Here is a 57,671-nt window from a genome sequence, read left to right on the forward strand (position 1 = left end):
CCTACGAGCTGTGGGTGCCCCTGCTCGCCGGCGGCACCGTGGTCGTCGCCCCGCCGGGGGAGGTCTCGCCCGCCGTCCTGCGGGAGGTGGTCGCCCGGCACGCCGTCAGCACGCTGTTCCTGACCAAGGGACTCTTCGACGTGGTCGCCGAGGAGGACCCGGGCGCGCTGGCCGGGCTGCGGACGGTCGGCACCGGCGGGGACACCGCCTCGGCGGCGATGGTGCGGCGGATCGCCGCGGCGGCGCCGGGCGTCACCCTGCTGAACCTCTACGGGCCCACCGAGATCACCACCGCCGCGACCTGCCACACCCTGGACGGCTCCGTCCTCGCCGGCGGCCCGGTGCCGATCGGCACCCCGCTGGACAACACCCGGGTGCACGTCCTGGACGAGCACCTGCGGCCGGTGCCGCCCGGGGTGCCGGGCGAGCTGTACATCGCCGGCGCCGGCCTGGCCCGCGGGTACTGGAACCGGTCCGCGCTGACCGCCGAGCGCTTCGTGGCCTGCCCGTTCGCCCCGGGCGAGCGGATGTACCGCACCGGCGACCTGGTCAGGTGGCGCTCCGGCGGAGTGCTGGACTACCTGGGCCGGGCCGACGACCAGGTGAAGATCCGTGGCTTCCGGATCGAACTCGGCGAGATCGAGGCCGTGCTGGCCCGGCACCCGGACGTCCGGCAGGCGCTGGTCGTCGCCCGGGAGGACCGGCCCGGCGACCGGCGCCTGGTCGCCTACTGCACGGTCGCGGCGGACGCCGGCCCGCCGGAGGAGGAGCTGACCCGCTGGGCGGCGCGACAGCTGCCGGGGTACATGGTGCCCTCGGCCGTCCTGCTGCTGGACGCGCTGCCGCTGAACGCCAACGGCAAGGTCGACCACCGGGCGCTGCCGGCGCCCGGGCAGCGGGCGACCGGGCCGGGGCGCGGACCGCGGACCTCCCAGGAGCGCATCCTGCGCGACCTGTTCGCGGAGGTGCTCGGCCTCGACGGGCCCGCGGCCGGGGCGCCGCAGGTCGGCATCGACGACAACTTCTTCGAGCTGGGCGGCCACTCGCTGCTGGCGACCAAGCTGCTCAGCCGGATCCGGACGGCGCTCGGCGCCGACCTCGGGATGCGGGCGGTGTTCGAGGCCCCGACGGTCGCCGGGCTGGCCGCCCGGCTGACCGGCGGGGAGGCCCCGGACGCGCTCGACGTCCTGCTGCCGCTGCGGTCCGGGGGCAGCCGGCCACCGCTGTTCTGCGTCCATCCGGCGGCGGGGATCAGCTGGGTGTACTCCGGCCTGCTCCGCCACCTGGACGCCGCCCACCCGGTCTACGGCCTCCAGGCCCGGGGGCTGCGCGGGGACGCGCCGGCGAGCGTGGCGGAGATCGCGGAGGACTACCTCGGGCAGCTCCGGTCCGTCCGGCCCGAGGGCCCCTACCACCTGTTGGGCTGGTCCTTCGGGGCCGTGGTGGCGCACGCGATGGCGGTCCGGCTGCAGGAGGAGGGCGAGCAGGTGGCCCTGTTGGCGCTGCTGGACGGGGCACCGGCCCGGCCCGGGGAGCCCGCCGCGGGCCCGGCGGGGGAGCCGGCCGACACCCTGGCCGAACTGCTCCTCTCGCTCGGGTACGACCCGGCCGACCCGCGCGGCCTCGCGGACCTGGAAGCGATGCTCGGCGAGGCGGCCCGGGGCCTGCCCGACGTCTTCGCCGGCAACGAGAAGGTGATGCGCGAGCACGTCCCCGGGCACTTCGAGGGGGACGCGGTGTTCTTCGGCGCCACCCTCGACAAGCCCGCCGGCTGGCCGTACGAGGAGGCCTGGCGGCCCTACGTCGGCGGGCGGATCGAAGCGTACCGACTTGCCTGTGAACACGGCGCGATGACGCAGCCGGGTCCGATCGCACGGATCGGGTCCGTGCTGGCCGAGAAGTTTGGGGAGTAGAGCGATGAGCCGTGTCGATGTGGAACCCAAGGTCGAGGAGCGGCCGCCCCGGGGGCGGTGGGGCCTGCTGGCGGAGCCCGACTTCCGCCGGCTGTGGATCGGCGAGACGACCAGCGGCCTGGGTACGGCCGTCGGCAACGTCGCGCTGGCCCTGGTGGCGGTGGTGACGCTGGGGGCGAGCCCCTTCATGGTCGGCCTGCTGACCGCCTCGGCCTGGCTGCCGTGGCTGTTCCTCGGGCTCACCGCTGGTGCCTGGGTGGACCGTTGGCCGCGCCGGACGGTGATGCTGGTCTGCGACCTGGCGCTGCTGGTGCTGTTCGCGAGCGTCCCGGTGGCGGGCTGGCTCGGGGTGCTCACCATCGGCCAACTGGTCGTGGTGGCCCTGCTGACCGGGGCGGTGAAGGTCTTCTTCAGCACCGCGTACGGGGCGGTGGTGCCCTCGCTGGTGGCCAAGCCCGACCTGCTGGAGGCCAACGTCAAGCTGCGGGCCGGCGAGTCGGCGGTGGAGATCGCCGGCCCGGGCGTCGCGGGTGTCGTCTCGCAGCTGTTCGGGGCGGCGACCGGGATGCTGCTGGACGCCGTGACCTACCTGGTCTCCGCGCTCTTCCTGGGGGCGATCGAGACCCGGGAGAAGCCGCCGGCCCGAGCCGCCCGGCAGAGCATCGTGCGGGAGATCGGGGAGGGGGTGCGGTTCCTGGTCCGTGACCCGTACCTGCGGACGCTGGCCTGCTTCGGCGCGGTCGGCAACCTGGCCCTGAACGGGATCCAGGCCGTCCAGACGGTCTTCCTGGTCCGCGGCGTGGGCCTGGACCAGGGCGGCGTCGGCCTGGTGTTCGCCGTGGTGAGCGTCGGCGGGCTGGTCGGCGCCTCGGTGGCCGGCCGGATCGCCCGGCGCTTCGGCACCGCCCGCGGCCTGCTCGTCTGCGAACTGGTGGTGGCGCCGTTCATCCTGCTGCTGCCGACCGCCGGCCGGGGGGTGCCGCTCCCGGTGAGCGTGCTCGCCTGGTCGGTCGCGGTCTGCGGGGTGGTGGCGGGCAACGTGATCGCCGGCAGCTTCTACCAGACCTATTGCCCGCCGGAGATGATCGGCCGGATCCGGGCGAGCGCCTCCACCGTCAACTACAGCGCGATACCGGTGGGCGCCCTGCTGGGCGGCTACCTCGGCGGAGTCCTGGGCAGCAGGACCACGATCTGGATCATGTCCGCCGTCCTGCTCTCCGCCGGCCTGATCCTGCTGGCCAGTCCGATCCGATCCCTGCGGAACTTCCCGGAGCACTCATGACCGACACCGTTGTGACCAGCCTCGACATCAGAGCACTGCGGGCGGCCGACAGCACCGCCGTCGCCGACCTCTACCTGCACGACCGCCACTTCCTGCGGATGTGGGAGCCCGAGGAGGCGGACGAGTTCTTCACCGGCCCCGGCCAGCGCGAGGCGGTGGAGTCGACGCTGCGCGAGTGCGCGAGCGGCCGGATGCTGGCCTGGGTGATCGTGGCCGGCGGCGAGATCGTCGGGCGGGTCAACCTCAACAACCTGGCCATGGGCCCGCTGCGGAGCTGCTCGATCGGCTACTGGGTGGCCCAGCGGTACGGCGGCCGGGGGTACGCGAGCTTCGCGGTGGAGAGCGCGCTCGACATCGCCTTCCACGACCTCGGCCTGCACCGGGTGGACGCCTTCGCCCGCCTGGACAACGCCCGCTCGCTGCGGGTGCTGGAGAAGAACGGCTTCCGGACGGTGGGCGTCTCGCGCGGCCACCTGCACGTCGGCGGCCGCTGGCAGGACGAGATCTACCTGCAGAAGCTGGCGCCCTGGGACGACGGCGTCCAGCTCGAACCGGCCTTCGCCACCTCGATCCTGGGAGAGTCATGACCCGCCCGCAGCACCCCCGGACCGCCCGCCCCCGGCACTACCTGATGTGCCGTCCGACCCACTTCGAGGTGACCTACTCGATCAACCCCTGGATGGACCCGGCGAAGCCGGTGGACGGCCCGCTCGCGGTCACCCAGTGGGAGCGGCTGCGCGACCTCTACACCGCCTTGGGCCACACCGTGGAGGAGATCACGCCGCTGCCCGGGCTGCCCGACATGGTGTACGCGGCGAACGGGGCCACCGTGGTGGACGGCCGGGTGCTGGGCGCCCGGTTCCGCAACGCCGAGCGGTCCGCCGAGGGGCCGGCCTACCTGGAGTGGTTCCGGGCCCGGGGCTACCGGGAGACCCTCGACCCGGTCCACGTGAACGAGGGCGAGGGCGACTTCCTGGTCACCGACACCTGCGTGCTGGCCGGCCGGGGCTTCCGCAGCACCCCCGCCGGGCACCGCGAGGCCCAGGAGTTCTTCGGCCGCCCGGTGGTCGGGCTGGACCTCGTCGACCCGCGCTACTACCACCTGGACACCGCGCTGAGCGTCCTCGACGGCGACGAGGTGATGTACCACCCGGCCGCCTTCTCGCCCGGCAGTCGGTCGGTGCTGCGGCGGCTGTTCCCCGACGCGCTGCTGGTGGCCGAGGCCGACGCGGAGGTGTTCGGGCTCAACGCGGTGAGCGACGGACTGAACGTGGTGCTCCCCGAGGCGGCGACGGGGCTGGCCGCGCAGCTGCGCGGCCGGGGGTTCCGGCCGATCGGGGTGGACCTCTCCGAGCTGCTCAAGGGCGGTGGCAGCGTGAAGTGCTGCACCCTGGAGATCCGGCCGGGCACCTGAGGCCGCGGGCGGCCGGCCCCGCGGAGCGCGGTCGACGGCGTCGGCCGGCCGTCGATCGACGCCCCGCCCGGCACCTCGTCCGTCACCCCCGATCCACGGTGAACGGTGCAGGTCAGCGCCCTGGTCGACGGGATCGACGGCCGGCCCCCGGCTCGATCGACGCGGCGGCCGGGGAACGGTGCTCAAGCGTAGATCCGGCGTTGACCGGCCCTTGTCAGAGTGGTGTCACCGAAGAGGCGGCGAACAGGGCCGCCGGAGAATCACTCCCAGGGGGTAACCAGTCATGAAGACCCGATTCAGCAAGCTCCGGTTGGTCGCGGCGGGCCTCGGCATCGCGATGGCGATCGGCAGCGCGGCCGGCACGGCGGGGACCTTCGGAGGGACGCACCACCGGGTGGTCGTCGCGGCCCCGGACGCGGGCCTGGAGGACTGGAACAGCACCGGCTCCTGAGCCCGGCCGCCGATCACCGGCCGCCGGCCCCGGCACGGTGGATTCCGGGCCGGCACCACGCACACGGCCGCCGGAGCGCGGCCGTCCCCCCGGGGCGTTCGGCCCCGGCGTTCAGATCACGCTCCCGCTCCCGCTCTCCCCCTCCCCAGGCCCGGGGTCCTGTCCCGCGGCGGGGCGGCCGGGTGTCGGGTCCAGGTAGACCCGTGAGACGGCGGGAAGAGCGGCCCGGATCACCCGCTCGGCCTGTTCGCAGGCCAGCTCGACATCGTGCGCCGTCGCGGGTGACTCGAAGGCGACCTTCGCCGCGACCAGGATGTCCTGCGGGCCGTGCACCAGCGTCACCAGGTCCACCACCTGGCGCACCTGCGGCAGTTCGCGCAGGGCGCCCGCGATCCGGTCCTCCGCGGACTGCGGCAGGGCGCGGCCGATCAGCAGGGAGCCGTTGGCACGGGCGAGCACCACCGCCACCCGGGCGAGCAGGGCACCGATCAGCAGCGAGGCGCAGCCGTCCCAGACCTCCGAGCCCGTCAGCCGGGAGCACAGCAGCCCGCCGAAGGCCAGCAACAGGCCGATCAGCGCGGCGACGTCCTCCAGGTAGACCGCCCTGACGGCGGTGTCGGGCGTCAGCCGCAGGTAGCGGCGCCGTGAGACGCCGAGCTGCCCGGCCTCCCCGCGCACCTGGCGGACCGTCCGGGCCAGCGACACCGACTCCAGGACGAAGGCGACCCCGAGGACCAGGTACGAGAGCGCCTGGCCGCCCGGCTCCTTGCCGCCGCCGGTGAGCGTGCGCACGCCGTCGTTGACCGAGAAGACCGCGCCGCCGACGAAGGTCGCGAACGAGGCCAGCAGCGCCCAGACGTAGCGCTCACGACCGTGGCCGAAGGGATGGGTGTCGTCGGCCGGGCGGGTGCTGCGCCTGAGGCTGAGCCAGAGCAGCACCTCGGTCACGGTGTCGGCCAGCGAGTGCGCCGCCTCGGAGAGCATCGCCCCGGAGCCGCCGATCAGACCGGCCGCCGCTTTGGCGATGCTGATGCCGAGGTTGCACAGCCCGGCGACGATCACCGTGACGGTGCTCCCGGAGGAGTCGCCGGTACCGGGCGGGCCGGCTTCCACGGGGTGTACGGCGGGGCCCGCGGCGGGGGAGGTGTTCGGCATGCCCGGCCCCTGCCCCGTCCGCCGCGACCCATGCGCGCGGCGGCGCCGGTCCGGCACGGCGGCGGGACGGGCTACCCGGAGCGCGCCGGCCCGGCGTACCGGCCCGGCGTGGTGCCCACCACCCGCTTGAAGTGCCGGGTGAGGTGGGACTGGTCGTAGAACCCCGCCGCGGTCGCGACCTCGCCCGGGGGCCGTCCGTCGAGGAGGAGCCGGCGGGCCAGGTCGACCCGGCGGGACACCAGGTACTGGTGCGGGGCGATGCCGAACACGCCGCTGAAGGCGCGCACCAGGTGCGCGGGGTGGGCGTGGATCATGGCGGCGGCCTCGGCCAGGGCGATCCCGGTGGTCAGCCGTTCGTCGAGGAGGTCGCGCAGGCTCCCCGCGACACCGTGGTCGGGCACCGCGGCGGCGACGGCCGGCCCGGGGCGCAACCGCTCGCGCAGCCGCTCGGCGATGAGGGCCAGCCGGTTCTCCGCCTCGAACTCGTCGCCCGGGCCGGCGAGGGCGGTGTGCAACTGTCCGACGCGCCGGCGCAGGACGGGGTCGATGATGTCCGGGGCGTCCACCGCCGGCCCGATGAACCGCTCGTCGAGCTGCGTCAGGTCCAGGTAGACCACGCGCTTGCGGAAGCCGTGCGGGGTGGCGGGCGAGCCGTTGTGCGGGACCTGCGGCGGGAGCAGGCTCACGGTGTCGTCCGGGGTGCCGCGCCGGTGGCGGTCCAGGTCGTAGCGGACCACGCCTTCGTCGACGATCAGCAGGGTCCAGGCGTCATGGACGTGCATGGGGTACGCGTGCTCGGTGAAATGGGCGTGGAACACCTCCACGACGCCCGCCACCGGCGGGCGCCAGGCGCTGATCTCCGGCCGGGGCGTCACGCAAGGAACGTACAAGACGGAGCCGGGGCGCACCCGGCAGTCTCGAAGCATGAGAACCGAGAACGCGGCCCGCACCCGGGCCGAGCACCCAGCCGGGCCCGGAGCCGAGCACGCAGCCGCTACCGGAGCCGAGAACGCGGCCGGGGCGGGGGACGGGAGCGCCCCCGTCCGCTTCGACACCAAGATCGCCGTGCTGCTCCGCGACGACCTGGCGTCCTGGCAGCGGCTGAACGTCACCGCCTTCCTGGTCAGCGGACTCGGCACGGCGTCGCCCGAGGTGATCGGCGAGCCGTACGAGGACGCCGACGGCACCGTCCACCTGCCGATGTTCCGCCAGCCCGTGCTGGTCTTCGAGGGTTCGAAGGAGACGGTGACCGCCGCGCACGGCCGTGCGCTGTCCCGTTCGCTGCCGACCTCCCTGTTCACCGCGGACCTGTTCGGCACGGGGAACGACCGGGACAACCGGGCGGCGGTCCGGGCCGTCGGCACGGCCGAGCTCGACCTGGTGGGGATCGCCGTGTACGGGCCGCGGAACGCGGTCGACAAGGTGCTGAAGGGCGCGCGGATGCACCCCTGAGCACCCGCGCCGCGCCGAAGCGGGCCGGTGGCCGCCTCGCGACGGGCGGCCACCGGCCGGTGGGCCCCGGCCGACGGGTCGGGGGCCGGCGGGCCAGGTCAGGTCAGGTCAGGGCGGGTGGAGCAAGGAGCGGACGCCGGGTCAGGGTAGGGCCGACACCAGCGAGGGCTCGCGCAGCAGCCCGGCCACCTCGTCCGCGTCCGGCAGGCCGAGGCGGGTGAACAGGGCGAGGGCCAGTTCGAGGCGGGCCCGCGCCTCCGGTGCCCGGCCGAGGTCGGCCAGCGCCCGGCCCAGCACCACCATGGCCTGCGCCTGGTCCCGTTCGGTGCCGACCTCCTCGCAGAGCAGCAGGGCCCGTTCGGCGTGGTCGAGCGCCTCCGCCGTCCGGCCGAGGGTGCGCAGGCTGTCGGCCAGCCGGTAGCGCGCGTGGGCGGCCCGCTCCCGGAGCCCCGCGTCGGTCGACACCGTGAGGCACTCGCCGAACCAGGTCACCGCCTCCTCGTGCCGGCCCAGGAAATGCAGCGCCAGCCCGAGCACGTACAGGGTGTAGGCCCGGCCCGGGTCGTCCTGCCTGGTCCGCAGCTCCGCCAGGACGGCGTGGCAGATGGTCACCGCCTCGGCCGCCCGGCCGCTGCGCACCCGGGCCAGCGCCGAGTTGACCGTCGTCACCACCGCCCCCGACCGGTGGCCCAGGGCCCGCGCGAGCGACAGCGCTTCGTCGTAGTGCCCGACGGCCTCGTCGTGGCGGCTCAGGTACTGGCAGATCAGGCCCAGGTCGTTGAGCGCCTGGCGGAGGATCACCGTGTCGCTGGTCTCGCGGCAGGCCTCGGCCGCCAGCCGGGCCTCGGCCTCGGCCTGGTCGAGCAGCGTGGCGGACAGCGCGATGTTGCCCCGCAGGAAGCGGGCCCGGCCCTCGGCCCGCCGGTCGCCGTGCCGGACGGCCGCCTCCACCAGGGCCTCGGCGGCGGAGCCGAACTGCCGGCTCAGCGGGGTCAGGCCGAACGGCGTCAGCGCGATCAGCAGGTCGATGGCGCGGCGCAGCGGCAGCCGGACGGGCTGCGCCGCCTCGTCCGGCCCGGCCTGGCCCGCTCCGCCCCCGTCCGGCCCGGCCGGGCCTGCTCCGCCCCCGTCCGCGGCGGCCGGGACGGCCTTCGCCCATTCGGCGACCTGGGCGGCGAGCGCCACCGCGCCGGGGGTCTCGGCCGCGGCCCAGGCCTTGGCGTCGTCCCGGCTGTCCAGGCCGAGCCCGGGGGAGCGGGCCGGGCCGAGCGCGCCGGCCGCCGGGTCACCGGGCACCACGTGCTGGAACGCGGTGCAGGCGGTGGCGAGCTGGTGGTCGAGCAGCCGGTCCCTGGCCGCCACGTACTCGCCGCCGGGGCCGGCCGGACCGGCCGTACCGTGCGGGGCGCCGGCCGCCGCCGCGCCGGCCGGGCCGCCGTCCCCGGTCCGCTCGTGCTCCGGGCGGCGGCGGGCGAAGGCGCGCAGCAGGTCGTGGTACCGGTACCGGCCTGGGAAGGGCGAGTCCACCATGGCGACGTCCACCAGGGACTCCAACAGGTCCTCGGCGTCGTACTCGTCCAGGTCGAGCAGGGCGGCGGCGGCCGCGAGGCCGATGTCCGGCCCGTCGACACTGGCGGCCAGCCGGAAGGCCCGGGACTGGTCGGCGGTGAGCTGGCGGTAGCTCAGTTCGAAGGCGGCCTCGACGGCGAGGTCACCGATCCGCAGCTCGTCGATCCGGCGCCGCTCGACGGCCAGCCGCTTGCTGAGGGTCTGCACCGTCCAGGACGGCCGGGCGGCCAGCCGGGCGGCCACGATCCGGACCGCCAGCGGCAGGTAGCCGCACGCCACCACCAGGTCGAGGGCGGCTTCGCGCTCGTCGGCCAGTCGCTGCGGGCCGATCGTCCGGGCGAGCAGGTCCAGCGCCTCGTCCGGCCGGAAGACGCCGAGGTGCTCCTGCACGGTGGCGGGCAGGCCGCCCAGCCGGGTGCGGCTGGTGGTCAGCACGGCGCAGCCGACCGCCCCGGGGAGCAGCGGCCTGACCTGGGCGGTGTCCTTGGCGTTGTCGAGGACGAGCAGCAGGCGCCGGCCGTCCACCATGGACCGGAACAGCGCGGACCTCGCCTCGACGCCCTCCGGGAGGGACTCGGCCGGGGCCCCCAGGGCGGCCAGGAACCCGGCCAGCACCGCCTCCGGCTCGGCCGGTGCGGCGTCGCTGCCGCGCAGGTCGGCGTAGAGCTGGCCGTCCGGGAAGGCGTCGCGGATCCGGTGGGCGACGTGCAGCGAGAGGGCGGTCTTGCCGACGCCGCCCATCCCGACCACGGTGGCGATCACCAGGGCCTGCGGGGCCGGGGCGGCGAGGGTGGCGCAGAGGGTCTCGACCAGGGCCGAGCGTCCGGTGAAGTCGGACGCGTCCGGCGGGAGCTGGGCGGGCCTGGGGGCCGCGCCGGCCGGCTGCCGGGGGCGGTGCGGGGGCGGCGCCGGGTCGGTCCGCCCGCCGGAGTCCCGGCCGGCCGTGTCCCGGGCGGCCGCGTCCGGGCCGGTGGGGGCGGCGCCGGGCTCGGCCCGGTCCCTGCGCGGGGGCGCCGGCCCGTCCGGGACGGTGGAGCCGGCCCCGGCGGGGCCTTGGCCCGGTGGTCTGCCCACGGGCGGGCCCGGCGGCCGGCCGAGCCCGACCGGCGCGGCCGCGGGCGCCAGCGCGGGGTCGCCCTCCAGGATCCGGCGGTGCAGCGTCTCCAGCTCCAGGCCCGGGGGTACGCCGAGCTCCTCCAGGAACAGCTGGCGCGCCCCGCGGAACACCGCCAGCGCGTCGGCCTGCCGGCCGGCCTGGTAGAGCGCCTGCATCAGCAGGCCGTAGGACTTCTCGTGCAGCGGGTACTCGGCGGTGAGCGCCGTCAACTCCGGGATGCAGCGCGCGAAGCGGCCGAGCGTGAGGTCCAGCGAGATCCGCTCCTCCAGCAGCGCCAGCCGCAGCTCGTCCAGCCGCTTGCGCTGCCGTTCCGCGAACGGGCCCGGGATGCCGGCGAGCGGCTCGCCCTGCCAGAGGTCCAGCGCCTGGTTGAGCAGGTCCCGGGCCTGCTCCGGCTGCCCGGCGTGGGCCGTGCGCTCGGCCCGGGCCGCCAGCTCCTCGGCCCGGGCGGTGTCCACCGCGTCCTTCGGCAGCACCAGCCGGTAGCCGTCGCCGACCGAGACCAGCACGTGCGGCGCGGCCCGGTCGTCCTCCAGGATCTTGCGCCAGCGCCAGGCGTACGTCCGGACGGTGGTCATCGCGGCGCCCGGCGGCTCCTCCCCCCAGAGGGCGTCGATCAGGTCGTCGGCGCGCGCGGCCCGGCCCGGACGCAGCAGCAGCACCGCGAGCATCGCCTGCTGCTGCGGGCTGCCCGTGCGCAGCGCGACCTCGCCCCGATAGGCCCGCATCAGACCGAGTAACGAAAACCGGAAGTCGTCCATCCCTGCCCCACCCCACTGCACCCCACGCGGCTGCCCCGCCCGTGCGCTCCACACTAAACACGGGCGAACAGCCACATGTCGAGATGGCGTTGAACAGATTGTGATCGACCGTTGACGCATCCTCACTACCGTCGGTGGAGCCGACCGGGGCCCGCCCGCCGCAACGGCACCGCCCCGGCCGGGACGCGGCGACGCCGCCCGCGACCGCGCCGGGCACCTCGGACCGGCCGCCGGAGCCGGGCCGCCGCCCCGGTCGCCCGCGACCCGGACGGGTCATCGACCACGCTGTCTGGAGGCGGACGCCATGCACACCGACCTGTTGTACGACCTGCTAGAGGTGGACCGCCAGGCCGGACCGGCCGAGCTGCTGCGGACCTCCCGCGCGGTCCACCAACTGCCCTACCTCGTCCTCTCCCTGCTCGCCCGGGAGGAGGTCAGGATGGGCGAGCCGGCCCGCGCGGAGCTGCGCCGGGCCCGGGCCAGGACCGAGCACTACGCCGAACTCGCCCGCGGGCTGGAGCAGTCCACCGGCGTCCGGGCGATCAGGGGGCTGCGGCTGGCCGGCTACTACCCGTCGGGGCTGCTGCGCCCGCAGGGCGACCTGGAGCTCGTCGCCCCGGGCGAGGCCGCGCTCTGGCGGGCGGTGGCGAGGCTGGTCGCCGACCACCCGGTGGAGGAGATCGGCGTGACGGTGTTCGGCGGCCGCCCCCGGCACACCGCCGTCACCCTGGACTGGCCGGCCGCGGACCCGCTGGTCGACCCCTGGTACCGGGTCGGTCTCTGTACCGCGGCCCTCGCCGGTGACCTGGCGGCGGTCCCGGTCCGCCCGGTGCTGGTGGCCGAGGACCACGTCGAGTGCCTGATCGCGCTGGCGGAGGAAGGTCTGCGGCGGGCCTTCCAGGTGCGGGACGTGGTCGACGTCCTGATGCTCGCCCAACTGCCCTTCGACCCGGTGGAGACGGCCGCCCTGGTCGCCGCCTACCGGCTCGCGCCGGAGGCCGCCGCCCTGCTCGACCTCGCGGCCGCGCACGTCCCGCTCGGCCCGCTGGCCGGGGTCCGCGCGGCCCTGGAGCCCGAGGTGGGTGCCGAGCTCCGCCGCCGGGCGGCTGCTCCGGCGGCCCGGGCCGGCCGGGCCGCCGGGCCCCGGCACGGCGTGCTGCTGCGCCGCACCGTCACCCGGGACGACTGGGACGGATCGCGCTGCATCCCGTTCGAGCACGGGGAGTTGCTGCTCACCCCGGTCGCCGACTACCTGCTCCCGGCGGACGGGGCCGCCGCCCAGCCGCGGGACGCCGCGGCGCTCGCGGCGCTGCACGCCTGGGACGCCACCGGGTGAGCGCCGGCCGGCGCGCGCGTTAGGCTGGGGGCCCGTCGAGGAGAGGATCCACAGTGCCGGCCGACGCGAAGTCCCATGTCCGTCTGGCCCGGCCGTCCCTGGACCTGGCCGCGGCCGAGCGGTTCTGGGTCGGCGGCCTGGGGCTCGACGTGCTGTACCGGCACGAGGGGACGGGCACCACGGGCGACCACTCGCTGCTGATGGCCGGCTGGCCCGACGCTGCCTGGCACCTGGAGCTCGTCGGGGCGCCCGAGCTCGCCGCCGCCTCCCCGCCCGGCCCGGAGGACCTCTTCGTGGTCTACCTGGACGAGCCCGTCCCCGCCGCCCTGGTCGAACGCCTGGAGCGGCACGGCGGCACCCGGGTGCCCGCGCACAATCCGTACTGGGACGAGTGGGGCGTCACCCTCCGGGACCCGGACGGGCACCTGCTGGTGCTCTCCTCCCGCGGGTGGTCCAACTCCTAGGCCGTGTCTGACAATTCGCGGCGGATCAGCGCGCGGCGTTGGGCGCCCGGCTGGGCGTGCGTCCGCATCGTCCTCGTACTTGGCCGTACTCGGGCGATTCGGGCGTGCGTCCAGGCGGGATGCCCGGCGTCGCGCGCCCGGCGGGAATTGTCAGACACGGCCTAGGCACGGCCGGCCCGCCGGTCGCGCCCGGGCCCGGTGGGGGCGCGGCACGCGGTGGCCGGCGGCCGGCCGGGCCGGGGCGGGGGAGACCGGCGGCGGTCCGCGCCGGGGGGCCTTGTACGGTGGTGCGGTGATGCTGAGTCTGCCCCCCGGTGAGTTCGACGCGTACCTCTTCGACTGCGACGGGACGGTCGCCGACTCCATGCCGCTGCACTTCGTCGCCTGGCGGCAGGCGCTCGGCGAGTGGGACTGCGAGCTCTCCGAGGACCTCTTCCACGCCTGGGCCGGGCGAACGGTGCCCGACATCATCGCCGACCTCAACGCCGAGCGGGGACTGGCCATGCCGGTGGCGGTCGTCGCCGCCCGCCACCTGGCGCTCTACCAGGAGATGCTGCCTGAGCTGGCCGCGGTGCCCGGCGTGCTGGAGCACATCGAGGACGCGCACGGGCGGATCCCGTTCGCGGTGGTGTCCGGCAGCAGCCGGGAGTCGGTGACGGCCTCGCTGACCACGCTGGGACTCCTCGACCGGTTCGAGGTGCTGGTCTGCGACGGCGACTACCGGCGGCCCAAGCCCGCCCCGGACCCGTTCCTCCTGGCGGCCCGGCGGTTGGGCGTGGATCCCGCGCGATGCCTGGTCTTCGAGGACGCCGACAACGGGATCCGGTCCGCCGAGGCGGCGGGCATGGCCTGGGTCCGGGTGCCGCCGCCGCAGCAGCGCCGGCTGACGCACGGGTAGGCCTGCGGACGTGAGCCCCGGGCGCCTCCGCGACCGCGGCGAAGCGTGTGCCGGGCACGCTAATCTGTGGGGGTGACGGATTCGACCGGACAAGACATCGCCCAGGCCCTCGGGCTGCTCCTGCGCCGCAGCACCCGCGCCCGCCTGTACGTCCGGCTGACCGAGGGGTTGGGGGAGGCGGTCGACGACCTCACCTACCCCGTCCTCAGCGGCCTCGCCCGGGCCGGCCCGCGCAGCGCCGCCGACCTCGGCCGCGAGATCGGGCTGGACCGCACCACCGTGACCCGGCGCGCCGACCGCCTGGAGCAGGCGGGCCTGCTGGAGCGCCGGCCCGACCCCGCGGACGGCCGCGCCACCCTGCTCGCCCTCACCGACGACGGCCACGCCGTCGTGGCGGCCACCCGCCGACGGCTCACGGACGCCGTCGACGCCTCGCTCGCCGGCTGGCCGCCGGCCGACGCCCGGAACTTCGCCCGCCTCCTGCGCCGCTTCGTCGACGAGGGCCCCTTCGCGGACGGCGAGGGCTGACCGCCGCCGGCCGGGCGAACGGCCCGGCGGACGCTCCGGCCCGCAGGGGCGTGACCCACGGCGCCGGGCGGGGCCCGGTCTCCTGTGGTGGTCGCCGAGGCATGGGAACCGGGCCTGTGGTGGGGGTCGCCACAGGCCTGTGAAGCAGTCGTGCCGGTGCCGCGATTTTCGGCCCAGGGCCTATCGGGACGGGGCTCCCACTGCTTCAATGGCCGCCATCAACTCCCCCCTCCCTCCTGCCACTTCAGGCAGCCGACCCTCGGGACTCGCTGATGACTACGCGCGTCGACCCGTTACCGCGCCGAGCACTCCTGATGCTGCGGCACGCGGCCCTGCTGGCCGTGTTCGCCTCCCTGCTGGTCTTCTTCGCCGGGGCGCAGCCCGCCCGGGCCGCCCCCGCCTGCGGGGTGCTCGCCTCCGGCGCCGCGCCGCAGGCCACCGCCGCCGTGAACTCCGCCTGCGGGCTGATCGGCACCCCGTACTCCTGGGGCGGCGGGCACGGCGCGCAGCCCGGGCTGTCGTACGGGATCTGCGACGCGTCCAACGGTGCCCCGAACGACTGCCACGTCCGGGGCCTGGACTGCTCCGGCATGGTGCGCTACGCCTACTACCTGGCGGTGGGCACCGATGTGATCAACGGGGTGACCACCACCCAGTGGCCCTCCTCGCGGGCCGTCGCCCGGTTCTACCGGGCCGACGGGACGGGGCCGTTGCTCCCGGGGGACCTGGTGTTCTTCGGCAGCACCGCCTCCACCATCCATCATGTGGCGATGTACCTCGGCCAGGGCTGGATCGCGGAGGCACCGTACTCCGGCGGCCACGTCCAGGTGGCGGCGCTCTCCTCGCACGGTGACTACTACGGCGCGATCCGCCTCTACGGGCCGGGGGGCGGGTCCCCCGACCCGCCCGGCGGCGGGCAGTACTGGGTGGACACCTTCGCGAACGCCCCGGTGTTCGGGTCGCCGACCAGCACCAGCAGTACGGGGACGCTGTACCAGGGGACCAACTACGTGTTCTGCAAGGCCTGGGGCCGTGAGGTGGCCAGTGGGAGCAGCTTCAACCACTGGTGGCTGAAGACGGATCCGGACGTCGGTCCGGGCGGTCAGTGGGTGTCGGCCTTCTACCTCTCCCGGTGGGGCAACGACGTGGCCAAGGACAACAACGGCACCGTGATCCCGGACTGCCCGGGCGGCTCGACCACACCGCCGCCGGCCGCCTCCAAGTACTGGGTGGACACCTTCGCGAACGCCCCGGTGTTCGGGTCGCCGACCAGCACCAGCAGCACGGGGACGCTGTACCAGGGGACCAACTACGTGTTCTGCAAGGCCTGGGGGCGTCAGGTCTCCAGTGGGAGCAGCTTCAACCACTGGTGGCTGAAGACGGATCCGGACGTCGGTCCGGGCGGTCAGTGGGTGTCGGCCTTCTACCTCTCCCGGTGGGGCAACGACGTGGCCAAGGACAACAACGGCACGGTCGTCCCCGACTGCTGACGGCCGTCCGCCGGTGCCCGGTGACCGGCCCCGGACGGTGTCACCGTCCGGGGCCGGTCACCGTTGGCCGTCCCTACGGGCGGCCGGCGTCGGAGAAGGGCAGCAGGTCGCGGTCGCCGAGCGGTCGCCGTACGGCGGCCGGGACGGGCTCCTCCGTGCCGGGCGGCCGGCGGAACACCGGAGCCGTCGAGACGGGCAGCGGCCCGGTGTGCGCGGCGGGTGCGGAGTCGTCCGAGGCGGGGTCGGAGAAGGGCTGCCCCAGCGGGCGGCGGTTGAGGGTCATGATCCAGTCTCGCAGGTCCGGGCGCCGCCTCCGAACAGGGGCCCGGGTGAACTCCGGATGGGCCGCCCGGCTCAGTGCCCGCCCTCGCGCCGGTGCCGGCCGGGAGTGGTGCCGAAGGCCAGCCGGAAGGCCTCCACGAAGGCGCTCGGCGAGGAGTGGCCGGTGGCGGCCGCGACGGCGGTGACCGACTCGCCGGCGGCGAGCAGGGTCAGGGCGTGCTGCAGGCGCAACTGGGCCCGCCACTGGGGGAAGCTCATCCCCGTGTCGCGGCGGAAGAGCCGGCTGAGGGTCCGCTCGGAGGCGCCCACGGCCGCGCCGAGCCGGGCCAGCGGGCGCTGGTCGGCGGGGTCGGCGGCGAGCAGGTCGGTGACGTCACGCAGCCTCGGGTCGGAGGCCGCGGGCAGCAGCATCGCCAGCGGCGGGGCCTGCCGCAGCTGGTCCAGGGCGACCTGCTCCAGGGTGCGGAGCTGCTCCCCGGCGGGCGAGTCCGGCCCGCTGAGCAGGGCGATGACCTCGCGCAGCAGCGGCGTCACGGCGAGCACCGCCGGCCGCTCCAGCCGTAGCGGGTTCACCTCGGCGGGGAAGGCCAGGCAGCGCAACTCGGCCGGCCCGTAGGCCTGGTGGGAGTGCGGGACGCCTGCCGGGAGCCAGACCGCGCGGTGCGGCGGGACGACCCACCGGCCGTCCGGCGTGGACACCTGGAGGACTCCCCGGCCCGGGCAGATCAGCTGGTTCGCGGTGTGGAAGTGCCACTCGACGCGCTCGCCGTGGGCCAGCGGGCGGCGGGTCGGATCGTGCGGGTGCTGGCGGAATTTCGACATTTCTTGTCAGAGTAACGGAAGCCGACCACCCGGTGCTCCCGGCAGCTTGAGGCCCGTACCGACAGCAGGCCGATCCGGGAGGTCGATCCACGGCATGAACAGCCGTACGCAGGACAGCAGGGAGCACGGCGCCGGGCGGCGCACCGGTCCGCCGGAGCCGGCCGCACCGGCGGCCCCGCCCGGAGCCACGCCGGCCGCACCGCCGGTGGCGGTACCCGCGGGGCCCGGCGTCTGGCGCCGGATGCGGATGTGGGGCGTCGCGCACGCGGTGGACGACCTCTACCAGGGCCTGGTGCCGGCCGTGGTGCCCTACTTCGTGCTGGAGCGCGGCTACGGCTACGTGGCGGCCGGCGGGCTCACCCTGGCCGCGACGCTGGGGAGTTCGGTGCCGCAGCCGTTCATCGGCGTGGCCGTCGACCGGATGCGGCTCGGCTGGCTGGCCGCCGCCGGGGTGGCACTGGCGGGCCTCGGTCTCGGGCTGTCGGGGTTGGTGTCGTCCTACCCGGCGGTGTGGCTGCTGGTGCTGCTGTCCGGCCTCGGGGTGGCGATGTTCCACCCGGCCGCGGGCCGGGCCGCGCGTGAGGCGGCGGGGGAGAGCGCGGCCGCGATGGGCGTCTTCGCGGCCGGCGGCAGCGTCGGCTTCTTCCTGGCGCCCGTCCTCGCCACGCCCGCCCTGGTGGCCTGGGGGGTCGGTGCCACGGTGCTGTTCGTGCCGCCCGCGCTGCTGATGGCGTACGTGCTGTTCCGGGACCGCCACCGGCAGCGCGCGCTGGCCGCCGCCCGCGCCGGGGCGCCGGCCGGCACCGACCGCTGGGGGCCCTTCCTGCTGCTGACCGCCGTCGAGGTGGTCCGCTCGGTGGTCTTTTTCGGTGTCAGCACCTTCGTGACGCTGTACTGGCTGCGCGATCTGCACGCCTCGCAGACCCTCGGCGGGGTGGCCCTGGCCTGCTTCCTCGGCGGCGGGGTGGCGGGCACGCTCGGCGGCGGGCGGATCGCCGACCGGATCGGGCTGGTGCGGACCGTCCGGCTGGGCACGCTGCTCGCGGTTCCCGCCCTGGCCGGCCTGCGGCTGATGCCCGGGCAGTACCCGCCGCTGCTGTTCGCGGTGCTGGCGGGCGCCGCGCTCAACCTGCCCTTCGCGGTGCTGGTGAAGCTCGGCCAGGACTACCTCCCCACCCGGCCGGGCACGGCCGCCGGCGTCACCCTCGGGCTGGCGGTGAGCATCGGCGGCCTGATCGCGCCGGTGCTCGGGCTGATCGCGGAGAGCCACGGCCCGCGCGGGGTGCTGGCGGTCCTGTGCGCGGTGCCGTTGCTGGGGGCCGGGCCGGCGTACTTCCTGGCCGAGCCCGGCCGGGCGGCGGCCGGACCGGGGTGAGCGGGCGCCGGCCCGTCGGCGAGGGGGCGGGGGCCGCTGCCCGCCCTCCCGCCGGAGGCCGGCGGCTCGGCCGCCGGGTGCGGCACCCCAGGTGGAAGGGTTGCGCAGCCCCTCCCGGATCATTATCGTCACCCTGACCATAATGTGCAGGAGGGGCCGTGCCCATCACCGAATTCCTGAGCGACCTCACCGCGCCGCTCACCACCGTGCTCGGCCACGTCGGCGGCGACGAGGTGACCTGGGCCGAACTGCTCGGCTTCGCCACCGGCGCGGCCTGCGTCTGGCTGACCGTCAAGGGAAGGACCTGGAACTTCCCCGTCGGCATCGCCAACAACGTCTTCTTCCTGGTCCTCTTCGCCGGGGCCCGGCTCTACGCCGACGCCGCCCTGCAGGTGGTCTTCCTCGCCCTCGGCGCACACGGCTGGTGGCAGTGGCTGCGCGGCGGGGCCGAGCGCACCGGCGTCAGCGTCCGCCCCGCCGGGCCGGGCCTGCTGGCCGCCACCGCGGCCCTGCTCGTCCCGGTGACCTGGGGGCTCACCGTCCTGCTGGCCCGGGCCGGGGACAGCGCCCCGTTCTGGGACGCCCTCACCACCGCCCTGTCACTGGCCGCCCAGTGGCTGCTCAACACCCGGCGGATCGAGACCTGGTACTTCTGGATCGCCGCCGACCTGGTCTACATCCCGCTCTACCTCAGCAAGTCGCTGGACCTCACCGCCCTGGTCTACCTGCTCTTCCTCGGCCTGTGCGGGCTCGGCCTGCGGGCCTGGCGCCGCGACCTGGCCGCCGTCGCGGGGCCGGAGCCGACGGCGGTGCCGGCATGAGCGCGCGGTTCCGGCACGGCCTGGTGATCGGCAAGTTCTACCCGCCGCACGCCGGCCACCACTTCCTGATCCGCAGCGCCGCCGACGCCTGCGAGCTGGTCACCGTCGTGGTGATGGCCGCCGACGTCGAGTCCATACCGCTGGCGGCCCGGGTCTCCTGGGTCGCCGAGGCCTGGGCCGGCGAGCCGCACGTCCGGGTGGCCGGCGTGGCCGACAACCTGGCGGTCGACTACGGGAGCGAGGCGGCCTGGGACGGGCACGTCGCCCTGATGCGGGACGGTGTCGCCCTGGCCGACGCCGCCGACATCCCGGCGCCGGAGGTGGACGCGGTGTTCAGCTCCGAGCCCTACGGCACCGAACTGGCCCGCCGCTTCGACGCCGCCGCCGTCCTGCTGGACCAGGGCCGGGACACCTTCCCGGTGTCGGGGACGAAGGTCCGCGCCGACCCGGCCGGGTACTGGGCGGACCTGGAACCGCCCGTCCGGGCCTGGCTGGCCCGCCGGGTGGTCGTGCTCGGCGCCGAGTCCACCGGCACCACCACGCTCTCCCGCGACCTCGCCGCCGCGCTGCGCGCCAGGGGCGGCCCGCACGCCCTGACCGGCTGGGTGCCCGAGTACGGCCGGGAGCTGACGGCCGCCAAGCTGGCCGTCGCCCGGGCCGTCGCCGACCCGGCCGGCCCGCGGCCGACCGTCTTCGACCTGGAGTGGGACGACCAGGACTTCGAACTGGTCTGCCGCCGGCAGAGCGCCGCCGAGGACGGGGCCGCCCGGGCCGGCGGCCCCGTCCTGGTCTGCGACACCGACGCCCTCGCCACCACCGTCTGGCAGGAGCGCTACCGGGGCGCGGTCACCGCCCCGGTCCGGGAGCTGGCCGCCGGGCTGTCACCGCGCGCGCTCTACCTGCTCACCTCGGACCAGGGCGTCCCGTTCGACGACGACGGCCTGCGCGACGGGGAGCACCTGCGCCCCTGGATGACCGGCCGCTTCCGCGCGGTGCTCGCGGCCGGCGACACCCCCTGGCTGGAGCTGCACGGCGACCGCGTGCGGCGGCTGGAGCAGGCGCTGGCGGCCGTGGACGCCCTGCTCGCCGAAGGATTGCCGCTCGCGGACCCGCTCGGCTGAACCGGCGGCGGTGCGGCGGCCGGGGCGGCGTCCCGGTACCCCGGCCCGGCCGCCGGCCCGTCAGGCCTGCTGCTCCTCGTGCGCGGCCTGCTCGGCGGCCACGGCGGCCGCGATGTGGGCCTCGGCGGCGGCCTTGTCGATGCCGAGGCCGGTCAGCACGCCGTCGCCGTCCTCAAGTTCCAGCAGGGCGAGCAGGATGTGCTCGGTGCCGACGTAGTTGTGGCCCAGCCGCAGCGCCTCCCGGAAGGTGAGTTCCAGTGCCTTGCGGGCCCGCGCGTCGTACGGGACCAGCTCGGGCACCTCGGCGGCGGCCGCCGGCAGCGCCGCGACGGCCGCCTGCCGGACGGCGTCGCCGGTGACGCCCTGGGCGGCGATCGCCCCCGCGCCGAGCGCGTCCGGCCGGCCGAGCAGGCCCAGCACCAGGTGCTCGGGGCGGATCTCGGTGTTGCCCGCCGCGTAGGCCTCGTTCTGCGAGGCCATCACGACGCTGCGGGCGTCCTCGGTGAAACGCCCGAAGCCCTGGCTGGGGTCGAGGTCCGGCTGCGCGCCGGAGGACTTGGGCACGAACCGCTTCTGGGCGGCCTGCTTGGAGACGCCCATGCTCCGGCCGATCTCCGTCCAGGAGGCGCCGGAGCGCCGCGCCTGGTCCACGAAGTGGCCGATCAGGTGGTCGGCCAGTTCGCCGAGGTGGTCGGCGGCGATGACCGCGCCGGAGAGCTGGTCGAGCGCGTCGGGGTGGACCTTCTTGATGGCGTCGATCAGGTCGTCGAGCCGGACGGGAGCCGTGATACGGGTCGGATTCGTCATGCGTCAACCATAGGTTGACGCCCGACTGCCGTCAACCAGTGGTTGACGGCAGTCGGGCGGGTGCGGGGCTCACACGTCCCAGGCGCCCTCGGCGGCGGCCTTCCGGGCGTACTCCGCGAAGTCGCGGGGCGCCCGGCCCAGGGCTTCCTGGATCCCGGGCGCCAGGTGCGCGTTGCGCCCGTCCGTGATCAGGTCGAAGAGGTCCGCGAACTCCGGCGGCAGCCCGCCGGCCACCAGGCCGGCCCGGTACTCCTCCTTGCCGGCCGGCCTGTAGGTGATCGGCCGGCCGGTGGCCCCGGACAGCGCCGCGGCGACGTCGTGGAAGCTCAGCAGCCTCGGCCCGGACACCTCGTACGTCCGCCCGACGTGCCGCTCCCCGGTGAGCGCGGCGACCACCACGTCCGCGATGTCGTCCGCGTCCACGAACGGCTCCACCGCCGCCCCCGTGGGCAGGACGATCTCGCCTGCCAGCACGGACTCCAGGAAGAAGCCCTCGCTGATGTTCTGCGCGAACCAACTCGCCCGGACGACCGTCCAGTCGGCGCCGGTCGCCTTCATCTTCTCCTCGGCCGCCAGCGCGCCCTCCTCGCCCCGGCCGGAGAGCAGTACCAGCCGCCGGGCGCCCTTCGCGACGGCCAGGGCGGAGAACGCCTCCACCGCCTCGGCCGCGCCGGGGAAGGCCAGATCGGGATAGTAGGTGAGGTAGACGGCGCCGACCCCCTCCAGCACCGCCTCCCAGCCGGACGGGTCCTCCCAGTCGAACCGCGGGTGCGCGCCGCGGGAGCCGATCCGCACCGGGAGTCCCCGCGCGGTGAGCCGCGCCGCGACCCGGCGGCCGGTCTTGCCGGTGCCGCCGGTCACCAGCGTGACGGGGCCGGGCGCCGCCCCGGCGCTCTCGCGCGGCGCGTCCGGCGTGCTGTTGTCCTGAACCTTCTCGGTGTGCTCGGTCATGACTCCAGTCAACGTCCGCCGCGCCCGCCGGGCCATCGTCGAAAGGCTCGCGCCCATGCGCGAGCGTCCAGGCCCGGGGCCGTCCGCCGCGACCGCCGCTCCGGCGGAAGCGCCCTGGCGGCACGTCAGGCCGCACTCCGCACGCGGCGGCCGGGGTGCCGGGCCCGCGACCCGTACCCGTTGTGCCGTGATCGCACGACCGGGCCGAGATGGGCCCGCCGCGCAGGCCTGCCGCGCAGGTCGGCCGCGCAGGTCGGCCGGCGGTGGTGAGGGAGCGGCCGCTCCGGCAGAGGCCCCCGGAGCCCCCGGTTCCCGGAGCGTCGCGGGGCAGGCCTTAGCATGCGGCCATGACCGGCCGACCGCCTCTCCCGCTGCTCTTCCTCGACATCGACGGACCTCTCATCCCGTTCGGCGGGACGCACCGCGAGTACCCCGCCCCGGACGGCGCGGGGCCGGCGGCCGGCGCCGCAGCCAACCCGCTGCTGGCCCGGATCGACCCGTCGCTCGGGCCCCGACTCCTGGCGCTGCCGTGCGAGTTGGTCTGGGCCACCACCTGGATGGCCGACGCCAACACCGACGTGGCGCCCCGGATCGGCCTGCCCGGCCTGCCGGTGCTGGACCCGCCGGAGCTGCCCGAGGCGCAGCAGCGGGCGGACGAGCACCGCGGACTGCACTGGAAGACCCGAGCCCTGGTCGGCCGGGCCGGCGGCAGGCCGTTCGCCTGGGTCGACGACGAGATCACCGCCGCCGACCGGGCCTGGGTGTCCGCCCACCACGAGGGCCCCGTCCTGCTGCACCGCGTCGACCCCCGCACCGGCCTCACCCGGGCCGACTTCGCCGTGCTCGACAGCTGGCTGCGCGGGGTCGGCGGGGCGCGCGGGTGACGCCCGCCCGGGACGGATCCCTTGGGGAGGCGACCGGGTCGGGAGCGACGGAGTCCCGGCCTCAGGCGAACAACTGGTCCAGGTCGAGCCGGAGGTGCGCGGTCCCGGTGAGCACGTGCAGGACGTCCCCGCGTCCGGTCACGGTGTACCCGGTGGCCGCCGGTCCGCCGGGCAGGGCCAGCCGGGTCGTCCCCCGGACGTCCAGGCGGCCGCGGTCGGTGAGCAGGCCGGTGACCACCCGGTCGTGGTCCGCGCCGTACCCGCCGACCAGGGCGCAGCGCAGGCCGTCGGTGACGACGGCCTGTACGCCGGAGGCCTTGTTCGTCCAGCCGGACACCGCGTCCTCGGCGACCCGGACCACGGGGAAGCCGTCGTGGAAACAGGCCCAGACGCTCTCGTCGGCCACGTTGAGCGCGTAGCAGTCGTAGATGTGGCCGAACCCGGTGCTGCCGGGGTAGTCCCAGGCCCGTTCCAGCCGCTCGTCGAAGCGCACCAGGCCGGCGGCCCCGACGGGCTCGGGGCCGCCCAGGTCCGGGTCGCCCCAGCCGTTGTTGCCGAAGACGCCCTCGTCGAAGTAGCCGACCCAGGTCCGGCCGGCCGGCGTGGTCGCGACGTGCTCGATCCCGTCACCGAGAACGGCCTCGGCGACGACCTGGCCGGTGGAGTCGATCACACGGGCATTGGGCTCCGCGCCGGCCGGGGTCCAGGTGCACCGGGCGCCGACGACGAGGAACCGGTCCCCGGGCAGCGGCTGGACCTGGCAGTGCGCGAGGCCCAGGTCCGGGACGTCCACCACCGCTTCGAAGCCCCGGGCGTGCGGGGCGTGCCGGGTCAGCCGCGCGGCCGCGGGCCGCTCCGGCCGTGCCAGGGCGAAGGTGGCCCCGCCGGGCCCGGTCCTTCGCGCGGTCAGTGCCGCCGCTGCCTCGGGGGTGGACCACAGGGCGACCAGCTCGCCGTGCGGGCCGATGTTCGCGGTGATCAGCCGGTCGCCCTCGGACGGCGGTTCGATCCTGGCGTGCATCCTCGGCTCGGTGGTGTCCCGCACGCTCCTCGGACCTCCTGTCCCCGTTCGTGTGCCACGACTGCAGCGGTGCCCGTCACCGGGCGGCGTGGCCCGACGGGAGGCCGCCGGCCGGCTGCGCCGTCGCGGCGGACAGCGGCCGCGGCGGCGGCCCGGCCCGTGCGTTCCGTCCGGTCCGGCTGCGCAGGCGAAGCGCGTCCCGGAGCGGACGGCGGCGCGGCCCTGCCGGGGCCGGGTCAGAGCACCCGGGCCGTCGCCCCGTACCCGAGGACCCGGGAGGCGGTCTGCGCGTCCACGTCCAGGCCCGGGTCCGGGCGCCAGTCCGCCATCAGGGTCAGGCCGGGCTCGACGAGCTCCATGCCCTCGAACCACGAGGCGATCACCTTGCGGTCGCGGACGTACAGTTGCTGCCCCACCCCGGCCAGGTAGGCGTCGGTCATCCTGCCGACCTGGACGCGGGTGTCCTCGTCGGCGAGGTCGTCCGAGAGGTGCGAGATCGACAGGTAGCTGCCGGGGGCGCAGGCCTCCCGGTAGGAGGTCACCAGCGCGGCCGGGTCCTGCGCGTCGTCGACGAAGACCAGCAGGCCCCCCATCAGGATGCCGACCGGCCGGCTGAGGTCGATCAGCTCCCGGGTGCTGGGGTGGGACCACACCTGCTCCGGGTCGCGGCCGTCGGCCTCGATCATGGCGACGAGCGGCTCGCCGGCCAGGATCTCCTCGCCGTGCCGGACGGCCGACGGCTCGCAGTCGACGTACACCACCCGGGCCTGCGGGTTACGGGCGTGGGCCACCTCGTGGGTGTTGTTCATGGTGGGAAGGCCGGAGGCGAGATCGATGAACTGGTCGACGCCCTGGGCGATCAGGAACCGTACCGAGCGGCGCAGCCAGTCCCGGTTGGCCCGGGCCAGCAGGTCGACGCTGGGCAGCATGGTCCTGATCCGCTCGGCCTTCTCCCGGTCGACCGCGAAGTTGTAGAGCCCGCCCAGGTAGTAGTCGTAGATCCGCGCGATGTTGGCGACATCCACGACGGCCGCGGGACGCTCGGCGAATGTGGTCATGTGGGGATCCTTCGCGTCGGATGGCCGGGCGCCCACGGCGGTGCGCGGCCTGCGCCAGATCATATAGTGATGATCTTTCAATTCGTCTGCCACAGAGGCAGATTGGGTCGACGCAATGTCCGTCGCCCGACCGTGGCCGTCCCGCTGCGCACGCCCGGGGGAGCCGGCTCGTCGCCGGGCGGAGGCGCCGTCGGCCCCGAGGGCCCGCCCGGACGTCACCGCGGGCCCGGCCCTGTGCCCGCCCGCGGGGCCGTACCGGCGCGGAATGCGGCGGCCATTGACAGGCGGTGGCCTGGCTCGATGTAATTCCGGTGTACGGAGCACCGACCGTTCCGGCTGCTCCCGGGGGAAAGCGGGAATTCATGGGCGCGAATATCGGACCGGCGCTGGCGGGACATTCCAGGATCGCCTCGCTGTACGAGCGCGACCAGACCTGCCAGACGCTCGGAATAGCGCTGGACGAGGTGTCCGCGGGGCGCGCACTGATGCGGATGCGGGTGACCGAGGCGATGGTCAACGGGTACGGGATGGCGCACGGCGGCTATCTGTTCCTGCTGGCCGACGCGGCCTTCTCCTACGCCTGCAACAGCTACGGCCAGGTCACCGTGGCGCAGGCCGCCCAGGTCACCTTCCTGGCCCCGGCCGCGGTGGGCGACGAACTGGTCGCGGAGGCGGTGGAGCGGGCACGCTCCGGGCGCAACGGCGTCTACGACGTGACCGTCCGGCACTCCGAGGGGAAGGTCGTGGCGGAATTCCGGGGCCAGAGTGTCGCCCTCGGCGGAATTCCGCAGGGCGCCTGACCGAAGGCCGCCGCGCGCCGGGCGGGCGCGCGAGGTGTTTCGGGCAAAACGGGTGGGCCGGCCGGACGGGAATTCATCCGCATTCCACGCGGTCGTCCGGTTCCGTTCCCCGGTGAGCGGTCCTGGATTCCTTTCCGGACGGTGGCGCGGCCGCCACGGTCACCGGGCCACGTTCACCCGCGTCGGCCGCGGGGAGGCTCCTCCGCCCCCGCCGCCCTCCGTTCCGGCCCGGCGAAGGGGCTGTTCAGGGCGCGGCGACGCCCGGGGTGAGGTGGAGGCGGTCGGGACGGTCCGGGGCGCGGCGTTCCTGCGGGGTGAGGACGTCCCGGCGGGCCAGCCAGGCGAGCAGCCGCATCCGGGCGTGTTCGTCGCGGCGGTCCGGAAGGCCGCTCCCGGCGCGCGGCCGGGAGGCGGGCAGGCCGTCCTCCCGGAGCAGGACCCTGGTCGGCAGGCCGTCCTGGGCGGGTATCACCTCCAGGACGGAGAAGCGCGAGCCCGGCGGGAAGACCACCTCGGGCTCGCCGTCCTCGGCGAACACCGACGTCCTGCGGCCCGTCACGGACCACAGGGCGAACTCGACCGGCGTCCCCAGCTCGACGTCGTGGGCGGGGACGCCGACGACCGGAGCGGGTTCGGTCAGCAGCGTCCCCGGACGGTAGTGCCGTAGCTCCTGCGCGCCCGCGTGGGCGCCCAGCAGGACGGCGCCGTGGTGGCTCGGGAGCCTGCGCAGCCCCGACCCGAGGCAGGCGAGGTAGGCGGCCGGCGCCCCCGGATCGGAGCGGCGGGCCGCCTTGACCAGCTCGGCGCGGGTGACCGGCACACCGGAGTCGCAGTGGTGCAGGTAGACCGCCGCCAGGTCGCACTTCAAGTCCTCACGAGCGATGGAGCGCAGGGCCGGGAGCCGGGTCGCCACCTGGTCGGCGTGGCTCGCGCAGCGCTGGAAGTGGCTTCCCAACAGGGCTCGGAAGGCGGTGCGTTCGGTGGCGAGGGCGGTCCGGTCGGGGGCGGTGGCCGACCCGGCGACGAGGGGACGGGGCTGCGCGGGTCGCTCGTCGGGTTGCTCGTCGGGTCGCTGGTCCGGTCGCTGGTCGGGTCGCTCGTCCGGGCGCGCGCCCGACGGCTCGGCCGTTACCGGGTGCTCGCCGGCCGGCTCGGCCGTGACCGGCTCCGAAGCGGGCCCGGCCGGGGCCACCGCCGGGCCGAGGACCCGGCCGAGGGCCGACGTCCGGTGCCTCGGCACGCCGTTGACCACCAGGGCGGGCTCGGCAGCTCCCTGCTGGGCCAGCGCGGCGAGCAGGCTGTCCACGCCCGCCAGGATCTCCGCAGGCACCGGCTGCTCTCCCGCACCGACCAGCAGGCGCGGCCGCGACGGGTCCGGATCCAGCAGCCGGGGCTCCCGGTACGGCCCGGGGTCGGCCGGGCGCAACCAGAGGCCGGCGGGCACGGCCTCCAGCCACCACCCCGGTACGGCGGTGTCGAAGACCGCCGGTCCGCACTGCGGAAGGCCGGCCGGCGCGCTGCGCCAGGCGGAGGCGACCACACGGCGGGTGCCGGCGGAGGCGGTCAGCTCGGTCAGCCAGGGCTCCCAGGTCGCCCGGCCGTCGGCGTCGAGCAGCCGGGACGAGAGGCCGCCGGCGGTGCGCATCGGCAGCCCGACGGCCGCCCGTACGTCGCGATCCAGCTCGGCGGCGAGTTCGGCGGCGAGCCCGGTGAGTGCACCGACGCCCGACCAGGGCGCGCTGAGCAGCAGCTCCGCGGGGGCGGGCGGGAGCAGCCGGCGGACGACCGCGGCCAGCTGACGGGTGGTCGGCAGCGGTCCGCCGGGACGGCCGACCACCAGGATCACCGTGTTGTCCGTCGTGGTGGCCCGCTGCAGGGGGGCCGGTCCGGCGAGTCCGGCGGACCCGCTCCTGATCCAGAAGCCGTTCGGCAGCGCGGTTGCCAGGAGGCCGTCGGGACCGGGTTGCCCGGCGGCGTCCGGTACCGCCGGCCCGGGGGCCGGCGGAGTCGCTTCGGTGGTGTGGCCGGCAGCGGGAACGGCGGGTGCGCCGGGGGCGGGTGGAGCGGCGGGTGCGAGGCGCACCGGCGCCTCGGGCGTCGGCTCCGGAGCTACGGGCGCCCCGGCTGCGGGCGCCCCGGGCGCCTCGGGCGGGGTGGCGGCGGGAGGAGCGGGCGGAGAGGCGGGGGACGCCTCGGCCGGCGGTCGCCCGGTGGCAGGCGTCTCGACGGCGGCCGGCGCGGTGGGTGCGGTCGGTTCGAGCAACGGTTCGACGTCGGCAGCGGTAGCGACGTCGGCGGCAGGGGCAGCGGTGACCGTGGCGGCGGCCGGGCCCGCGGGCTCCGCCGGCGGCCAGGCCGGCCCGAGGGCCTGGACCGCCCCGGCAGGCGGGCAGAGCCACCAGGAGGCGGCGACGCCCCCCGCGGTACCGGTGGTCAGCAGGGTGCCGTCGGGCCGGAGCGTGACCATCCCGTCCGGGGCCACCACCGACAGCCCGGCCAGCTCCGCGAGTTGTTCGGCCGGACGTCGTCCGTACGCCGGCGCGGCCGCGAGCCCTGAGGCGGCCAGGACCAAGGTGGTGGCACCCCGGTCGGCGGCCGCCCGGGTCAACTCCGGCAGCCGGCCGAGCAGCACGGTCGCGGCGTCGGGGGCGGCCGCGAGCAGCACCAGGGACTGGGGGGAGGGCCGGAGCCGGGCCAGCGCCGTCGTCAGCCCGGCCGGCAGGCCGCCCGGAGCCTCGTCGGGAGCCGCTCCGGTGGCAGCCGCCCCGGCCGGAGCCGTGCCCGGGGCGATGACGAAGTGCGCGCCGACGCGGTGCAGGCCCGAAGGCCCGGTGCCGGCCGCCGGCTCGGACGGCGGGCCCGCGGCGCCGGGTTGGGCGCCCCCGATCCGGCGGGCCAGCCGGCGCCAGGCCGGAGCGGCGCCGCCCGCGACCCCGGCGGCGTCGGCCGACCCGGCCCCGACGGCCGGCTCGGACCTGCTCCTGGTCCCTGCTGCCCCGGGCCCCGGCCCGGCGGCCGTACCGGTGTCGGCTCCGGCCGGCGGCGCTGGTGTGCTCATCGTTCTGCCCTCTCCCTGCCCGATCGCGTCTTGGCGGGGCACCAACCGGCTCTACGGGCCCCGCACCGGCGGAGGTTCACCCCGGTCGCCCCCGCACCTGCCCCGGTCGCCCCGGACCTGCCCCGGACCGCCTGCCCCGTCCAGGGCCGCCCGGCCGACCGCCCGCCCCGGGGAGGGCGATCGGCACCCGCCCGGCTACGACGGCTCCGCCGCGCCCTCCCCGTCCGCGGGCCCGGCCGTGATCGCGGTCTGCACCTGCACGGTGCGGCGCCGGGTGATGTAGAGGCCGCGGCCGGGCGGGAAGTCGCGCGGTTTGACGTTGCCGAACAGGTACCCCTCGCTCGGCGGGCAGGACAGCAGCAGCACGGGCGTGTTGACCTCCTCCAGCTTGCGCAGCAGCGGATCGGACGAGGCGCGGCCGATGCCGTTGGCGCCCCGCGCGACGATCAGGTGCAGGCCCAGCTCGGTGCCCTGCGCGAGGTGGTCGAACAGGGCCGCGAACGGGTGGGCGGACATGCTGCCGGGGGAGCCCGACACCAGCTCGTAGTCGTCGACCACGATGAACAGCTCGGGCCCCTCCCACCAGTCCCGCAACTTGAGCCGGGCCGGCGTGAGTTCCGCGCCGGGCAGCCGGTTGGCCATCGCCCGGGCCGCGCCGTCCACGATCTGCCGCAGGACGTCCACGGCGACCGCGTGACCCAGCCGGTAGTCGTCGGGGACGGCCTCGTGCAGCTCGCGCCGGTAGTCGACCAGCATGATCCGGGCCTCGGCCGGGGTGTAGGCGGCGGTGACGGCCGCGGTGACCAGCTTCAGCAGGTTGGTCTTGCCCGCCTCGCTGTCGCCGACCACCAGCAGGTGCGGGGCCTCCTCGAAGTCGTGCCACAGCGGTGCGATCGTGGTGTCCTGGAGGCCGATCGGGATGCGGAGCCGGCCCTCGGGGGCGGGCAGCGCGGCCGCCTCCAGGGAGAGCGGGAGCATCCGCACCTCGGGGGCGCGCGGGCCGGTCCAGTGGTCGGCGAGCACGTCGACCAGGTCGGCGACGCCCGCCCCGAGGTCGTCCGTGCCGCTGCCGCCGTCCAGCCGGGGCAGGGCGGCGAGGAAGTGCATCTCGTCGCCGGTCAGGCCCCGTCCGGGGATCTTCGGCACCTGGCCGGCCGCCCGCATGCTGATGGCGGAGTCCACCGCGTCGCCCAGCCGGAGCTCGAAGCGGGTGCCCAGCAGGTCGCGCAGCGCGCCGGTGACCTCGCCCCAGCGGGTGGTCCCCACGATCAGGTGGATGCCGTAGTTCAGGCCGCGCTGGGCGATCAGGGTCAGGGCGGGGGCGAGGTCGGGGAACTCCTGGCGGACGGTGTTCCAGCCGTCGATCACCAGGAAGACGTCGCCGTGCCGCTCCTCGGGCAGCTCGCCGGCCGCCCGGCGCCGGCGGAAGGCCGAGACGGAGTCGATGCCCAGCTCGGCGAAGCGCTGCTCGCGCCGGACCAGGATGCTGTTCACCTCGGCGACGGTGCGCACCACCCGCTCGGGGTCGTGCCGGCCGGTGACCCCTCCGACGTGCGGCAGCCCGCGCAGCCCGGCGAGCGTGCCACCGCCGAAGTCGAGGCAGTAGAACTGCACTTCGAGGGGGGTGTGGGTGAGCGCGAGCCCGCACAGCAGGGTGCGGATCAGGGTGCTCTTGCCGCTCTGCGGGCCGCCCGCGACACCCACGTGGCCGCCGGCGCCGGAGAGGTCGGCGGTGAGCAGGTCGCGGGCCTGCTGGAAGGGCCGGTCCACGACGCCGACCGGCACCGTCAGGGTGCCCCGGGCGGCCTCGCCCTCGGTGGTGAGGCCGTGGTCGGGGTGCGGCGCCAGCGGCGGCAGCAGTTCGTCCAGGGTGGGCGGGACGTCCAGCGGGGGCAGCCACACCTGGTAGGCGGGCGGCCCCGCGTCGGTGAGCCGCGTCACCGCCAGGTCCAGCAGGGTACGGGTCTCCTCGGGCGACTCCGGCGGCTCGGCCTCCGCGGGGAGCGCGGGCGGCCGGCGCGGTGCCACGTACTCCGTGCCGTACGCGGCCACCTGACCGGCCACCACCTCCTGGCGGGCCGCCCGGCGCCTGGCCCGGTACGGGCCGGAGACGTACGCGGCCTTGAACCGGGTGAGGGTGGCGATGTCGCTGCGCAGGAACCCGTTGCCGGGCTGGGAGGGCAGTTGGTAGGCGTCGGGGACGCCGAGGACGCCCCGGCTCTCCATGGCGGAGAAGGTCCGCAGGCCGATCCGGTAGGACAGGTGGGACTCCAGTGCGTGCATCCGGCCCTCGTCCAGCCGTTGCGAGGCGAGCAGCAGGTGCACCCCGAGCGAGCGGCCGAGCCGGCCGATCATGATGAAGAGGTCCATGAAGTCGCGGTGCGCGGCGAGCAGTTCGCTGAACTCGTCGACCACCACGAACAGCGTGGGCAGCGGCTCCAGGGCCGCCCCGGCGGCGCGGGCGGTCTCGTAGTCGAGCAGCGAGCTGTAGTTGCCGGCGGCCCGGAGCAGCTCCTGGCGCCGCACCAGCTCACCGTGCAGCGCGTCCCGCATCCGGTCCACCAGGGAGGCCTCGTCGGCCAGGTTGGTGATCACCGCGGAGGTGTGCGGCAGCCGGTCCAGGCCGAGGAAGGTCGCGCCGCCCTTGAAGTCGACCAGGACGAAGTTCAGCACCTCGGAGGAGTGCGTGACGGCCAGCGCCAGCACCAGCGTGCGCAGCAGCTCGGACTTGCCGGAGCCGGTGGCGCCGATCAGCATCCCGTGCGGGCCCATGCCGCCCTGCGCCGACTCCTTGATGTCCAGCTCGACCGGCGAACCGTCGGCGGCGATGCCCAGCGGGACCCGCAACCGGTCCGCGATGCCGCGCCGGGACCAGGTCTCCACCACGTCGTGCCGGTGCAGGTCCCGGATCCCGAGCAGCGTCGCGAGGTCGAAGTCGGTCTCCAGCGGCTCGCCGGCCTCCGTGCTGTCGCCGATCCGGAACGGCGCCAGCCCGAGCGCCAGCCGGCGGGCGGCGGCGGCCGACAGGGCGTCCGGCCGGCCGAGCGGGGTGACGTCGTCCCGGTGGTTGCGGTCCGCGCCGACCATCGCCAGGGCGCCGTCCTCGATCCGCAGCCGCAGACGGAACCGCAGCGGCTTCCACTCCAGGGTGTCGCCGAGGTCGAGCAGCGTGGCGTTGCGGTAGCCGGCGAGCGCCGCCCTGCTCGCCGGGCCGACCTGCGGACCGTCCAGCACGATCACGGTGTACGGCTCGTCCCGCCCGGGCTGGGCGTCCGGCTCGTACGGCGGACGGGCCCCGAAGTCGCCGCCCAGCAACTGCTCGATCTCCGCGACCGAGCCCGCCACCAGGCGCACCGGCCCCACCCCGTCGGTGTCCACCGGGTGCAGGGCGTGCGGCAGCCACTTGGCCCACTCCCACTGGGCGCGGTGCTCGGCGTCGGTGACGACCGCGATCCGCAGCTCGTCGGGCGCGTGGAAGACGGCCAGCTGCGCCAGCATCGCCCTGGCCAGGGCGCGGGCGTCCGCCCGGTCCTCGGCGCGCAGCAGGATCTGCGCGTAGCCCCGCAGGTAGACCGCGACCGGCTGGTCCGCGACGGTGCCGTAGGCGTTGATGAAGCGGCGCAGCGCGTGGGCGCAGAGCGGCTCCAGGTCCTCCACCGGCTTGGTGGACAGCGGGGCCAGCCGCACCGCGAGGCGCTGCGGGCCGGTCCCGATCCGGACGTCCCCGAAGTCGGGGTGCGCGCTGCGGCGCTCCCACAGCCGGGAGGTGCGGGCCAGCGCGGCCAGCACGGACGGCGTGGGGTGGCGCCAGCCCAGTGCCTCCTGCTGGCGCACGACGTGGGTACGCACCTGGCGGCGGACCTGGGACAGGTAGCGCAGGTAGTCCCGGCGCTCGGCGCGCAGCTCCCGCTTGCGGTCGCTGGACCCGCGGACCAGCTGGGTCACCAGCATGCCCACGGCGGAGAGCCCCATCATGCCCATCGCCACGTACATCAGGATGCCGCCGCCCTCACCCGGGCGCAGGAAGATGAACACCATCGAGAGCGAGCTCAGGGCCATCGGCGCCATGCTGATCATGCTCGCCATGCCGCTCTGCGCCTCGGGGAGGGCGGGCGGCTCCTGCAACTGGATCTCGCCGTCGGGCATTTCCGGGCCGGGGCGCCTGGGCGGACGGTTGACCAGCACCACGCTCAACGAAGGGCTCCTCGTGAAGGGGGACGGCCGACCGGTGATCCGCGGCCCGGGACGCGTGTCGTCCGTCCAGGACCACGGACGGCGGGCCCGCCGGGGTTCACCGGCCGGCGGTGCGACCGGGACCTGACGGGTGGTGAACCCCGGGAGCCGCGCGGCCCGTACCTCCTGGTGCGAGCGGCGCCCCGGCCCGCTCTTCCCCCGGGCGGCCGACGGGGCGCCCATCCCGCCGGGACGTCCCGCCGGGACATCCCGCCGGGGCACCGTGCCGCGCCGCCGCTCCGGCCGGGTCGTTGGAGATTGGAGAGCCTTGAACGGGACCACCGTTGCTGGACTGTGCCGCCTGAGGTTCCGGACACCCGACGCGGTGTTCGACCTCGCGGTGCCCGCCGACGTGCCGCTGGCCGACCTGCTGCCGGCCGTCCTCGGCTTCGCCGGGCCGGGCCTGGACGAACTGGGCGTCGACCACGACGGCTGGATCCTCCAGCGCCTCGGTGGCGCGCCGCTGGACGAGGAACTCGGCGCGGACGCGCTGGGACTGCACGACGGCGACGAGCTCCACCTGCGCCCGCGCCGCGACCCGCTGCCCGAGGTGCACTTCGACGACATGGCGGACGGCGTCGCCACGGCCATGCGGGCCCGCCCGGACACCTGGCGCCCCGCGCTCACCCACCACCTCGCGCTGGGCCTGGCCCTGTCCGTCCTGGTGGGCGGGCTGGCGTTGCTGCTGCTCCCCGGGACGAGGGAGAGCCGCGACCTGGCCGCCGCCCTCACCGGCGTACTGCTGCTGCTCGGCGCCGCGAGCGGCTCCCGGGCGGTGGGCGACGCCGGCGCCGGGACGGCGCTGGGCGCGGCCGCGGTGCCCTACCTGGCGCTGGCCGGGGCCCTGCTGCCCGCCGGCGGCGGGGCCGGCGCGGCCGGCGCCCGCCTGCTGGCCGGCGGCTCGGCCGCGGCCGGCGCGGCGGTCCTCGCGGTGGCCGCCGTCGGCTGCTCGGCGCCGCTCTTCCTCGGCACCGCCCTGGTGGCCCTGCACGCCGTCCTGGCCGGCGCGCTCCTGCTGAACGGCCTCGACGCGTCCCAGGCCGCGGCGGTGCTCGCCGTCCTGGCCGTCGTCGTCGGGGCCTTCGTCCCGGGGATCTGCTTCCGGCTGTCCGGACTGCGCCTGCCCGCGCTGCCCCGCAACGCCGAGGAGCTCCAGGAGGGGATCGCCCCCTTCCCCAGCGGCACCGTGCTGAGCCGCAGCGACGTCGCCGACGGCTACCTGACCTCCTTCCACCTGGCGCTCGGACTGGTCCTCACCCTGTGCACCACCGTGCTGGCCGGCGTCGACGGCTGGGCCGCACCGTTCCTGACAGCCGCCCTGTCCGTCCTCCTGCTGCTGCACGGCCGGGCCGTCGGCAGCATCCCGCAGCGGCTGGCCGTCCTGCTCCCCGGCGTCTACGGCCTGGCGCTGCTGCTCGGCGGCGTGGCCCTCGACCAGCGGACCGGCGGCCGGCTGCTGCTGCTCGCCGGACTGCTCGGCCTGGCCGCCGCGCTGGCGGTCACCGCCTGGACGGTCCCCGGCCGCCGGCTGCTGCCGTACTGGGGCCGGGCCGCCGACCTGCTGCACTCGCTCGCGGCGATGGCCGTGCTGCCGCTGGCGCTGGCCGTCGCCGGGGTCTACCACGCGCTGCGGGCCGTCGCGGGTTAGGGTCCGCCACCATCCGCCGGCCGGGCCCCGGCCGCCCCTGACGGTCCGCCATCCACCGATGTCCCGAGGAGAACCACGAGATGCAGTCGAAGCGCGACCAGGTGCAGGCCCACCTGTTCGTGATGGGCAGGCTCGCCACCGGCATGCTGCGCGGCGAGCCCGACGCCCCCGACACCCCGTCCGGGCGCACCTCGCGGGGCACCGTGACCGGGCTGGTCGTCGCCGTCCTGGTGTGCCTGGGGGTCGCCGTGTACGGGGCGCTCGTGCCCGGTGGCGCCACGGGCTGGCGCAAGCCCGGCACCCTCGTGGTGGTCAAGGAGAGCGGCGCCCGCTACCTCTACCTGGACGGCAGCCTGCGGCCCGTGCTGAACGAGGCCAGCGCCCGGCTGCTGGCCGGCGACCAGCTGGTGGTCGACCAGGTCAGCGTGAACTCGCTGGCCGGCACCCCGCGCGGCGCCCCGGTCGGCATCCTCGGGGCCCCGGACGGACTGCCCGCCCCCGGCCGGCTCACCGCCGCGCCGTGGCTCGCCTGCGCCGTCGGCCGGCCCGGCCCGTCCGGTGGCCGCCGCCCCGAACTGGCCCTCGCGGTCGGCCCCGGCGGCCGCGGCACCGGCCTCACCGACGGCCAGGGCGCCCTGGTGGCGGCGCCCGACGGGACCGAGTACCTGCTCTGGCACGGCCGCCGGCTCCGCGTCGACACCCGCGACGGTGCCCGCCAGGCCCTCGGCCAGGCCGCGGTCACCGCCTATCCGGTGACCGCGGCCTTCCTCGACTCCCTGGCGGCCGGGCCGGACCTGGCCGCGCCCGAGGTGGAGTCCCGCGGCGCGGCCGGCCCGCAGCTGACCGCCGGCCCCACCCGGTTCGGCCAGCTGTTCACCGGCCCCGGGGGCGACCCGTACCTGCTGACCCCGGCCGGTCTCACCCCGCTCAGCAGGATGGCCTTCGAACTGCTCCGCAACGACCTGCGCACCCAGAGCGCCGCCTACGGGGGCGCGGCCGTCACCCCCGCCGCCCTCAGTCCGGCCGACCTCGCCGCGCACACCGCCGCCGTCCGGCCCGCGCCCGCGGCGGCCGGGCTGCCCGCCGCGCCGCCGGAGCTGGTGACCGTCCCCCAGGGCCGGGGGATCTGCGCCGAGTCGACGCTCACCGACCAGGCGCCGACCACCTCGGTCACCCTGTTCGACGAGGAGGCGGTCGCGGGCCCGCCGCCGGCCGCCCAGCCGGGCGTGGACCCGGCCTGCGCCGGCGCCGACAGCATCGCCGTCCGACCCGGCGGCGGGGCCCTGGTCCGGGCCCTGTCCAGTGCCGGCGTCGGCGGCACGCTCTACCTGGTCACCGACGCCGGGGTGAAGTACCCGCTCGCCTCGGCGGCGGCCGCCGAGCGGCTCGGCTACGGCGCCGTCGTCCCCTCGGCCGCCCCCGAGGCCCTGCTGACCCTGCTCCCGACCGGGCCCAGCCTCGACCCGGCCGCCCTGACCGGCGGCCCGGCCCCCGCGCGTACCGCCGGCCCGGCCTGCGCGCGGTGAAACGCGGGGGCCGCCCGCCCGGGTGCCGCGCGGACCGGGGCCGGCTCCGGCAGGCCGGCGGAGCGTCCCGCGAACCGGCTGAACCCTCCTCCGGCACCGCCCCGTTGAAGGGGTGAGAGGGCCCGCCGCCGCTCCTCCGGCGGCATCGGCCACCTGTGCATCCGAACCGTCGAAGGGAACCCTGTGTCCACTCCTCCCAGCTTGACGACCGACGACAGTGTCGTCCGCGCCACTCTGCGCACCCTGGAGGACCGCATCGCGGACATGCGCAGTTCGCTCGCCGACATCGTCGCCATCAAGGGCGAGGTCCACGACCACTTCAAGGCCGCCTGCAGCACGCGCTACCAGGAGAACATCGACGACTGGACGAACCGGTACAACCAGCTCAAGTCGGCCTACGAGAGCTTCCAGACGAGCTTCACCAGCGGGCACCAGCAGATCAACGCCGCGCACGACGACGCGAACGGCGTCGGCGGCAACTGGAGCGTCCATTCGAGCCACGTCAAGGGCGTGCTCAACCCGAGCTGACCGTCCCCTCCCCGTGCCGTCCGGCCGGCCGTCACTGCCCGGCCCGGCCGACGGCGAACGAAAGGATCGACCCATGGCGAACATCGCCCTCAACCACCGGAACATCGACGAGGCGGCCGACGCGCTCAGCCAGGCCGGCACGCGGATGCACAGCAGCATGGACAACTGCGTCGCCGCCCTGCGGACGGCCGAGGCGCAGCTGTCCGGTCTTCTCGCCACGGCGGCCGCGGATTTCCGCACCACGCTGACCAACAACGAGAAGGACATGACGGACGACATCACCAAGGCCGCCGGCGCGCTGCGCGAGATGCACGGCCTGCTGCGCGACGCCGACCGCCGGGCCGGCGCGGGCATCGGGTGACCGCGGTGGACCGCGACCGCGCGGGAGGCGGGCACGATGGCTGAGACCGGGCCGGGGAGCGTCGACCTCCACCACACGCTCAGCGTGAACCACGACGACCTGGAGTACTTCGCCAACGTCCAGCTGAACAACTTCCTGCGCGAGTTGGCCGCCGACCCCGGGTACAAGGCGATGCTGGCCTTCGGCGGGGCCGAGGCCGGCGAGTTCACCGCACTGCTGACGGGCCACGCGGCCACGTTCCCCGCCGCGGGGAACGTCAAGGCCAACTTCGGGGCCCTGGCCAAGGGCCTGGCCGCGGATCTCAAGAAGGCCGGTCTGCAGATGACCGACGCCCAGCTGGAGATCCTGAAGACCCTGGAGATCATGGACGCCGCGCACGAGGAGGCCATGACGGCCGCCGAGATGATGCTGATCCTCAACAAGGTGGTCTCGTCCGCGCCGACGAAGTCCGGCTGACCAGGGCCCGGCCGGCCACCCGGCCCGGCCGGCCACCCGGTCCGGTGGGCCCGAGGGCCCACCGGACCCCGCCGGCCGGCACCGCCCGCCGGACCACTTCCCCCCCCGCAAGCCTCACCTGATCGGAGACAGCGAAGCCCATGGCCACGATGCGATGGGAGGACGTCCTCAAGACGTTCGCCTCCGAGGCTCAGCGCACCGCGAAGATCGTCACCAGGGAGGAGGTCGCGGGGCCATCACCCGACAAGCCGTGGCTCCGGCCCGTGATGAAGATGGTGTGGGGCTCGGGCTACTACGCCAACGGGGGAGCCGCCGACGGCCAGCACGCCGGGGTGGGCACACCCGACGTCTGGTGGGCGTGGAACTTCTCCATCGGCCAGGAGCACTACAACTACTCGATCACCTTGAGCGTCAACTACACGGACTGGGGCAACGACTCGGACAAGCCGCTGTCCAAGTTCATCAACCAGCACCGCGAGATCTTCGCCCCGCTGATGCCGGGCGGCCGGGGCAACGACACCGTCAACTCGGCGAGCCTGCGATCCGCCGCGGCGGGGCTCACCAAGGTCAACTCCTGGCTGACCACCTGGGAGCCGCGGGTGAAGGAGTGGGCGGGGTCGCTGGACGCACCGGACAGCAACTGGCAGGGGGACGCGGCCGGCGAGTTCAAGACGCTCCTCGACCGGTACGCACTGGAGCTGGAGACCATCCGGCTCCAGCTGCACAAGTCGCCCTTCGAGGCCGACCTCTACGCGGCGGCCGACGCCATCGACCAGGCGGTCCGGGGGCTCCAGTACGTCCACCAGTCGTGGTGGGACAGTGGGACGCTCTGGCCGTCCCACGCGATCCTCCAGGCCCTGACCGAGACCCTGCAGAACGTCACACCGCAGATCGACTCGCTCGGGAACCTCCAGTCGATCAGCACGCCTCTCGGCGACCCCCGGCAGCAGGACTTCTACGACCGGCTGGAGCTGCGGGCCAAGGCCATCTGGCTGGCCGACGTCGAGCGTTGCCTGGACAAGCGCAAGGTGCCCCGGGTCGTGGACGAGCGCCTGGCGTTCTCGCCGGACCCGATGGCCGCGCTGGAGGCGGCCTACAACATCCTGAACGCGGACTTCGGGTTCGGGTACCGGCCGGTGAGCCTGGACCTGCCCCCGGCCCCGGTGCCGGACCCGACGAAGGACGGACCCGGCTCCGAGAAGGGCCCTGGGGAGGGCGACCCCGATCTCGGCGGCGGCAGCGGCGGCGGCAACGACAAGAAGCTGGACCTGACCGGCGGCGCGGGCGGCGGCAGCGGCGGCTCGGGGGACGGCGGTGCCGGCGGCAACGGCTCCGACACCCATCTCCCCCCGCCCCCGGTGCTCGGCGGTGGCGGCGGAGGTGGAACCGGCGGCAACGGCACGGGCACGCCGATCCTCGACAAGGACAACAGGCCCGTCCTGGATGCCGACAAGAAGCCCGTGCTGCTGCCCCCGGGCGGGTACATCGGCGCCAACGGGCAGGTGTACGACGGGAACGGACAGCCGGTCAAGGACAAGAACGGCAAGCCGGTCGTCGTGCCGGTGGGATCGGACATCCCGCCCGGCACCGGTGGCGGCATCTACGGGTCCAACGCCAAGGTGCCGAAGGGTTCGACCGTCCGGGAGGACGGCTCGGTCATCGGCCCGGACGGCAAGCAGGTGCTGGACCGCGACGGCAACCCGGTGGTGGTCGCGAAGGGCGGCTCGGTCGCCGCGGACGGAACGCTGCTTGACTCGACCGGCCGGCCCGTCGCCGACCTCACGCAGCGCTACCTCGACCGGCAGCACGCCGTCGACGCGATCACCTCCGGCGGCAGTGGCGGCGGCGGTGACACCGGCATCGGCCGGCCGCCGTCCACCCTCCCGTCCTGGAACCTGGACCTCGGGTCCCTCGGCGACTACGGCAGCGGCTCCACGGGCGGTGGCTCCGGGAGCCTCTCGTCGGGCCCGTACGCCGGGTCGTTCGGCGGGGCGGGCGCGGGCGAGGGGCTCACCGCGGGCGCAGGGCCCCGACTGGTCAGCTCCGGCGGCGGGTTGAGCGCCAAGGCGATCGAGAACAGCGGAGGGACGGCGCCCGGCGGCAAGGCCGCCACCTCGGGGGCCGCGGCCCAGAAGGCCTCCGCGCTGGCCGCCGAGGAGGCGGCCGTGATGCGCGGCCGCACGGTGAACACCAGCAGCGGCGGGATGCCCATGGTCCCGCCGATGGGGGGCGGCGCGGGCGGCGGGCCGGGCGAGAAGGACCGCCAGCGGACCACCTGGCTGTCCGAGGACGAAGAGGTCTGGGGCACCGACACCGGTGCCGTCCACGGCGTGATCGGCCGCTGAGCCGGTCCCGCGTTTCCACAGTCGAGGAGGGTACGGAGATGGAGTTCTCGTTCGAGGAGCACCTCGCCCGGGCGATGGCGTCCCTGGAGGAGCAGCAGGCCAGGATGGCCGCGATGACACGGGAGTTGCAGGCGTCGAGCGCCTCGGTGACCACCAAGGACCGGCTGGTCACCGCGAAGGTCGGTGCGCAGGGCCAGGTGCTCGCGCTGACCTTCCACACCACGGCCTACCAGGAGATGGCCCCCGCGCACCTCGCCGCCGTCCTGAAGGACGTGCTGAACGAGGCCCAGGCCCGGATGGGCGAGCAGGTCGCCACGGCGATGCGGTCCTTCGACGGGGTCGGCGAGTCGCTGCGGCTGGCCTTCACCGGCGAGCGGGAGGACGAACTGCTCTCCGGGTCGGGCGGGATGGACCTGGACGCGCTGCTGGCGCCGCTCACCGCGATGCGCCCCGGCGCCGGCGAGGCCCGGCGTACGGACAAGCAGGAGGAGTTCAATGGCTGAGCGGCTGAAGAAGCTTGAGGACCTGAAGACGGAGTTCACCAGGTTCCCGGAGATGGCGGCGCTGGTCGGGAAGATCGAGGCCGAGCTCAAGGACGTCGGGGTGAAGAACGTCAAGGGAGGCGGGCACGACCAGATCGGCAAGCAGTACCACGAGAAGGTCGACAAGCCGACCGCGTCCCTGAGCCAACTGGTCGAGAGCATCAGGCTCAAGCTGCTGAGCATCGGCGAGCACGGCGAGAGCACCGCCGATCTCTTCGACGCGGCCGACGAGCACGCCGCCGACCTGGCCTGAGCGGCCACCGGAGGCAGTCTCCGGCACCCCTTCCGCACCCGCACCAGCCAGCTTTCGCAGCCGGAGGCTCCCCGCCATGGCCCACTCGTCGATCCAGGTCTCGCCCGGTGTGGCGACGTTCTTCCACATTCTCACCGGAATGCCGTGGCCGGAGTCCGACGAGGGCCTGCTGCGGGACGTCCGGGACGACTACGCCGCGCTCTCGGAGGACCTGCCGAAGCTGCGGGGGTACGTCGTCGACCTGGTGGCGAGGTGCCGGAGTCAGTTCGAGGGGGAGGCCGCCGAAGGGTTCGCCCGCGAGATGGGGCGGTTCATCGGCGACGACGGGACCGACTACCTCACCACGGCCGGACAACTCGCCGGTGAGCTGGGGGAGTTCGCTGGCAAGGTGGCGAACACCGTCGAGTACACCAAGTGGATGATCATCGGCCAGATCGTCCAGCTGCTGGTCGAGATCGCGCTGGCCATCGCCTTCTTCCCGTTCACCTTCGGGGCCTCGATGGCCGCCGCGGAGGGGCTGAAGCAGGTCGTCAAGACGATCATCATCAACCTGCTGAAGAAGCTCGTCCAGGTGATCGTGACGCACACCCTCTTCGGCGTGGTGGGCGGCCTGGTGATGGACGCGATCCTCCAGGGCATCCAGTTCGGACAGGGCAACCGGCACGAGTGGGACAAGGACCTCACCAAGCAGGCCGCGATCATGGGCGCGATCAGCGGGGCCGTCGCCGGTCCGCTGCACCTGCTGGGCATGGGGCTCGGCAAGCTGCTGGGCGCGGGGCTGGCCAAGATCTTCGTGACGAAGGAACTGGGCAACCTGGTGAAGGAGCTCGGGGCCGGCGCCGCCGGGGGTGCCGCGGGCGGTGCCGCGAAGGGCGTGGGCAAGGAGGCCGGGCGGCTGGTCGCCAACGAGGCGGCCTCCGAGTTCGCCAAGAACATCAGCAAGCTGCTCAAGGAGAACTCCCGCTACCTGGGGAAGGGCTTCGGCGCCGGTGGCAAGGTCGGCGCCGCGGCCGGGGCGCGGTTCGCGGAGAACCTCGGGAAGGTCTTCGAGAAGGGGCTCGGCAAGGAGCTCGGCACGAAGACGGCCCAGGAGCTCGGGCGGACGTTCGGCAAGGCCTTCGCGGAGAACGGCGCCAAGTCGGCCGCGAGCCGGACGGCCCTCGGCACCGCCCTGCGCGAGATCGCGGAGGGGGGCAGTCACGCCCCGTCGGCGGGTCTGCGTGCGCTGGCCGAGAAGCTGCCCGAACTCGCGGGCCGGGTCGACCGGATGAACACCATGTTCGTGCTGGGGCACGTCCTCGGCGAGCAGATCAAGATGGGGACCAACCAGTACCTGACCGAGGGCTTCTTCAACCAGATCTACTACGGGGAGTGGTCGGCCGGCGGGATGAGCTTCCTCGGCGGCTTCATGATGGGCGGGGCCCGCCACATGATCATGGGGCTGGCCTCGCCGCTGACCACGAAGTACGTGGACTTCGTCCGGGGGCTCGACAGCTCCCAGATCAACCCCGCGAACGGCAAGTACTACGGTGCGATGCACCCGCTGACCCTGCTGTCGGCGATCAGCAACGTGGCGGGGCACCCCGCGCCCTTTCCGGTGCCCCGGCCCGGGGGGCACGAGCAGGTCCCCGGCGGCTCCCTGCACCTCCACGGCGACGAGGCCGTCGGCTCCGGCACATCGCTCGGCGCGCCGCCCTCCGGCCACCGGACCGAGGGCGGGCCGAACGCGTCCGGGTCGGACCACCGGACCGACGGCCCCGGCTCCGGCAGCGGCAGCGGGGCGGCGAAGCCGGAGGCCCCGAAACCGGAGGCCCCCAAGTCTGGTGTTGTGACGGAGTCCGGCGGCGGCGACCGGTCCGCCGCCGGTCCGAAGGTCACCACGGGGAACACCACCGGCAACACGGGCACCACCACTGCGGGCGGTACGAGCGGCACGGGCCATGCGAAGATCCCCGAGCCCGCACCGCGGCGCAGCACCGAGTCCTCGGGCGCCGGTGATGCCGGTGGCGGTGCCGGCAGCGAGCCGAGGCGGAACCCGGGCGACGGTGCCAGGAGCACCGGGGGCTCCACCACCACGTCCGCCTCGCCCGGGGCGTCCGCGTCCACCGGCGGCCACGGCGGCGGTCCCCGGCCGCACCCCGAATCCACCGCCAAGCCGGAACCGGACCCGCCGCAGCACCCCGAGCAGCACCCCGAGCAGCACTCCGCGCCGAAGCCCGGCCCGAACCTGGGGCCGAACGCGGGGCCGAACCCGCACCAGGGCCCGAACCCCGGCCCGAACCCCGGCCACCCGCCCAAGGACGGCGGTGGCGGCGGTGGCACCCCGCCGCGGACCGAGGGCGGCCCGGCCGGGCCCAAGGACCCCGGCTCGAACGGTCCGGACCCCAGGCCAGGGCCGAACCGCCCGGACCCCGGGCCCGGACCCGAGTTGAAGCCCAAGCCCGAGTCCAAGCCCGAGCCGAAGCCCGAGCCGAAGCCCGAGTCCAAGCCCGAGTCCAAGCCCGAGCCCAAGCCCGAGCCGAACCGGCCCGGTAAGGACGCCCCGGCCGCCCAGGGCAACCTGCGGAACACCGTCGAGGAGGTCCTGTCGCCGGCCCAGACCTTCCTGCGGCGGCAGGAGCAGCTGCGCGCGTCCGGTGGCCCGACGGCGGACACGCCCGCCCCGGTGAAGGCCGGTGGCGCGGGGGACGCCCCGAAGGGGCCGCGGATCGTCACGTTCGACGAGGTCAGGGGCAGGGGCGAGGGGAAGGGGTCCGAGGAGGGGCCGTCGTCGCCGGGTGACGGTGCTGTGCTGGGCCCGGGGTCCGGGCCGCGTTCGGAGGCGGCGGAGGCGGTGCGGGACCGTCAGGAGGAGTTGCGGGAGGGTGGCCGTTCGGCGGCCGACGAGAACAAGCCGGTCGTACCCTCCCCGGACGGCGGTGTCGCGTTGGGCGGCGGGTCGGGTCCGCGTTCGGAGGGGGCGCAGGCGTTCCTGGAGCGGCAGAAGGACGCCCGGGAGGCCGGCGGCCCGACGGCCGACACGCCCGGCCCGGTGCGGAGCGCCCCGAAGGATTCGAGGATCGTCACGTTCGACGAGCTCAGGGGCAGGGGCGAGGAGGAGGGGTCCGGGGAGGGGCCGTCGTTCCCGGGTGACGGTGCTGTGCTGGGCCGGGGGTCCGGGCCGCGTTCGGAGGCGGCGGAGGCGGTGCGGGACCGTCAGGAGGAGTTGCGGGAGGGTGGCCGTTCGGCGGCCGACGAGAACAAGCCGGTCGTACCCTTCTCGGGCGACGGTGTCGCGTTGGGCGGCGGGTCGGGTCCGCGTTCGGAGGGGGCGCAGGCGTTCCTGGAGCGGCAGAAGGACGCCCGGGAGGCCGGCGGCCAGACGGCCGACACGCCGGGCTCGGTGAAGGCCGGGGGTACGGAGAGTGCTCCGAAGAGGCCGAGGATCGTGACCTTCGACGAGGTCAGGCGCAGGGCGGAGGAGGATTCCCCCGACGCCGGGTCCAACGGCTCGGCGCGGAGCGGCAACGACGGTTCAGGCAGCGCCGCCGGCGGGACGAGATCCCGTGACCGGTCCACGGGCAGCGAGACGCAGGTGGAGCCGGCATCGACGGGCGACAAGCCGGCCGCGGACAAGCCCGCCACCGACAAGCCCGCCACCGACGCGCCGGCCCCCGACCAGCCGGCGCCGAAGCCGGAGAGCTTCCCCGGCGAGGGCTACCGCCTGACGGACGGTGACGCCGAGATCCGGCGGAAGGCCGGCCAGGCCGCGCAGGACTCCCGGGCGACGAGGCCCCCGGCGGCGGAGCAGGGGGCCGTCCCACCGTCCGGGGGCGAGCGCCTGGGCGGGGAGGACGGCACACGGCCGGGCGACACGCCCGACGCGGCCGCCCGGGACCGGCGGCGCACGGCCGCCGAACAGCGGCGGACCGACTACGTGGCGTCCCCGGAGGGGCGCGAGCACGCCGGGACGCTGGCCCGGGACGCACGGGAGGCCGCGGCGGCCGAGGCCGAGCAGCAGGCGAACGCCGGGGCGCGGAGGGCCGCGCAGGCCCAGGCCCGCTGGGAGGCCCTCCAGGAGCGGACCCGGCTGGCTGCCGAGGAAGCGGCTCGCGCGGCTCAGCGGGAGGCCGCCCGGGAGGCCGCGCAGGAACAGGCCTGGAACCTGCTGCTGCAGGATCTCAGGGACAAGTCCGGCGGCGATTCGGGCCGGTCGGGGCACCTGACGCTGCGTGACGCGCAGGAGCGGATCGCCCGGCGTGCCGAGGAGCTCGCCGCCCACGGGGACGGTGACGGCCGGGGCGCCGGCAGTCGCGGCTCCCGGATGCCCGCCGATGCGGCGGCGAGCCGGGCCTGGCACGAGCTGGCGGCTGAACTCGGCGTCCGGGTCGAGTCCTTGGATGCCCGTGGCCTGATGCCCGGGTTCCCCGCCCCGGGGGCCCCGTGGCCCCTGGACCGGGGGATCCACGGCGATCCGTCTGCCGTCGGCCGCGGCCCGGCGGCGGTTCACCGGCCGGACCAGGACTCCCACCCCACGCCGTCCCACCCCGCGCCCGCGCACTCCGAGCCTTCCAGCCTCAGGCCCCCGCACTCCGAGCCCTCGCCCTTCGAGCCGGAGAGCCCGGACAGCAGGTGGCCGGCGTCCCAGGCTCCGTCGATCCCGCTGCCGCCGCGGATGCGGCAGGACTCGGACGTCGAGTCCGAGGACGACACCTGGGACGACGCCCCGGCCGAGGCCGGGCAGCAGCCCGCGAACCCGGCCCCGGCCGCGTGGACCGCCGCGCCGCCGGTGGTGCCGGTGGTGCCTGTGGTGCCGTCGCCGGCACCGGTGCCGGTGCCGGCGGTCGGCCACCCGGACACCGCCGCGCGGCCGCCGTCCCCGGCGTCGTCCGCTCCCGAGCTCCCGCCGCTTCGGCTGCTCCCGTTGCCGGAGCTGGTGGACGAGCCACCGGTCGAGGGGGCTTTCACGGCCGGTCAGCTGTGGCGCGAGGGGGACACCCTGCCCGCGTTCATCCTGTACGACGGCAATGTGGCGATGGTCTGGGACGACGGCCTGGCCGAGGTGACCGACAGCACCCAGTTGATCCGGATGGCGGACGTCTACAAGCGGGCCGCCGAGCAGGTGGGCCGCCGTTTGCAGCGGATCGTCGAGCGCGCCCGGGAGGAGAGGGACACCGGGGGAGCCGGGCGGGACGCCGCCGAAACCCTGCTGGCCACGTACGAGCTGCTCAGTGAGGACGGTTGGGCGCCCGCCTACATCAGCGAGTTCCTCCGGCTGCAGATGCTGTTCCGTGCCAGTGACGTCCCGGACCGGTTCCCGCACGAGCTGTTCGCCCGGCCCGTCGGCGGGACGACCGACCTCGTCGATCCTGGCGCACCGCCGCCGCCCGCGTCCGCGGCGGATCCGGGGAGGTCGCTGCGCGGCGCGGACGGTGCCTCGATGCGGTTCTACAGATGGCTCGACGAGCAGGCGGGCGGGAACAGGCAGCACCTCTACGACTGGGGTGAGGCGCAGTCGGCCACCTCGTCCTCGCCGGAGTCCCTGCAGGCGAAGGTCCTGTTCGCGCACTTCCGCAATCCGGGCGGGCAGCACCTGGACGACGCGTACTTCTGGCTCAACGGTCTGGACCGCCGGTTGCAGGAGACCCCGGGGATCCGGATGGAGATCGACGGGGAGGAGGTCCTCGGCCTCGGCTACCACCCCGTCCTCCTGCGGAGCCTGGCCGCCCAGCACGTCTTCACCTACGAGATGCTGCGTACCGTCCGGATGCCCCGGGTCGACCGGCAGGCGGGGACGATCCGGCTGATCCGGCTGGAACAGCGCACGATCGAGGCCCTGGCGGAGCAGTACGATCCCGGCCCGGCGAGGAGGAACCACCGGCCGGTGGACATCAGGCGCGGTCCCGCCGAGTCCTTCAGCCTGTTGACCCCGTACAAGGACCCGGAAGGCGGCACCTTCTGGCTCACCATGCAGACCCTCCCGATCCACCGGGTGTTCGGCACCCACCTCCAGATCAGGATGGACGGCCGGAAGGAGCACTCGCTCTACCTCGGCGAGGACGAGTTCCTCGCCATGGCCGACGGCTTCCCCGTGGAGTGCTGGGGCGAGGACCAGCCGCGGCTCACCGCGGAGGAGAGCGAGCGCCACGCCGGCACGCTCGCGCCGCAGGCGCCCCTGCCCCCGACGGTCGGCGGACCGACCGCCGACACCGGGGGACCCGTGCCGGCCGGGCAGACCGGAGCGCCCTGGACGGAGGCGCAGACGGCGCCTGCCACCCCGGTGCCCGCGGCGGCCTCCCCGGCACCCCCGCCGGCGGCCTCCCCGGCGGCGCCCCAGCCCGGGGCCGGTGCGGCCCTGCTGCCGCCGCAGGCCTGGTCCGCCGTACGGCGCTTCGCCCGGCCGGCCCGGATGTCCACCTCCCGCTTCGACCCGCTGGTGCAGGGCCAGGCGGGGGGAGGCGCGATCGCCGGACCCTCGCTGCCCACCCGGTACGCCGCCAGGGGGCCGGGCGGGCAGCGTCCGCTCGGGGACCTCCGGGGCGCGATGACCCAGATCGTCTACGACGTACGGCACTTCGAGGCGCGGCCGGGCCGGTGGGTCCGTGAGTTCACCCTGCGGCTGGACCTCCGGGCGCAGGACGGCGCGGCCACCTCCCCGGAGCAGGTCGACCGGCTCTGGGACGAGGCGCTGGCGGCGGTCGGCCGGCACGTCAACGGCCGGTTCACGCTGTCCGACGGGTCCCAGTTCCACCTGAGGATCGAGCGGGCCGACGGTCCGGCGGACGCCCACCGGACGGTCACGGTGGCCCCCGGCGCCGGCCGGAGCGACCAGCTGCTCTGGTACGCGCGGAGCACCCACGGCGTCCTGGTGCACGAACTGATGCACTTCCTCGGCCTGCCGGACGAGTACGCGGACCTGACCACGGCCCTACGGCGGAGCGAGCCGTTCCCCGGCGAGCCCGGGGTGATGGGCCCGGCCGCCCACCGCGACGGCTTCGAGGTGCTGCCCCGGCACCTCCGGCGGATCGAGGACGTCCTCCGCTCGGGCCCCTTGGTCCGGGAGCTGACGTTCGAGCAGTACCGCGCGCTCGCGGCGGACCCCGGCCGTCCGGCCGCCGCCCCGTCCACCGGCGACCCCTCCGGGACCGCCCCGGAGCATCCGCACCACGCTCCCCGGGCGCCGCGGCTGCCGCAGCCCGGGGCGGGCGCCGGGCCCGGCGCCCCGGTCGCGCCCACCCGGCCGGTGGCGGAGGTGGCGTCCCGCGAGCGAGACGTCCTGGTGGCCGGCCTGGCCATCGCCGGGCAGGCGTACGAGGCCCTCACCGTGCCCGGTGACGGGGACTGCCTCTTCACCTCCCTGCTGGTCGGCGCGAACCGGCAGTTCGGTGAGTGGGAGCACCAGCACCTGGACGTGGACGGGCTGCGCGAAGCCGTCCTGCACTGGTACCGGGGGCCGGAGGCCGCCGTCCACCGTGGGGCCGCGGACGCGGCCGGGCAGTCGGCCCTGGACGCGCTGGTCATGGACCTGGCCCCGGGCCGGCTCTGGGACGTGGTGGGTGAGACGGGCCCGGCGCCCACCGACCCCGACCTGCTCGCCCCGGTCCGGACCGGCGCCGGCCTGCTGCTCGGCGACCCCGGGAGCGGTGCCTGGGCACGCCTCCTCGCGACGAGCCCCAGGCTCGCCCGTTCCGGTGTCCGGGAGCTGGGCCCGGAGCGTCTGCGGGACATGCGGCCGAGCGCGGCGGTCGAGCTGGCCATCCGCGACCGTGACCTGTGGAACACGCCCTTCTTCGACGAGGTGCCCCGGATCGCGGCCGCCGCGCTGGGGCTCAACCTCGGTGTGCTCGACAGCGGCGGACGCTATGTCGACTACCTGCCGGACGCCGACCGCCGCACGGTGGTGCTCTACCGCCAGGCCGGCGAGGAGGCGCACTACTCGGCGCTGCGGCCCGTCCCGCAGTCCGTCCCGCAGTCCGAGCCGATGCCCGAGCCGCAGTCCGTCCCGCAGTCCGAGTCGCCACGGGGCACGGACCTGCCGCCGGTGCCCGAGCTGCCCGTCCTGACTCCCGTGCCGGACGTGCCCGCTCCCGCGCCGGACGTGCCCGTCCTGCCTCACGCGCCCGACGTGCCCGCTCCCGCACCGGACTATCCCGTCCCGGCCCCGGCGCCCGAGGCGGGGCGGTCGCCCGACCCGGTGGCGGGGAAGCGGGTGCTGCCGCTTCCACCGGAGCGGCTCACGGCCGGCGGCGTCGGCCGGCTCGCCGGTGGTGACCGGGTCCTGCCGATCCCGGGCCCGGCCGGCCGGGTGCTGGACCAGGTCGCCGCCCGTCTCACGGAGATGCTGGCCGGGGATCCGCCGGCCGCCGGGCAGGGGGCCCGCGGCCAGGCCGCCGAGGGCACGGGGTCCGCGGAACAGCAGGCCACCCGGCCGCCGGATCAGCGGGCCGGGGCGGGGACCGGGGCCCAGGCCGACGGGTGGTCGGCCGCGGAGCGCCGGCGACTGGCCGGGGCCGTCCGCGACCAGCTCTCCGGTGCACTGGACCTCGACGCCCTGCAGCCCGTGCTGGCGTCGCTGACCCAGGGCGAACTCCTCGCGCTGCCGTTCGAGTTCGACGGCTGGCAGGGCGACATCCGGGTCACGGCCACCGTCGTCAGGGCGGTGACCAGCAAGGAGGAGAAGAAGTTCGAGTTCGAGGACGGCAGCGACTCGTTCGTCACCACCGGATCCTTCGAGGAGGGCCGCCGGCGGTTCGGCGGCGGCCTGCTGCTGGGGGGCAAGGTCGCCCCGGAGACCAGCATGACCGGGCAGATCGGCGCAGCGGGCGACCGCAGCAGGGCCGGGACCGTCGACAGCAGGGGGAGGACCTTCTCCCGCAGCAAGACGCCGGAGCCCGCCCTGTGGATCGACGCCGACATCCGGCTGAAGCTCGACTTCTCCGGCCTCCACAAGGACGGGAGGAGCCTGTCGGAGGACCTGGGGACGGCGGCCGCGCGCCGCCGGCTCCGGATCGACCTGCGGGTTCCGGTGGTGGTGCCGGCCGCCGAGTCCGCGGACGCCGTGCCGCCCCCCGGGCAGCAGCACTACCTCCCGCCGCTGCGCGTCCAGCAGTCGCTGGCGCTCGGAGGGACGGACGTGGTCAAGAGCGTCCACACGATCGGCGCGGACGGACGGCGGACGGGTGGCGGCGTCCCGCTGCTGCTCGGTACCGCCGCCCCCGCGGACGCGGTGCCGGCCGGCACCACCCGGAACTCGCTGGACGCGTTCGGCGCCGTGACCTTCGACGGCGACTGGGTGGCCGTCCGCGCCGAGATCCTCGGCCGGCTGGACCTGCTGACCCTGCGTACCGAGCTGAAGTCGATGATGAACGGCGAGCCGGTGGAGGTCGTGCTGTCCGGCGGGCGCGGGCGCCTGCTGGTCTTCGCCCGGGTCTCGGAGATGACGCAGCTGCGCACCACCGGGCAGACGGAGTTCAACACGGGCACCGATGTGACCCGTACCGTCGTCGCCTCCGTCACCGACAGCCTGACGGTGGCCGGGGCGCCGTCCCTCAAGCACACGGACTTCGGCCAGGTGCCGTTCGGCGTCACCGGGAGCGGATCCGGCCAGTTCGGGCACGACCGCAGCGCGATCGACCGGGTCACGGTGCGGGCCGGCAACGCCGTGAAGGTGAAGGCCGCCGGGGTGGTCTTCGACGGCCGGGCGGTGCTCACCTTCCAGTACCGGCCGGACGCCGGGTCCACCGCCGACCGCGCGACGGTTGCCACCGGTCTGCTCGGATTCCAGGTGCTGTCCGAGGCCGCCGACTCGGTGGCCGCCGAGGTGCCGACGCCCTTCCGTCCGGGGCCGGCGGCGCCCGGCCCGTTGGTGCCGCCCGCGCTGGCGCCCGGGTCGACCGCGTGGCGGCCCGGGCCGGAGATCTGGCGGGCCGGGCTGCCGGAGAGCGCCGTGGTGCTGGACGTGCTCGCGGGCACGGGCCCGTCCGCAGGGGCCGGGCAGGGCAGGGACCTGCACACCGCGCTCGACGAACTGGGGGTGCGCGCGTTCCGGCAGGACGGCTGGGCGGAGCTCCGCGAGGCGGTCCGGCACACCTTCCGGCTGGAGCGGTTGGCGGCCTCGCTGCCCGCGATGACCCGTGACCTGCCGCTCCAGGGTCCGCTGCTCAGCCGCCCGCGGCACCCGGACACGACGGTGCAGGCCACCGCCAGGGTCGAGCGGTTGGAATTCCTGCGGACGATCGACACCGCCGAGCTGAACGTGCTCAACGAGACCGCGGTGGGCGACGCCGCCCGGGACATCACCGGCCTGACGCTGGGCGCTCAGGTCCAGGGCGGGCTCCACCACGACTTCCCCGGGGGCGAGTGGGCGTCCGTCTCGGCCGGCCTGGGAGGGTCCCGCCGGTGGCGCACCGGTGACCGGACGGCGGCCGGCTCCAGCACGGTGTCCAGCGCCAAGTACCCGGAGCCGATGGCGGTCTACCTGGCCACCGCCCGGCTGAACCTCCGGCTGGCCGGACAGGGCGGCCCGGACGCCACGGCCGCCGGACCCCACCCCGAGGTCCGGTTCGTGGTGGCGGTCCCGCAGTCCCGGGCCGAGGAGTACAGGACGGAGGGGCCGGAGGCGAAGCAGGCGGTCTTCACCCGGCCGGAGCCCGTCGTGCCACCGGCGCCCGAGCCCGCCGGGGACGCACCCAAGCCCCCCAAGCCCCCCAGGCCCCTTGAGCCCGCCGGGGACGCCCCCAAGGCCGCCGCGGACGCACCCGGGCCCGCCGAGCCTCCCCGGCCACCGGAGCGGGTGGCCCGCCACCGGCAGCTCGGGTCGTCCGACGCCGTCCTGGCGCTGACCGACGGCCTCGCCGTGGTGAACAGGCTCCGCGATTCCCTGGCGCCGGTCTTCGGCTCCCACTGGGAGCGGGTCGCCGCGGACCTGATGCCGTACTTCGACGCCGTGGCGCTCCGGCCGATGGCGTCCGCGCTGACCGGCGGACGGAGCTGGGGGGTTGCCGTCTCCGCCAACGGGGTGAGGGGCGAGATCCGGATCACCGGTGCGGAGGTCACCGGCCTGACCCACCTGAAGTCCGTCAAGGACTTCGAGTTCGAGGTCGGCACCGAGAGCACCACCGCCACCGGACTGATGCACGACGACCGGGCCAGGACGATCCGGAGCGTCGTGCTGGCCGGCAAGGTCCCCCATCTGCAGGGCGCGCTGAGCCACACCTGGAACTCCGACGAGGTCATCGGCGGCACCCGGGACGTCGGCAGCAACGCGGTGGCCAAGGGCAAGACGGTCGAGGCAGCGGCGGTCTTCCGGGGCGACCTGACGTTCACCGTCGAGGTGGACCTCTCCCGTACCTTCGGGCTGCCGGGGAACCGGGCGGTCCGGCACACCTTGCACGCCACGACGGGGGGCGAGTTCGCCTTCCCGCTCCGCGAGTTGCCGGTGGCCTCCGGGGCCGGGGCCAGGCCGGCCCCGCCCGAGCCGCGCCTCGCCCCGCAGCGGGTGATGCGCTCGCTGGTGCTCGGTGCCACCGACATCGTGCTCCGCGTCTCGCCGATCCGTCCGCCCGAGCACGCCGCGGTGGTGCCGGTCGGCGCGTCCGGGGCGGCCGGGCCCGAGGCCGGCGCCGGCCCGCGCCCGGAGCAGCCGGGGGACATCCCGCCCAAGCCGCTGCCCGCCACCCCGGCCCCGCCCCGGCAGCCGGGGGCCGAGGACGTACTGGGCCAACTGGACGCCACCGGCCGGGAGGTCTTCGGCTCGGACCGGAACTGGCGGCGGGTCAAGCAGGAGCTGGCACCGAGGTTCACCGCCGAGGCCCTCCAGCAGCGGCTGCGGTCGCTGATGGCCGGCCAGGGCTGGACCGTCGCCGTGCGCGGCGGCACGGTGACCGTCCGGGCCAGCGTGCAGGCGATGCTGCACGTCGCCGACACCAAGGCGACCGAGTTCAACAGCGGGAGCGCCACCGGCCACTCCAGCGGCGGTACGGACGGCCTGACCGCCTCCACGCGCAGCACCAGCCAGGCCACCGCACTCCGGCTCGTCGGCACCTCCGACCCGGTCGGGGCGCTGCCCGTCGCCGTGGTGGCCGGCGGCACGCTGAGCCACGTCAGCGGGCGGGACCACATCGCGGAGGACTCCGGCGCCGTGGGCACGGGGGCCGGCACCAAGACCAAGGTGCCCGGCAGCGTCTTCGAGGGCACCGCCCTGCTCCACCTGGAGTTCCGGCGGAACCTGCGGCTCTGGGACCGGGCCGTGGACACGTCCGTCCCCGCGCGGGCGCGGGACGAACAGCGCCGGATCGACGCGGTCCAGCGGTCGTTCGCGGCACGCCAGGACGCGCTGGCCGAGCGCGCGGACGAGCTGGGCCCCGAGGCGTTCCGGGCCGCGAACGAGGAGCTGGACGCCGAGCACCGGGTGGCGCTGGGGCCCCTCCTCGACGAGCAGCAGCAGCGGATCGACGAGTCCGTCCTCGCGAAGTGGGCGGCGGACCTGAGGCGCCTGGACCAGCGGATCCGGGAGCTCGGGGACCAACCCGGGAGCGCGGACCTGCGCGAGCGGTACCTCGCCGAGCAGGCCCGTCACCGGGAGCAGAGCGCCCTGCCCTCGGTCAGGCGCAAGCCCGGCCCCGGGCCGCGCAGCGACCGGACCCCCGACCAGATCGCCCCGATGACCAGGCCCTCCTTCGCCGTCCGCCGGAACGCCTTCGGCTACGCCAGGGTCGGCTTCCAGGCGCTGGTCGAGACCGCCGAGACCCGGCCGGCCGTGAACGGGGCCGACCCCCGGTTCGAGGCACCCGCGACGATCACCACCGGCCACGGCCCCGGGCCGGCCGGGCGGGACTCCGCCCCGCGCCCGGACACCGGCTCGCGGACGCACGCCGTCCCGCCGTCCCGGGTCTGGACCGAGGGCTTCACCCCCCAGGAGATCCGCGACCTGCCCGACGTCGGGTCGCTGCGCAGCCTGCTGGACGCCGAGGGCCGCCGCCACTTCCCGGGTGCCTGGGACCGCAGGGTGGCGGGCGGCGGACGGCGCTCCGAGCGGGTGGCGGGCGAGTTCAGCCGCGAGCGGCTGCTGGCGGCCCTGCCGCGGCTGACGGCGGGCGGGGAACTCGTCGGAACGCCCTTCCCGGTGAGGGGCCGCAGCTCCTGGGTGTCCGTGACGGCCGAGGTGCTCGACCTCGCGCACCTCCGGGAGGAGGCCGGGGCGGAGGTCGCGCTGGTCGGCGAGGCCTCGGGGCGGTTCAGCCGGCGCTTCCTGATCTCCCGCCACCTCCAGGTGACGGGGCAGGTCGGCGCCGAGTTCTCGAAGCTGAGGAGCAAGTTCTCGACGTCGGTGCTCTTCGGCGGCGGCTACCGGTGGCGCCAGGGCGGGGAGCGGTCCGCGGGCGGGCGGACCATCGCCAACTCCAAGGTCCCGGTCCCGCTGGAGCACTTCGAGGGCCATGTGGCCTTCCGGTTCGCCTTCCACACCGGCGGCGAGCCCGCCGTCGCCACCGGGGTCGTCCCGTTCGCGGTGTCCGTCCCGAAGACGGAGGTGACCAGGACGGTCGACGCACCGGCGGACACCTACTTCACGGCCGCGGACCGGGAGCACGGCCGCCGGTGGCCCGGGCCGGCGCCGGTGGGGACGCCCCGCCCCGGGCCGGAGGCGGCGGGCCCGCCGGAGGCACCCGCGCAGCCGGCCGGTGACCGGCCGAGGCCCGGTGCGGACCGGCCCGGTGCGGACCGGCCCGGTGCGGACCGGCCCGGGACCGACAACGGCGGTGGCCCGGACAGCGCCCCGAACTCCGTCTCGGACACCGGCCCGAAGGCCGGCCCGAAGGTCGCCCCGAAGGCCGGCCAGGACACCGCCCCGAACGGCGGCCGGGGGAGCGGCCCGGCGCCGGCCGGCGGTGTGCTGGCCCCTGACGGCAGGAGGATCCCCGACGCGGAGATCGAGACCAGGACGATCACCGACGAACACGGCCGCCCGACCGGACGGGCCTCCTTCCACGACGCCGACTGGGCGTTGCGGGAGGGCCCCTACCGCCGCCTGCGGGCGCTCGGCACGTACGAGCAGCGGGCGGTAGCCGGACAGCAGCCGGGCGGACAGCAGCCGGGCGGAGCGGTCCGGCCGGTCCCCTGGGACCAGGAGCACGCGTACTTCTACGCCGGGCACGCCGACCGGGCCGGGTTCGACCTGCGGCTGACCGACGGGAGCGGCGTGCACGGGGTCGGCGCGGGGCAGGTCGCCGGCCTGCTGCGCCGCCGGCCGAGCGTCGCCGCCCTCCAGGCGGCCGCGGCGGGCGGCAAGCCCGCCTCGATCGTGCTGCTCGGCTGCGAGTCGGCCGAGCACGCCCGGGCGATCGCCGAGCTGATCGGGCTGCCGGTGCACGCCCCGACCGGGCGGACCGGTGTCGGCGGGGCGGCGCCGGGCACCGGGGCCGGGCAGCCGCCGACGCTCTACGTGAAGCCGGCGCCGGACGGCGCGGACGGCGAGTTCCGGACCTTCCTGCCGGGCGGCCCGGCCGCCGCCCCCGCCCCGCTGACGGGCGGTCGGCCGGGTTCGCCCGCCCCGGCCCTGCGGACCGGCGGCCCGGGTGCCGGGACGCCGGACAACATCGCGGGGAACGACGGCGACTCCTCGCACCCGCAGGGGCACGAGGGCCTCGCCGGGCACCAGGATTTCGAGGCGCACCAGGATTTCGACGCGCACCAGGGTCTCGACGGGTACGAGAGTCTCCACGGGTACGGCGAGTTCGACGAGTACGGCGCGTTCCACATCTACGCGATCACGGACGAGGACGGTCACCGCCACCCGTACGGGGGGTTCGACGAGGACGGGGTCTTCCACCCCTACGGGGAGTACGGCCAGGACGGCCGGTTCCACTTCCACGAGTACGCCGCCGAGCCGGCGCAGGGCCGCTCCGAGCTGTGGCCGCAGGCCCGGGAGGCCTTCCGGGAGCGGAACGTCGAGCTGGACCAGGAATCCGCGGGGGAGCTGCGGATCGGCTTCGTCCCCGAGGTGCGGCCGGCGGTGGTCGACGACCTCGAACCGGGCAACGGCACGGCGGCGGCGTTCGACACGGTCGACGCCGAGTTGCTGGCGGACGACGCAGGCACCCCGCTGCGGTGGCGCCTGGACGACAGCCTGCTGTTCCGCTGGGAGTCGCCGCGCTCCTTCGGCCAGGTCGACGACGTCTTCGAGCAGGGCTTCGTCCCGCGCGCCTCCGGCCAGTACCCGACCCTGCGGGAGTACAAGGACGCGAACACGCCCTCGGCCTTCGTGAGCACCACGCGCTCGGGGACCGCGCGCTTCGACGAGTGGGGCACGGCCTACCGCTTCCTGATCGACGCCCCCGGCGGCATCGACGTCCGCCGCACGTTCCCCGACTCCGGGCTGGCCGAGCTGGAGGACGAGGTCGCGTTCCCCGGCGGCGTCCGGAGCAAGTTCATCGTGGGCGCGGAGCTGGTGGACGGCACCGAGTGGGGCGCGACCCCGGGTCGCTACGCGACGCCGGTGTCCTTCGTCCCGAACCCGTACTACCGGCCCGATCACCGCCTGGACCTGGCCGAGGTGCTCGACGCCACGGACAACGGCACCGACCGCCCCGCCGGTCCGGCCCTCCGCCGCCCGATCGACCCGGAGGCACTCCGGGACGGGGACGGGGTGCGGGTGGGCAGAGTGCGGTCGGGTCGTGGCCGGCTGCGTCATGTGGCCGAGGAGGTGCGGTTCGTCGAGGTGTCGCCGCAGTACGCGGAGACGGTCCTCGGGGTTCCGGTCCGCAACCAGGAGAAGTTCCAGCGGACGGCGGACCAGCGGGGGATCGTCATCGAGGTCCGGCCGACGAATCCCGATTCGGTCCCGCACCTGGAGGCCGGGGCGTTGCCGAAGCCGAAGGCGATCAAGGCGAAGACGGTCAACGAGGAGGACATCCGTCTGGGGGCGAGGGCCGAGGACAAGGGCCTGGTCGGCTTCTTCCGGCCGGTGCTGCCGGAGCGTTCGGAGGGGATCGGGGACGGGGTGTGGGCCCGGGTCCTCGCGCGTTTCGAGCAGCGGACCGTGGAGTTCGCCGAACTCACCCCGGTGATGCGGTCGTTGGCCGGGGAGTTCCGCGTGGTCGACGGCGTGGTCCAGGGCCGGGACCGGGAGGGCGGCTGGAAGCCGATCACCGGCGATCACGACATCTTCGACATCCAGGACGCGGCGGGGTTCCGGATCGGGGCCGACGAGTACGGCGAGGCCGTCGAGGACATGGTCGGGCAGGACATGGGGGTCCAGCACGGTGCCCACATGTTCTGGCAGCCGGAGTCGCCCTTCGACCGGTCGATCTTCGAGAAGATCGTGCGGAGTCATGAGGCGGGCGGCGAGGCGCTGATCCGCTTCGTGCCGGGGCTGACGCGGCCGGTCCTCGGGACCGCCGAGCCGGAGCAGCCGTCGGCGACCCGGCCGGGGCGGGCCTACCTGGGCAGTTTCGCCGGCGACCCGCGGCGCAGCGCGCCAAGCGCCGTCGGGAGCGCGTGGGTCGGCGTCGTCGGCGAGCCCGGTTGGGACGCGCCGCGGAGTGCGCCGGTGGAGGAGGCCGGGCCGGCCGTCCCGCCGGTGGGCGAGAAGCCGTTGCCCCCGCTGCCGGTGGGTGAGGAGCCCTGGAGCGAGGACGCGCCCGCCGAGAAACCCCTGCCGCCGCTCCCCGAGGGTGAGGAGCCGTGGACCGGGGAGGCGACGGCGGAGAAGCCCCTGCCGCCGCTCCCGGTGAGCGAGGAGCCGACGGCCGCGCCCCCGCCCACCCGGCAGCCGGACCGGCCCGCCGGCCGCGCCGAGGGCCGCGCCGGCCGGCTCGCCGGCCCGTCCCACCGGTCCGCCGGTGACGACGTCTTCAGCGTGCTGGTGCCGGCCGTCAAGCGGCGCGCCGAGGCGGATCCCTCCGCGGACCAGGACCAGGACCAGGACCAGGACGGGACCCGGCCCGGGCCCAAGCGCCTGCAGACCATGGACC

36 protein-coding genes (1 of these 36 running past the window's edge) are annotated in these 57,671 nt (G+C 75.5%); 25 read left to right on the forward strand and 11 right to left on the reverse strand.

The window, feature by feature from the left end:
* The 5 genes from IE329_RS24580 to IE329_RS24600 form a co-directional block, all read left to right on the forward strand.
* On the forward strand, positions 1–1,913 hold a 1,913-nt coding region (locus tag IE329_RS24580; protein WP_190213140.1), incomplete at its 5' end, for an AMP-binding protein.
* Between the two features lie 4 nt (positions 1,914–1,917).
* Positions 1,918–3,195, forward strand: coding sequence for an MFS transporter (locus IE329_RS24585; RefSeq protein WP_190213141.1), 1,278 nt, complete (start codon positions 1,918–1,920; stop codon positions 3,193–3,195).
* Positions 3,192–3,782, forward strand: a complete 591-nt coding sequence (locus IE329_RS24590) for a GNAT family N-acetyltransferase (protein ID WP_190213142.1) — start codon at positions 3,192–3,194, stop codon at positions 3,780–3,782. The genes IE329_RS24585 and IE329_RS24590 overlap by 4 nt, the downstream gene beginning before the upstream one ends.
* Positions 3,779–4,609, forward strand: coding sequence for a dimethylargininase (ddaH, locus tag IE329_RS24595; protein ID WP_190213143.1), 831 nt, complete (start codon positions 3,779–3,781; stop codon positions 4,607–4,609). The genes IE329_RS24590 and ddaH overlap by 4 nt, the downstream gene beginning before the upstream one ends.
* A 283-nt stretch (positions 4,610–4,892) precedes the next feature.
* Positions 4,893–5,060: a hypothetical protein gene (locus IE329_RS24600; RefSeq protein WP_190213144.1), complete on the forward strand. Its 168-nt coding sequence runs from the start codon at positions 4,893–4,895 to the stop codon at positions 5,058–5,060.
* A gap of 111 nt (positions 5,061–5,171) precedes the next feature.
* Here the strand turns inward: IE329_RS24600 and IE329_RS24605 are convergent, their stop codons facing one another.
* Both IE329_RS24605 and IE329_RS24610 read right to left on the reverse strand, forming a co-directional pair.
* Positions 5,172–6,215, reverse strand: coding sequence for a cation diffusion facilitator family transporter (locus IE329_RS24605; RefSeq protein WP_190213145.1), 1,044 nt, complete (start codon positions 6,213–6,215; stop codon positions 5,172–5,174).
* Between the two features lie 71 nt (positions 6,216–6,286).
* The gene (locus IE329_RS24610) at positions 6,287–7,090 is read right to left on the reverse strand and encodes a helix-turn-helix domain-containing protein (protein ID WP_229927720.1); all 804 of its coding nucleotides are present in this window, start codon (positions 7,088–7,090) and stop codon (positions 6,287–6,289) included.
* 49 nt (positions 7,091–7,139) lie between these two features.
* Here IE329_RS24610 and IE329_RS24615 point away from each other — a divergent pair, with 49 nt between their 5' ends.
* Positions 7,140–7,667: a DUF2000 domain-containing protein gene (locus tag IE329_RS24615; RefSeq protein WP_190213147.1), complete on the forward strand. Its 528-nt coding sequence runs from the start codon at positions 7,140–7,142 to the stop codon at positions 7,665–7,667.
* A 141-nt stretch (positions 7,668–7,808) separates the two neighbouring features.
* Here the strand turns inward: IE329_RS24615 and IE329_RS24620 are convergent, their stop codons facing one another.
* A complete protein-coding gene (locus IE329_RS24620; RefSeq protein ID WP_190213148.1) occupies positions 7,809–11,081 on the reverse strand; it encodes an AfsR/SARP family transcriptional regulator in 3,273 nt (1,090 codons plus the stop codon).
* Positions 11,082–11,418: 337 nt separating this feature from the next.
* Here IE329_RS24620 and IE329_RS24625 point away from each other — a divergent pair, with 337 nt between their 5' ends.
* The 5 genes from IE329_RS24625 (at position 11,419) to IE329_RS24645 (ending at position 15,830) form a co-directional block, all read left to right on the forward strand.
* Positions 11,419–12,450 carry a hypothetical protein gene (locus IE329_RS24625; RefSeq protein WP_190213149.1) on the forward strand — a complete coding sequence of 344 codons (1,032 nt, stop codon included), beginning with the start codon at positions 11,419–11,421 and terminating at the stop codon, positions 12,448–12,450.
* Between the two features lie 53 nt (positions 12,451–12,503).
* Complete coding sequence (locus tag IE329_RS24630) at positions 12,504–12,914, forward strand: VOC family protein (RefSeq protein WP_190213150.1); 411 nt, start codon at positions 12,504–12,506, stop codon at positions 12,912–12,914.
* A 295-nt stretch (positions 12,915–13,209) separates the two neighbouring features.
* Complete coding sequence (locus IE329_RS24635) at positions 13,210–13,812, forward strand: HAD family hydrolase (RefSeq protein ID WP_229927727.1); 603 nt, start codon at positions 13,210–13,212, stop codon at positions 13,810–13,812.
* Between the two features lie 72 nt (positions 13,813–13,884).
* The gene (locus IE329_RS24640) at positions 13,885–14,340 is read left to right on the forward strand and encodes a MarR family winged helix-turn-helix transcriptional regulator (RefSeq protein ID WP_190213152.1); all 456 of its coding nucleotides are present in this window, start codon (positions 13,885–13,887) and stop codon (positions 14,338–14,340) included.
* Between the two features lie 272 nt (positions 14,341–14,612).
* Positions 14,613–15,830, forward strand: coding sequence for a C40 family peptidase (locus IE329_RS24645; protein WP_190213153.1), 1,218 nt, complete (start codon positions 14,613–14,615; stop codon positions 15,828–15,830).
* 73 nt (positions 15,831–15,903) lie between these two features.
* Here the strand turns inward: IE329_RS24645 and IE329_RS24650 are convergent, their stop codons facing one another.
* Positions 15,904–16,113: a hypothetical protein gene (locus IE329_RS24650; RefSeq protein ID WP_190213154.1), complete on the reverse strand. Its 210-nt coding sequence runs from the start codon at positions 16,111–16,113 to the stop codon at positions 15,904–15,906.
* Positions 16,114–16,184: 71 nt separating this feature from the next.
* Positions 16,185–16,934, reverse strand: a complete 750-nt coding sequence (locus IE329_RS24655) for an AraC family transcriptional regulator (protein ID WP_190213155.1) — start codon at positions 16,932–16,934, stop codon at positions 16,185–16,187.
* A gap of 94 nt (positions 16,935–17,028) precedes the next feature.
* Between IE329_RS24655 and IE329_RS24660 the strand changes: the two genes are divergently transcribed.
* The 3 genes from IE329_RS24660 (at position 17,029) to IE329_RS24670 (ending at position 20,251) form a co-directional block, all read left to right on the forward strand.
* Entirely contained in the window at positions 17,029–18,309 is a 1,281-nt protein-coding gene (locus tag IE329_RS24660) for an MFS transporter (RefSeq protein WP_308438398.1), read from the forward strand.
* Positions 18,310–18,467: 158 nt separating this feature from the next.
* Positions 18,468–19,130 carry a nicotinamide riboside transporter PnuC gene (gene pnuC / locus IE329_RS24665; RefSeq protein ID WP_190213156.1) on the forward strand — a complete coding sequence of 221 codons (663 nt, stop codon included), beginning with the start codon at positions 18,468–18,470 and terminating at the stop codon, positions 19,128–19,130.
* Positions 19,127–20,251: an AAA family ATPase gene (locus IE329_RS24670; RefSeq protein WP_190213157.1), complete on the forward strand. Its 1,125-nt coding sequence runs from the start codon at positions 19,127–19,129 to the stop codon at positions 20,249–20,251. The genes pnuC and IE329_RS24670 overlap by 4 nt, the downstream gene beginning before the upstream one ends.
* Positions 20,252–20,311: 60 nt before the next feature.
* Here IE329_RS24670 and IE329_RS24675 read toward each other — a convergent pair whose 3' ends face one another.
* Entirely contained in the window at positions 20,312–21,058 is a 747-nt protein-coding gene (locus IE329_RS24675) for a Clp protease N-terminal domain-containing protein (protein ID WP_190213158.1), read from the reverse strand.
* 69 nt (positions 21,059–21,127) lie between these two features.
* Positions 21,128–22,009 (reverse strand): Rossmann-fold NAD(P)-binding domain-containing protein, encoded by an 882-nt coding sequence (locus IE329_RS24680; RefSeq protein ID WP_190213159.1) that lies wholly within the window; start codon positions 22,007–22,009, stop codon positions 21,128–21,130.
* 347 nt (positions 22,010–22,356) lie between these two features.
* Between IE329_RS24680 and IE329_RS24685 the strand changes: the two genes are divergently transcribed.
* Positions 22,357–22,893 carry an HAD domain-containing protein gene (locus IE329_RS24685; RefSeq protein ID WP_190213160.1) on the forward strand — a complete coding sequence of 179 codons (537 nt, stop codon included), beginning with the start codon at positions 22,357–22,359 and terminating at the stop codon, positions 22,891–22,893.
* Between the two features lie 61 nt (positions 22,894–22,954).
* Here IE329_RS24685 and IE329_RS24690 read toward each other — a convergent pair whose 3' ends face one another.
* Positions 22,955–23,938, reverse strand: coding sequence for a hypothetical protein (locus IE329_RS24690; RefSeq protein WP_190213161.1), 984 nt, complete (start codon positions 23,936–23,938; stop codon positions 22,955–22,957).
* Positions 23,939–24,150: 212 nt separating this feature from the next.
* Positions 24,151–24,972: an SAM-dependent methyltransferase gene (locus tag IE329_RS24695; RefSeq protein WP_190213162.1), complete on the reverse strand. Its 822-nt coding sequence runs from the start codon at positions 24,970–24,972 to the stop codon at positions 24,151–24,153.
* Between the two features lie 362 nt (positions 24,973–25,334).
* On the opposite strand from IE329_RS24695, the gene paaI reads away from it, so the two are divergent.
* On the forward strand, positions 25,335–25,772 hold the full coding sequence (gene paaI, locus IE329_RS24700; protein WP_190213163.1) for a hydroxyphenylacetyl-CoA thioesterase PaaI: 438 nt from the start codon (positions 25,335–25,337) through the stop codon (positions 25,770–25,772).
* A 244-nt stretch (positions 25,773–26,016) separates the two neighbouring features.
* On the opposite strand, the gene IE329_RS24705 is transcribed toward paaI, so the two are convergent.
* Both IE329_RS24705 and eccCa read right to left on the reverse strand, forming a co-directional pair.
* Positions 26,017–28,830: a hypothetical protein gene (locus IE329_RS24705; RefSeq protein WP_190213164.1), complete on the reverse strand. Its 2,814-nt coding sequence runs from the start codon at positions 28,828–28,830 to the stop codon at positions 26,017–26,019.
* A 195-nt stretch (positions 28,831–29,025) separates the two neighbouring features.
* The gene (gene eccCa / locus IE329_RS24710) at positions 29,026–33,024 is read right to left on the reverse strand and encodes a type VII secretion protein EccCa (protein ID WP_229927721.1); all 3,999 of its coding nucleotides are present in this window, start codon (positions 33,022–33,024) and stop codon (positions 29,026–29,028) included.
* 262 nt (positions 33,025–33,286) lie between these two features.
* Here eccCa and eccD point away from each other — a divergent pair, with 262 nt between their 5' ends.
* From eccD to IE329_RS24755, 9 genes are all read left to right on the forward strand, one after another.
* Entirely contained in the window at positions 33,287–34,711 is a 1,425-nt protein-coding gene (gene eccD / locus IE329_RS24715; protein WP_308438399.1) for a type VII secretion integral membrane protein EccD, read from the forward strand.
* A gap of 80 nt (positions 34,712–34,791) precedes the next feature.
* Positions 34,792–36,237, forward strand: a complete 1,446-nt coding sequence (eccB, locus tag IE329_RS24720; protein ID WP_190213166.1) for a type VII secretion protein EccB — start codon at positions 34,792–34,794, stop codon at positions 36,235–36,237.
* A gap of 201 nt (positions 36,238–36,438) precedes the next feature.
* Entirely contained in the window at positions 36,439–36,765 is a 327-nt protein-coding gene (locus IE329_RS24725; protein WP_190213167.1) for a hypothetical protein, read from the forward strand.
* Between the two features lie 73 nt (positions 36,766–36,838).
* Entirely contained in the window at positions 36,839–37,126 is a 288-nt protein-coding gene (locus IE329_RS24730; RefSeq protein WP_190213168.1) for a hypothetical protein, read from the forward strand.
* A gap of 36 nt (positions 37,127–37,162) precedes the next feature.
* Positions 37,163–37,582 carry a hypothetical protein gene (locus IE329_RS24735; protein WP_190213169.1) on the forward strand — a complete coding sequence of 140 codons (420 nt, stop codon included), beginning with the start codon at positions 37,163–37,165 and terminating at the stop codon, positions 37,580–37,582.
* Between the two features lie 140 nt (positions 37,583–37,722).
* The gene (locus IE329_RS40835) at positions 37,723–39,927 is read left to right on the forward strand and encodes a WXG100 family type VII secretion target (RefSeq protein WP_229927730.1); all 2,205 of its coding nucleotides are present in this window, start codon (positions 37,723–37,725) and stop codon (positions 39,925–39,927) included.
* Between the two features lie 38 nt (positions 39,928–39,965).
* Positions 39,966–40,430: a YbaB/EbfC family nucleoid-associated protein gene (locus tag IE329_RS24745; RefSeq protein ID WP_190213170.1), complete on the forward strand. Its 465-nt coding sequence runs from the start codon at positions 39,966–39,968 to the stop codon at positions 40,428–40,430.
* Complete coding sequence (locus tag IE329_RS24750; RefSeq protein WP_190213171.1) at positions 40,423–40,722, forward strand: hypothetical protein; 300 nt, start codon at positions 40,423–40,425, stop codon at positions 40,720–40,722. The genes IE329_RS24745 and IE329_RS24750 overlap by 8 nt, the downstream gene beginning before the upstream one ends.
* A gap of 76 nt (positions 40,723–40,798) precedes the next feature.
* Positions 40,799–57,671, forward strand: the 5' portion of a protein-coding gene (locus IE329_RS24755) for a scabin-related ADP-ribosyltransferase (protein WP_190213172.1). Its footprint extends 3,641 nt past the window's final position; only the first 16,873 of its 20,514 coding nucleotides appear in the window; its start codon is at positions 40,799–40,801; its stop codon lies beyond the right edge, outside the window.

It is taken from the genome of Kitasatospora indigofera (assembly GCF_014655955.1).
Lineage (GTDB): Bacteria > Actinomycetota > Actinomycetes > Streptomycetales > Streptomycetaceae > Kitasatospora > Kitasatospora indigofera.

What these genes read in the sequence shown, in the direction of transcription:
- IE329_RS24730 (WP_190213168.1), top strand. Translation starts at nt 36,839, where the DNA reads ATGGCGAACATCGCCCTCAACCACCGGAACATCGACGAGGCGGCCGAC.
- IE329_RS24650 (WP_190213154.1), bottom strand. Translation starts at nt 16,113, where the DNA reads ATGACCCTCAACCGCCGCCCGCTGGGGCAGCCCTTCTCCGACCCCGCC.
- IE329_RS24675 (WP_190213158.1), bottom strand. Translation starts at nt 21,058, where the DNA reads ATGACGAATCCGACCCGTATCACGGCTCCCGTCCGGCTCGACGACCTG.
- IE329_RS24600 (WP_190213144.1), top strand. Translation starts at nt 4,893, where the DNA reads ATGAAGACCCGATTCAGCAAGCTCCGGTTGGTCGCGGCGGGCCTCGGC.
- eccB (WP_190213166.1), top strand. Translation starts at nt 34,792, where the DNA reads ATGCAGTCGAAGCGCGACCAGGTGCAGGCCCACCTGTTCGTGATGGGC.
- IE329_RS24615 (WP_190213147.1), top strand. Translation starts at nt 7,140, where the DNA reads ATGAGAACCGAGAACGCGGCCCGCACCCGGGCCGAGCACCCAGCCGGG.
- IE329_RS24745 (WP_190213170.1), top strand. Translation starts at nt 39,966, where the DNA reads ATGGAGTTCTCGTTCGAGGAGCACCTCGCCCGGGCGATGGCGTCCCTG.
- IE329_RS40835 (WP_229927730.1), top strand. Translation starts at nt 37,723, where the DNA reads ATGGCCACGATGCGATGGGAGGACGTCCTCAAGACGTTCGCCTCCGAG.
- IE329_RS24645 (WP_190213153.1), top strand. Translation starts at nt 14,613, where the DNA reads ATGACTACGCGCGTCGACCCGTTACCGCGCCGAGCACTCCTGATGCTG.
- IE329_RS24660 (WP_308438398.1), top strand. Translation starts at nt 17,029, where the DNA reads ATGAACAGCCGTACGCAGGACAGCAGGGAGCACGGCGCCGGGCGGCGC.
- IE329_RS24620 (WP_190213148.1), bottom strand. Translation starts at nt 11,081, where the DNA reads ATGCGGGCCTATCGGGGCGAGGTCGCGCTGCGCACGGGCAGCCCGCAG.
- ddaH (WP_190213143.1), top strand. Translation starts at nt 3,779, where the DNA reads ATGACCCGCCCGCAGCACCCCCGGACCGCCCGCCCCCGGCACTACCTG.
- IE329_RS24605 (WP_190213145.1), bottom strand. Translation starts at nt 6,215, where the DNA reads ATGCCGAACACCTCCCCCGCCGCGGGCCCCGCCGTACACCCCGTGGAA.
- IE329_RS24590 (WP_190213142.1), top strand. Translation starts at nt 3,192, where the DNA reads ATGACCGACACCGTTGTGACCAGCCTCGACATCAGAGCACTGCGGGCG.
- IE329_RS24625 (WP_190213149.1), top strand. Translation starts at nt 11,419, where the DNA reads ATGCACACCGACCTGTTGTACGACCTGCTAGAGGTGGACCGCCAGGCC.
- paaI (WP_190213163.1), top strand. Translation starts at nt 25,335, where the DNA reads ATGGGCGCGAATATCGGACCGGCGCTGGCGGGACATTCCAGGATCGCC.
- IE329_RS24705 (WP_190213164.1), bottom strand. Translation starts at nt 28,830, where the DNA reads ATGAGCACACCAGCGCCGCCGGCCGGAGCCGACACCGGTACGGCCGCC.
- IE329_RS24680 (WP_190213159.1), bottom strand. Translation starts at nt 22,009, where the DNA reads ATGACCGAGCACACCGAGAAGGTTCAGGACAACAGCACGCCGGACGCG.
- IE329_RS24655 (WP_190213155.1), bottom strand. Translation starts at nt 16,934, where the DNA reads ATGTCGAAATTCCGCCAGCACCCGCACGATCCGACCCGCCGCCCGCTG.
- IE329_RS24670 (WP_190213157.1), top strand. Translation starts at nt 19,127, where the DNA reads ATGAGCGCGCGGTTCCGGCACGGCCTGGTGATCGGCAAGTTCTACCCG.
- IE329_RS24695 (WP_190213162.1), bottom strand. Translation starts at nt 24,972, where the DNA reads ATGACCACATTCGCCGAGCGTCCCGCGGCCGTCGTGGATGTCGCCAAC.
- IE329_RS24585 (WP_190213141.1), top strand. Translation starts at nt 1,918, where the DNA reads ATGAGCCGTGTCGATGTGGAACCCAAGGTCGAGGAGCGGCCGCCCCGG.
- IE329_RS24635 (WP_229927727.1), top strand. Translation starts at nt 13,210, where the DNA reads ATGCTGAGTCTGCCCCCCGGTGAGTTCGACGCGTACCTCTTCGACTGC.
- IE329_RS24750 (WP_190213171.1), top strand. Translation starts at nt 40,423, where the DNA reads ATGGCTGAGCGGCTGAAGAAGCTTGAGGACCTGAAGACGGAGTTCACC.
- IE329_RS24735 (WP_190213169.1), top strand. Translation starts at nt 37,163, where the DNA reads ATGGCTGAGACCGGGCCGGGGAGCGTCGACCTCCACCACACGCTCAGC.
- IE329_RS24685 (WP_190213160.1), top strand. Translation starts at nt 22,357, where the DNA reads ATGACCGGCCGACCGCCTCTCCCGCTGCTCTTCCTCGACATCGACGGA.